At 70.3% G+C, this 54,950-nt stretch carries 51 protein-coding genes, 1 tRNA gene and 1 riboswitch (1 of these 53 running past the window's edge); of the genes, 26 read left to right on the top strand and 26 right to left on the bottom strand.

Going from position 1 to position 54,950, the window contains the following annotated elements; all coding sequences use genetic code 11:
* Positions 1-172 precede the first annotated feature (172 nt).
* Both dusB and Q0C12_RS01740 read left to right on the top strand, forming a co-directional pair.
* Positions 173-1,171, top strand: a complete 999-nt coding sequence (gene dusB, locus Q0C12_RS01735) for a tRNA dihydrouridine synthase DusB (RefSeq protein ID WP_290885336.1) — start codon at positions 173-175, stop codon at positions 1,169-1,171.
* 113 nt (positions 1,172-1,284) lie between these two features.
* The gene (locus tag Q0C12_RS01740) at positions 1,285-3,129 is read left to right on the top strand and encodes a serine hydrolase (RefSeq protein WP_290885339.1); all 1,845 of its coding nucleotides are present in this window, start codon (positions 1,285-1,287) and stop codon (positions 3,127-3,129) included.
* Positions 3,130-3,163: 34 nt separating this feature from the next.
* Here the strand turns inward: Q0C12_RS01740 and Q0C12_RS01745 are convergent, their stop codons facing one another.
* The 3 genes from Q0C12_RS01745 to Q0C12_RS01755 form a co-directional block, all read right to left on the bottom strand.
* On the bottom strand, positions 3,164-4,210 hold the full coding sequence (locus tag Q0C12_RS01745) for a metal-dependent hydrolase (protein WP_290885342.1): 1,047 nt from the start codon (positions 4,208-4,210) through the stop codon (positions 3,164-3,166).
* Positions 4,211-4,341: 131 nt separating this feature from the next.
* Positions 4,342-5,151 carry a UDP-2,3-diacylglucosamine diphosphatase gene (locus Q0C12_RS01750; protein ID WP_290885345.1) on the bottom strand — a complete coding sequence of 270 codons (810 nt, stop codon included), beginning with the start codon at positions 5,149-5,151 and terminating at the stop codon, positions 4,342-4,344.
* Complete coding sequence (locus tag Q0C12_RS01755) at positions 5,151-6,872, bottom strand: lysophospholipid acyltransferase family protein (protein WP_290885348.1); 1,722 nt, start codon at positions 6,870-6,872, stop codon at positions 5,151-5,153. The genes Q0C12_RS01750 and Q0C12_RS01755 overlap by 1 nt, the downstream gene beginning before the upstream one ends.
* 197 nt (positions 6,873-7,069) lie before the next feature.
* On the opposite strand from Q0C12_RS01755, the gene metK reads away from it, so the two are divergent.
* Positions 7,070-8,308, top strand: coding sequence for a methionine adenosyltransferase (gene metK, locus Q0C12_RS01760; protein ID WP_290885351.1), 1,239 nt, complete (start codon positions 7,070-7,072; stop codon positions 8,306-8,308).
* A gap of 78 nt (positions 8,309-8,386) precedes the next feature.
* Here the strand turns inward: metK and Q0C12_RS01765 are convergent, their stop codons facing one another.
* The gene (locus Q0C12_RS01765) at positions 8,387-8,782 is read right to left on the bottom strand and encodes a VOC family protein (protein ID WP_290885353.1); all 396 of its coding nucleotides are present in this window, start codon (positions 8,780-8,782) and stop codon (positions 8,387-8,389) included.
* 54 nt (positions 8,783-8,836) lie between these two features.
* Here Q0C12_RS01765 and Q0C12_RS01770 point away from each other — a divergent pair, with 54 nt between their 5' ends.
* From Q0C12_RS01770 to ahcY, 4 genes are all read left to right on the top strand, one after another.
* Entirely contained in the window at positions 8,837-9,493 is a 657-nt protein-coding gene (locus Q0C12_RS01770) for a CDP-alcohol phosphatidyltransferase family protein (RefSeq protein ID WP_290885356.1), read from the top strand.
* Complete coding sequence (locus Q0C12_RS01775) at positions 9,493-10,089, top strand: lysophospholipid acyltransferase family protein (RefSeq protein ID WP_290885359.1); 597 nt, start codon at positions 9,493-9,495, stop codon at positions 10,087-10,089. Before Q0C12_RS01770 ends, Q0C12_RS01775 begins: the two co-directional genes overlap by 1 nt.
* A gap of 25 nt (positions 10,090-10,114) precedes the next feature.
* A complete protein-coding gene (locus Q0C12_RS01780) occupies positions 10,115-11,086 on the top strand; it encodes a phosphatidate cytidylyltransferase (RefSeq protein ID WP_290885363.1) in 972 nt (323 codons plus the stop codon).
* A gap of 161 nt (positions 11,087-11,247) precedes the next feature.
* Positions 11,248-11,337, top strand: a riboswitch (S-adenosyl-L-homocysteine riboswitch).
* Between the two features lie 71 nt (positions 11,338-11,408).
* Positions 11,409-12,833 carry an adenosylhomocysteinase gene (gene ahcY / locus Q0C12_RS01785; protein WP_290885365.1) on the top strand — a complete coding sequence of 475 codons (1,425 nt, stop codon included), beginning with the start codon at positions 11,409-11,411 and terminating at the stop codon, positions 12,831-12,833.
* A 233-nt stretch (positions 12,834-13,066) separates the two neighbouring features.
* Here the strand turns inward: ahcY and Q0C12_RS01790 are convergent, their stop codons facing one another.
* Complete coding sequence (locus Q0C12_RS01790) at positions 13,067-13,621, bottom strand: DUF3228 family protein (protein ID WP_290885367.1); 555 nt, start codon at positions 13,619-13,621, stop codon at positions 13,067-13,069.
* A gap of 133 nt (positions 13,622-13,754) precedes the next feature.
* On the opposite strand from Q0C12_RS01790, the gene metF reads away from it, so the two are divergent.
* Genes metF through Q0C12_RS01805 form a run of 3 tightly spaced genes read left to right on the top strand, consistent with a single transcriptional unit; the run spans position 13,755 to position 16,162 of the window.
* Positions 13,755-14,579, top strand: coding sequence for a methylenetetrahydrofolate reductase [NAD(P)H] (gene metF / locus Q0C12_RS01795; RefSeq protein WP_290885371.1), 825 nt, complete (start codon positions 13,755-13,757; stop codon positions 14,577-14,579).
* A gap of 21 nt (positions 14,580-14,600) precedes the next feature.
* The gene (locus Q0C12_RS01800; protein WP_290885374.1) at positions 14,601-15,191 is read left to right on the top strand and encodes a DUF4124 domain-containing protein; all 591 of its coding nucleotides are present in this window, start codon (positions 14,601-14,603) and stop codon (positions 15,189-15,191) included.
* A 53-nt stretch (positions 15,192-15,244) separates the two neighbouring features.
* Entirely contained in the window at positions 15,245-16,162 is a 918-nt protein-coding gene (locus Q0C12_RS01805) for a branched-chain amino acid transaminase (RefSeq protein ID WP_290885377.1), read from the top strand.
* 134 nt (positions 16,163-16,296) lie between these two features.
* Here Q0C12_RS01805 and Q0C12_RS01810 read toward each other — a convergent pair whose 3' ends face one another.
* The 5 genes from Q0C12_RS01810 to Q0C12_RS01830 all read right to left on the bottom strand — a co-directional run bounded on the left by Q0C12_RS01810 (position 16,297) and on the right by Q0C12_RS01830 (position 20,019).
* Positions 16,297-17,574 carry a HAMP domain-containing sensor histidine kinase gene (locus tag Q0C12_RS01810; RefSeq protein WP_290885380.1) on the bottom strand — a complete coding sequence of 426 codons (1,278 nt, stop codon included), beginning with the start codon at positions 17,572-17,574 and terminating at the stop codon, positions 16,297-16,299.
* Between the two features lie 4 nt (positions 17,575-17,578).
* Entirely contained in the window at positions 17,579-18,259 is a 681-nt protein-coding gene (locus Q0C12_RS01815; protein WP_290885383.1) for a response regulator transcription factor, read from the bottom strand.
* Between the two features lie 261 nt (positions 18,260-18,520).
* A complete protein-coding gene (gene rimK, locus Q0C12_RS01820) occupies positions 18,521-19,453 on the bottom strand; it encodes a 30S ribosomal protein S6--L-glutamate ligase (RefSeq protein WP_290885386.1) in 933 nt (310 codons plus the stop codon).
* Complete coding sequence (locus Q0C12_RS01825; RefSeq protein WP_290885389.1) at positions 19,450-19,899, bottom strand: RimK/LysX family protein; 450 nt, start codon at positions 19,897-19,899, stop codon at positions 19,450-19,452. The genes rimK and Q0C12_RS01825 overlap by 4 nt, the downstream gene beginning before the upstream one ends.
* A gap of 46 nt (positions 19,900-19,945) precedes the next feature.
* Positions 19,946-20,019 (bottom strand) — tRNA-Gly (locus Q0C12_RS01830).
* A 58-nt stretch (positions 20,020-20,077) separates the two neighbouring features.
* Here Q0C12_RS01830 and thiS point away from each other — a divergent pair.
* The 4 genes from thiS to Q0C12_RS01850 all read left to right on the top strand — a co-directional run bounded on the left by thiS (position 20,078) and on the right by Q0C12_RS01850 (position 23,740).
* Positions 20,078-20,278, top strand: a complete 201-nt coding sequence (thiS, locus tag Q0C12_RS01835) for a sulfur carrier protein ThiS (RefSeq protein ID WP_290885392.1) — start codon at positions 20,078-20,080, stop codon at positions 20,276-20,278.
* Positions 20,279-20,360: 82 nt separating this feature from the next.
* Entirely contained in the window at positions 20,361-21,164 is an 804-nt protein-coding gene (locus Q0C12_RS01840; protein WP_290885396.1) for a thiazole synthase, read from the top strand.
* Between the two features lie 13 nt (positions 21,165-21,177).
* The gene (trmB, locus tag Q0C12_RS01845) at positions 21,178-21,885 is read left to right on the top strand and encodes a tRNA (guanosine(46)-N7)-methyltransferase TrmB (RefSeq protein WP_290885399.1); all 708 of its coding nucleotides are present in this window, start codon (positions 21,178-21,180) and stop codon (positions 21,883-21,885) included.
* A 16-nt stretch (positions 21,886-21,901) separates the two neighbouring features.
* Complete coding sequence (locus Q0C12_RS01850) at positions 21,902-23,740, top strand: SLC13 family permease (RefSeq protein ID WP_290885402.1); 1,839 nt, start codon at positions 21,902-21,904, stop codon at positions 23,738-23,740.
* Here the strand turns inward: Q0C12_RS01850 and Q0C12_RS01855 are convergent.
* The gene (locus Q0C12_RS01855) at positions 23,737-24,018 is read right to left on the bottom strand and encodes a Rieske (2Fe-2S) protein (protein ID WP_290885537.1); all 282 of its coding nucleotides are present in this window, start codon (positions 24,016-24,018) and stop codon (positions 23,737-23,739) included. The two genes, Q0C12_RS01850 and Q0C12_RS01855, sit on opposite strands and share 4 nt — an antisense overlap.
* 86 nt (positions 24,019-24,104) lie before the next feature.
* Between Q0C12_RS01855 and Q0C12_RS01860 the strand changes: the two genes are divergently transcribed.
* The 4 genes from Q0C12_RS01860 (at position 24,105) to Q0C12_RS01875 (ending at position 27,097) form a co-directional block, all read left to right on the top strand.
* Positions 24,105-24,371, top strand: a complete 267-nt coding sequence (locus tag Q0C12_RS01860; protein WP_290885405.1) for a hypothetical protein — start codon at positions 24,105-24,107, stop codon at positions 24,369-24,371.
* A gap of 80 nt (positions 24,372-24,451) precedes the next feature.
* Positions 24,452-25,144: a fumarylacetoacetate hydrolase family protein gene (locus tag Q0C12_RS01865; protein ID WP_290885408.1), complete on the top strand. Its 693-nt coding sequence runs from the start codon at positions 24,452-24,454 to the stop codon at positions 25,142-25,144.
* Positions 25,145-25,206: 62 nt separating this feature from the next.
* The gene (gene mscL / locus Q0C12_RS01870; RefSeq protein WP_290885411.1) at positions 25,207-25,620 is read left to right on the top strand and encodes a large-conductance mechanosensitive channel protein MscL; all 414 of its coding nucleotides are present in this window, start codon (positions 25,207-25,209) and stop codon (positions 25,618-25,620) included.
* Positions 25,621-25,681: 61 nt separating this feature from the next.
* A complete protein-coding gene (locus tag Q0C12_RS01875) occupies positions 25,682-27,097 on the top strand; it encodes a M28 family peptidase (RefSeq protein ID WP_290885414.1) in 1,416 nt (471 codons plus the stop codon).
* A 38-nt stretch (positions 27,098-27,135) separates the two neighbouring features.
* On the opposite strand, the gene Q0C12_RS01880 is transcribed toward Q0C12_RS01875, so the two are convergent.
* From Q0C12_RS01880 to Q0C12_RS01915, 8 genes are all read right to left on the bottom strand, one after another.
* Positions 27,136-28,365, bottom strand: a complete 1,230-nt coding sequence (locus Q0C12_RS01880) for a hypothetical protein (RefSeq protein WP_290885417.1) — start codon at positions 28,363-28,365, stop codon at positions 27,136-27,138.
* Between the two features lie 37 nt (positions 28,366-28,402).
* Positions 28,403-29,269: a TrmH family RNA methyltransferase gene (locus Q0C12_RS01885; RefSeq protein WP_290885419.1), complete on the bottom strand. Its 867-nt coding sequence runs from the start codon at positions 29,267-29,269 to the stop codon at positions 28,403-28,405.
* A gap of 431 nt (positions 29,270-29,700) precedes the next feature.
* Positions 29,701-32,823, bottom strand: a complete 3,123-nt coding sequence (locus Q0C12_RS01890; protein ID WP_290885421.1) for an efflux RND transporter permease subunit — start codon at positions 32,821-32,823, stop codon at positions 29,701-29,703.
* Between the two features lie 19 nt (positions 32,824-32,842).
* The gene (locus Q0C12_RS01895) at positions 32,843-33,916 is read right to left on the bottom strand and encodes an efflux RND transporter periplasmic adaptor subunit (protein WP_290885424.1); all 1,074 of its coding nucleotides are present in this window, start codon (positions 33,914-33,916) and stop codon (positions 32,843-32,845) included.
* A 331-nt stretch (positions 33,917-34,247) separates the two neighbouring features.
* On the bottom strand, positions 34,248-35,258 hold the full coding sequence (locus Q0C12_RS01900) for a class I fructose-bisphosphate aldolase (protein WP_290885427.1): 1,011 nt from the start codon (positions 35,256-35,258) through the stop codon (positions 34,248-34,250).
* 60 nt (positions 35,259-35,318) lie between these two features.
* Positions 35,319-36,785: a pyruvate kinase gene (gene pyk / locus Q0C12_RS01905; RefSeq protein ID WP_290885430.1), complete on the bottom strand. Its 1,467-nt coding sequence runs from the start codon at positions 36,783-36,785 to the stop codon at positions 35,319-35,321.
* A 78-nt stretch (positions 36,786-36,863) separates the two neighbouring features.
* Positions 36,864-37,502, bottom strand: a complete 639-nt coding sequence (locus Q0C12_RS01910) for an HAD hydrolase-like protein (protein WP_290885433.1) — start codon at positions 37,500-37,502, stop codon at positions 36,864-36,866.
* Positions 37,502-38,677 (bottom strand): phosphoglycerate kinase, encoded by a 1,176-nt coding sequence (locus tag Q0C12_RS01915; protein WP_290885437.1) that lies wholly within the window; start codon positions 38,675-38,677, stop codon positions 37,502-37,504. The genes Q0C12_RS01910 and Q0C12_RS01915 overlap by 1 nt, the downstream gene beginning before the upstream one ends.
* An 88-nt stretch (positions 38,678-38,765) precedes the next feature.
* On the opposite strand from Q0C12_RS01915, the gene Q0C12_RS01920 reads away from it, so the two are divergent.
* Both Q0C12_RS01920 and Q0C12_RS01925 read left to right on the top strand, forming a co-directional pair.
* A complete protein-coding gene (locus Q0C12_RS01920; RefSeq protein WP_290885440.1) occupies positions 38,766-39,326 on the top strand; it encodes a GNAT family N-acetyltransferase in 561 nt (186 codons plus the stop codon).
* Complete coding sequence (locus tag Q0C12_RS01925) at positions 39,323-40,288, top strand: L-threonylcarbamoyladenylate synthase (RefSeq protein ID WP_290885442.1); 966 nt, start codon at positions 39,323-39,325, stop codon at positions 40,286-40,288. Before Q0C12_RS01920 ends, Q0C12_RS01925 begins: the two co-directional genes overlap by 4 nt.
* Positions 40,289-40,432: 144 nt before the next feature.
* Here the strand turns inward: Q0C12_RS01925 and gap are convergent, their stop codons facing one another.
* Positions 40,433-41,446 (bottom strand): type I glyceraldehyde-3-phosphate dehydrogenase, encoded by a 1,014-nt coding sequence (gene gap, locus Q0C12_RS01930; protein ID WP_290885445.1) that lies wholly within the window; start codon positions 41,444-41,446, stop codon positions 40,433-40,435.
* A 161-nt stretch (positions 41,447-41,607) separates the two neighbouring features.
* Here gap and Q0C12_RS01935 point away from each other — a divergent pair, with 161 nt between their 5' ends.
* The 4 genes from Q0C12_RS01935 (at position 41,608) to Q0C12_RS01950 (ending at position 46,045) form a co-directional block, all read left to right on the top strand.
* On the top strand, positions 41,608-42,231 hold the full coding sequence (locus Q0C12_RS01935; protein ID WP_290885448.1) for an OmpW family outer membrane protein: 624 nt from the start codon (positions 41,608-41,610) through the stop codon (positions 42,229-42,231).
* A 49-nt stretch (positions 42,232-42,280) separates the two neighbouring features.
* Positions 42,281-43,108 (top strand): S1/P1 nuclease, encoded by an 828-nt coding sequence (locus Q0C12_RS01940; protein ID WP_290885452.1) that lies wholly within the window; start codon positions 42,281-42,283, stop codon positions 43,106-43,108.
* 22 nt (positions 43,109-43,130) lie between these two features.
* On the top strand, positions 43,131-45,065 hold the full coding sequence (locus tag Q0C12_RS01945; RefSeq protein ID WP_290885455.1) for an acetyl-CoA hydrolase/transferase C-terminal domain-containing protein: 1,935 nt from the start codon (positions 43,131-43,133) through the stop codon (positions 45,063-45,065).
* Positions 45,066-45,178: 113 nt separating this feature from the next.
* Entirely contained in the window at positions 45,179-46,045 is an 867-nt protein-coding gene (locus tag Q0C12_RS01950; protein ID WP_290885458.1) for an MBL fold metallo-hydrolase, read from the top strand.
* Between the two features lie 63 nt (positions 46,046-46,108).
* Here the strand turns inward: Q0C12_RS01950 and trxC are convergent, their stop codons facing one another.
* The 4 genes from trxC to Q0C12_RS01970 are packed head-to-tail and all read right to left on the bottom strand — an operon-like array spanning position 46,109 to position 51,061.
* Positions 46,109-46,549, bottom strand: coding sequence for a thioredoxin TrxC (gene trxC, locus Q0C12_RS01955; protein ID WP_290885461.1), 441 nt, complete (start codon positions 46,547-46,549; stop codon positions 46,109-46,111).
* Positions 46,546-49,785: an efflux RND transporter permease subunit gene (locus Q0C12_RS01960; protein WP_290885464.1), complete on the bottom strand. Its 3,240-nt coding sequence runs from the start codon at positions 49,783-49,785 to the stop codon at positions 46,546-46,548. The genes trxC and Q0C12_RS01960 overlap by 4 nt, the downstream gene beginning before the upstream one ends.
* Positions 49,778-50,848, bottom strand: coding sequence for an efflux RND transporter periplasmic adaptor subunit (locus Q0C12_RS01965; RefSeq protein WP_290885467.1), 1,071 nt, complete (start codon positions 50,846-50,848; stop codon positions 49,778-49,780). Before Q0C12_RS01965 ends, Q0C12_RS01960 begins: the two co-directional genes overlap by 8 nt.
* A 9-nt stretch (positions 50,849-50,857) precedes the next feature.
* Positions 50,858-51,061 carry a DUF2892 domain-containing protein gene (locus Q0C12_RS01970; protein WP_290885469.1) on the bottom strand — a complete coding sequence of 68 codons (204 nt, stop codon included), beginning with the start codon at positions 51,059-51,061 and terminating at the stop codon, positions 50,858-50,860.
* Positions 51,062-51,221: 160 nt separating this feature from the next.
* Between Q0C12_RS01970 and Q0C12_RS01975 the strand changes: the two genes are divergently transcribed.
* Both Q0C12_RS01975 and Q0C12_RS01980 read left to right on the top strand, forming a co-directional pair.
* The gene (locus Q0C12_RS01975; protein WP_290885470.1) at positions 51,222-51,611 is read left to right on the top strand and encodes a rhodanese-like domain-containing protein; all 390 of its coding nucleotides are present in this window, start codon (positions 51,222-51,224) and stop codon (positions 51,609-51,611) included.
* Positions 51,608-51,943 (top strand): metalloregulator ArsR/SmtB family transcription factor, encoded by a 336-nt coding sequence (locus Q0C12_RS01980; protein ID WP_290885473.1) that lies wholly within the window; start codon positions 51,608-51,610, stop codon positions 51,941-51,943. The genes Q0C12_RS01975 and Q0C12_RS01980 overlap by 4 nt, the downstream gene beginning before the upstream one ends.
* Before the next feature lie 21 nt (positions 51,944-51,964).
* On the opposite strand, the gene tkt is transcribed toward Q0C12_RS01980, so the two are convergent.
* Both tkt and Q0C12_RS01990 read right to left on the bottom strand, forming a co-directional pair.
* On the bottom strand, positions 51,965-53,965 hold the full coding sequence (gene tkt / locus Q0C12_RS01985; RefSeq protein ID WP_290885475.1) for a transketolase: 2,001 nt from the start codon (positions 53,963-53,965) through the stop codon (positions 51,965-51,967).
* Positions 53,966-54,063: 98 nt separating this feature from the next.
* Positions 54,064-54,950 carry the 3' portion of a dicarboxylate/amino acid:cation symporter gene (locus tag Q0C12_RS01990; protein WP_290885478.1) on the bottom strand. 403 nt of this gene lie beyond the right edge of the window, so the window shows 887 of its 1,290 coding nt (coding positions 404-1,290); its start codon lies beyond the right edge, outside the window — the gene reads right to left on this strand; the stop codon is at positions 54,064-54,066.

Raw genomic sequence — 54,950 nt, forward strand, 5'->3', positions numbered from 1 at the left:
GCCGCGCCCGGCCAGCCCTTCGCCGACGCGCTGCGCTTCGCCTGCGCCTTCGCCGCCCTGTCCACCGAACGCCCGGGCGCCGCGCTGGCGATGCCGGCGCGGGCCGACGTCGCGACACGCTTCGGCGCCTGAGACCGACGCCCGCAGCACGGGACGGCTAGAATGCCGCCCCATGCAGATCGGCCCCTACCGCATCGAACCGCGCGTGGTGCTGGCCCCGATGGCCGGCGTCACCGACAAGCCCTTCCGGATGCTGTGCAAGCGCCTGGGCGCGGGGCTGTGCGTGTCGGAGATGACCATCTCCGACCCGAAGTTCTGGCACACCAACAAGTCGCTGCACCGCATGGACCACGCCGGCGAGCCCGACCCGATCAGCGTTCAGATCGCCGGCACCGACCCGGCGATGCTGGCCGAGGCCGCGCGCTACAACGTCGACCACGGCGCCCAGCTGATCGACATCAACATGGGCTGCCCCGCCAAGAAGGTGTGCAACACCTGGGCCGGCTCGGCGCTGATGCGCGACGAACCGCTGGTGGCGCGCATCCTGTCAGCCGTGGTCGCCGCGGTGGACGTGCCGGTGACGCTGAAGATCCGCACCGGCTGGGCCGCCGACCAGAAGAACGCGCTCACCATCGCGCGCATCGCCGAGGACAGCGGCATCGCCTCGCTGGCGGTGCACGGCCGCACCCGCGACCAGCACTACACCGGGCACGCCGAGTACGACACCATCGCCGCGGTGAAGGCCGCACTGCGCATCCCGGTGCTGGCCAACGGCGACATCGATTCACCGGAGAAAGCCGCCTTCGTGCTGCGCCACACTGGCGCCGACGCGGTGATGATCGGCCGCGCCGCGCAGGGCCGGCCCTGGATATTCCGCGAAGTCGCGCACTACCTTGCCACCGGCGAGAAGCTGGCCGAGCCCTCGCTGCAGGAAGTGCGCGACGTGCTGCTGGGCCACCTCGCGCACCTGCACGCGTTCTATGGCGAGGTCGCGGGCGTGCGCATCGCGCGCAAGCACCTGGGCTGGTACGCGAAGGACCGCCCCGAGAACGCCGCCTTCCGCGCGGTGGTCAATCGCGCCGAAGATGCGGATGCGCAGCTGCGGCTGACGCGCGAATACTTCGACGCGCTGGTGGCGGGCGTGGCCTGGGACGCCGCGGCCGCGGCGTAAGGAATCTCCTGCGGTCCACCGGGCAAGGCCGGTCTTCGCGCCACGCTGCGTTCATAGGAAGGCGCACGATCGCGACGGGCGCATCCCCTGTTCGCCACCCCCGGAGCCTTCCCATGACCCCGCACTCCCCCGTTGTTTCGCCGACGGCCAAACGGTCGTCCCTGCGGCGCCTGCTGTTCGCCGCCACGCTGTTCCTCGTCGCCAGCGCCCCCGCGCTGGCCGCGGACTGGGTCGCGCGCCACGGCCTCACGCCCGCGCAGTACCAATCCGCGTTTGAAGAATTCACCGGCAAGGGCTTCCGCCTGGTATCGGTGAGCGGCTATGACGGCGGCCGCGGCCAGGCCCGCTACGCCGCGGTCTGGAAGAAGCAGGCCGGCCCGGCCTGGGCCGCGCGCCACGGCATGAGCGCCGAGCAGTACCAGGCCGCATTCAACAGCTTCAACCAGCAGGGCTACCGACTCACCTACGTCAACGGTTACGCGGTTGGCGACACCGCGCAGTACGCCGCCATCTGGACCAAGACCGGCGGCCCCGCCATGGCCGCGCGCCACGGCCTCACCGCGGCGCAGTACCAGGCCGCGGTGACCGAGCTTTCCGGCCAGGGCTACGCGCTCAAGCACGTCAGCGCCTACACCGTCGGCAACGCGCCGCGCTTCGCCGCGATCTTCGAGAAGGGCGGCCCGGCCTGGGTCGCGCGCCATGGCCTGACGTCGGCGCAGTACCAGGCGGCGTTCAACGAATTCACCCGCCAGGGCTACCGGCTGGGCGTGGCCAGCGGCTACCGCGACGGCGGCAGCGACCGCTACGCCGCGGTCTGGACCAAGACTGGCGGTCCGCAGTGGTCGGCCCGCCACGGCACGCCGGCGGCGCACTACCAGGCCGTCTTCGACAACCACCGCTACCAGTCGTGGGAACCGGACTACGTCGAGGCCTTCAATGGCGCCGACGGCGTGCGCTTCAACACGATCTGGCGCAACACCACCTTCTCCGCCAAGGACCTGAAGCTGATCGAGGACAAAGCCCGCGCCTACATGCGCGCCAACGACATGCCGGGGCTCTCGATCGCGGTGATGCGCAACGACAAGCTCGTGTATGCAGCCGGCTTCGGCGTGGCCGACAAGGACAGCGGCATGCCGGTCAGCCCGATGCATCGCTTCCGCGTCGCCAGCGTGTCCAAGCCGATCACCCACGTGGCCATCGTCAACCTCGACAACACCACCTCGCTGGGCCTGAACGACCGCGTTTTCGGCGCCAACAGCATCCTGGGCGGCACCTACGCCACGCCGGCCTCCAACCCGGACATCGAGGACATCACGGTCGACCACCTGATCCGCCACCGCGCCGGCTTCCGCCGCATCAACAGCAACGGCAACGGCAGCGACCCGATGTTCGCCTACACCGGCACCGACCACGACGGCCTGATCAACTGGGCGCTGGAGAACTACCCGCTCGGCTACACCCCCGGCACCACCCCCGCCGGCCTGACCGGCCAGGACATGTACTCGAACTTCGGCTACTGCCTGTTGGGCCGGGTGATCGAGGCGCGGTCGGGCAAGTCCTACGAGGCCTACGTGCGCGACGCCCTGCTCAAGCCCGCCGGCGCCGGCGATATCGTGATCGGCGGCGACAAGCTGGCCGACCGCAAGCCTGGCGAGGTGGTCTACTACGGCAGCGGCGCCTACTCCAGCGTCAAGCCGCAGCGCTTCGACTCGCACGGCGGCTGGATCGCGCGGCCGATGGACCTGCTGCGCTTCATGCGCCACACGCGCGGCATCCTGGCGCCGTACTACCACAACGGCGAAATGAGCGGCACGACCGCGACTTACGACCAGCGTGCCGGCGGCTTCGGCCTGGTGGCCGTCAGCAATTCCAATAACGGCAGCACCGCGCAGATGAAGGCGATGATGGATTCGATCGCCGACGACGTGGACAACTGGCCGGCGATCGATCTGTTCTGACGCCGCACCGGCACGAAGCGCGCGGCCCCGGGGGCTAGCGCGCTGCCTGGGTCGCCGCCCCGTCCGCTTCGGGCGCGGGCGGCGCCTCCCAGATACGGTTCCACATCTGCGACAGCCTGCGGCTGGCTTCCCATGGCCAGCTGATCTGCTGCGGCGGGATTTCGCGCCAGCCCAGGCCTTCGCGCTCGGCCACCACGAAGCGGAAGGTGTAGTCGGGCTCGGCGCCCATGCGAAGGTCGCTGAGTACCAGCTGGCGATCGCGCACCTCGGCCTTCATGTAGCCATGGTTGAACCACTGGAGTCGCCGCACGGCCGCGTAGTCGCCGACGCGTGCGAGCGTCTGGGTGTCGGACGGATGCGCCCGGAACACCATCGGCCCCGAATCCGCCACCAGCGAGCGCTCGCCTTCCAGGAAGCCCTCCGGCGTCATCACCACCACCCGCCACAGCAGCGTGTTGAACGGCATCGGCACCGAGAATCGCGGCGCATCCTGCAGGCCCAGCGTCGCCAGCGTGCGTTCGGCCTGCCGATCCACCAGCCACTTCGCCGTGAGCGACCAGCCGATGTAGGAAGTGCTGAGCGCCAGCCCGACCACCAGCGCCCTGCGCGCCGCGTCACGCTCGCGCCAGGACCAGGCCAGCACGCAGGCCACCAGCAGCGGCAGGGTGTACAGCGGGTCGATGATGAACAGGCTCGACCACATCGCCGGCGACACCGGCACCGGCCACCACAGCTGCGTGCCGTAAACGGTGAAGGCATCGAGCACCGGATGCGTGACCAGGGCCAGTGCGATCGCCGCGAACCAGCGCCCGGGCGATTCGGCCACCCGCCCGCCCAGCGCGCGGAACCCGGCCCAGATCAAGAAGGCCAGCGGCAGCAGGACGAACAGCGAGTGCGAGGGCCCGCGGTGCCAGGTCATCATCGCCACCGGGTCCAGGTCCATCGGCAGCATCACGAAGCTGTCGAGGTCGGGCAGCGTGCCCAGCGCCGCACCAGCCAGCAGCGCGGCGCGGCGATGGCCGGCGGGGGCGACGGCGGCCGCAAGCGCGCCGCCGAGGACGATCTGCGAAAGGGAGTCCATGGCCGGATGCTAATCGACCGGCGAGTCGCCGTGGCGTGATGCGGCGATGACGGCCAGGCCCCGGGCGCCGATCCTTCGCGTGTTGGTTCCAGCGCCGCCTTGCCTTGGCGCCGATCGCTGCCGCGGGCCCGTCAGGCCGCCTGGGCCAAAGCCAGCCGCCGCGTCGGCGCGCGCGCCGGCAACCGCGCCAGCTCGGTGCCATCGTGGCGCAGCAGCACCAGGCTGCCGTCCGCATCTTCCGCCAGCGCCGTCAGGCTCTCGACCCAATCGCCGTCGTTGCCGTAGACCAGCCCGTCCACCTCGCGCAGCGCCGCGCGGTGGATGTGCCCGCACAGCACGCCGTCGAGGCCGCGCCGGCGGGCATCGTCCAGCCCCGCCTGCACGAAGCGGGCGATGTAGCGCTCGGCCGCCCCGCTCTGCCGCTTAAGGAAATCGGCCAGCGACCAGTAGCGCAGCCCGAACCGGCGCCGCGCCCGGTTGGTCACGCGGTTGCCGGCCAGGATGCGGTCGTAGAGCCAGTCGCCGAAGCGCTCCTGGAAGCCGCCGAAGTGGGTGACCGCGTCGTAGTCGTCGCCGTGCGTCACCAGCAGCCGGCGGCCGTCGGCCAGCTGGTGGATGGCGCGACGGCGTACCTGCATCGCCGGCAGCATCAGCCCGCAAAAACGGCGGATCGGGCGGTCGTGGTTGCCCGGCACGTAGATCAGTTCGGTGCCGGCGCGCGCCAGTTCGTGCAGCGCCTCCACCACCCGGTTCTGGTCGGCGCCCCAGGCGGCGCGGCGCTGGGCCATCCACCACAGGTCCACGATGTCGCCCACCAGGTACAGGCGCCGCGTGCTCAGCCCGTCGAGGAAGGTCGCCAGCTCGGCCGCGTGGCAATTGCGCGAACCCAGGTGCACGTCGGAGAGGAAGACCGCGCGCTGCCGGCGCGTCGCGGCGGCCATCACGCCGCCTCGCCCGCCGCCAGCGCCGCGGGCACGGGGCCAAGGTAGCGCTCGCGCTTGCGCGGCCGGACCCGCGCCAGGTCCACCTCCACCAGCCCGTCCACCGCATTGTTGAAGGCCGGGTCCACGCCGAAGGCCAGGAAGCGCGCGCCGCCGGGCTCGCACAGTTCGGTGTATTGCTTGTAGAGCGTGGGCACCCGCGCGCCCAGCGCACCGAGGTTGGCCTTGAGCACGCGGAAGGCATCCTCGGCGCCCAGCTCGCCCCAGGCCGGCGGCGCGGCCAGGAAACGGAACGGCCGGTTCGCCACCACTTCGCCGCGGTGGCCGCCGAAGTAGCGGTCGTAGTAGGCCACCAGCTGCTCGCGCGCCGCGATCGGCAGCTCGGCGCTGATCGTCACCGGCCCGAACAGGTAGCGCACGCCGGGATGCGCGCGCAGGTAGGCGCCGATGCCCAGCCACAGGTAGTCGAGGCTGCGCGTGCCCTGGTAGGCCGGCGCCACGAAGCTGCGGCCCAGCTCCATGCCCTGCGCCAGCCGCGGCAGCAGTTCGCACGGGTAGCGGAACAGGGACGCGGTGTAGAACCCCTCGCGGCCGCGCTCGGCCAGCACCTGCTCGCCGTGGGCGATGCGGTAGGCGCCGGCGATCTCCAGTGCCTCCGGGTCCCACAGCACCAGGTGGTCGTACCAGCTGTCGTAAGCGTCGAGGTCGAGCTTGCGGCCGGTGCCTTCGCCCGCCGCGCGGAAGGTCAGTTCGCGCAGGCGGCCGATCTCGCGCAGCAGCGGCGAGTCGGTGGCGAGGCGGCCGGCGTGGATGCGCTTGCCGTCGGGCGTGCTGCCCAGCAGCGGCAGCTTCGCCAGCTCCGCCACCAGCGACCGGCGGTTGACCGCGTGCACCAGCGGCTCGGGCCCTCGGGCGGCGGCCTCGCGGCGCGAGCCGATGGCATACAGGGCCTGCCGCACCGAGGCCAGCGCGTTCGCCGGCGGCTGGTCGTCCCTGATCTGCAGCGGCCGGCCAATGCGCAGCGCGATGCGGCTGCCGCGGCGGGCGAACAGCTCGCGCGGCAACAGGGCCGTGCCCGCCGGCCTGAACAACGCCGATGCGCCGTAGAACAGCGCAGAATTGCGCGCCCCGATCCGCACCGGCAGCACCGGTGCCCCGCTCGCCTTCGCGAAATGCAGGAAGCCCTTGCGCCAGCGCCCGTCGCGCACGCCCTGCAGCCCCAGGCGCGAGACTTCGCCGGCCGGGAACACGATCACGCATTCCTCCCGCGCCAGCGCCGCGTCCACCGCGGCCAGGCTGTCGGCGTCGGGCTTGCCGCCCAGGATGCGCAGCGGCAGCAGCAGGTCGCGCAGCGGCTCGACCGCGCCCAGGAAATCATTGGCCAGGATGCGCACGTCGCGGCGAATGCCCGTGACCAGGTGCAGCAGCGCCAGCGCGTCCAGCGCGCCCGACGGGTGGTTGGCGACGATCAGCAGTCGCCCGGCTTGCGGGATGCGCTCGCGCTCGACCTGGTCGACGGTGTAGCGGACCTGCAGGTGGTCCAGCGCCGCCTCGACGAAAGCGCGGCCGCGCAGGTGGGCGTTGTCGGCCAGGAAGCGTTCCGCTTCGTCCAGCCCGGACCACTTGCCCAGTCCCCGCACCAGCGGACGTGCCAGCTTGCCCGGCGGGCCCTCGAACCACTTCGGATAGCGTTCGGCCAGGCGACGCTCGAGCTCGATCATGGGCAGCCCCCGTGCTTGCGACGGCGGCAGCTTGGCGCCCGCGCCTGACAGCCCGGTGAAACCTCGGCGTCAGCGGGGTGACAGCCGGCTTAACCGGGAGGCAACATGGCCGGGCGCAGGATGCACCCCGGGGCCCGGGCGTGTATCATGCCCGCCCCCACCCATCCTTTCATCTCAATCAAGGGATATAAGCGACGATGTCCAGCTACCTCTTCACCTCCGAGTCGGTCTCCGAAGGCCACCCGGACAAGATGGCCGACCAGATTTCCGATGCGGTGCTGGACGCGATCCTCGCCCAGGACCCGAAGGCCCGCGTCGCCTGCGAAACGCTGGTGAAGACCGGCGCCGCCATCGTCGCCGGCGAGATCACCACCAGCGCCTGGGTGGACATCGAAGCCCTGGCCCGCGGCGTCATCAACGACATCGGCTACGACAACTCGAACGTCGGCTTCGACGGCCACACCTGCGCCATCGTCAACATGATCGGCAAGCAGTCGCCCGACATCAACCAGGGCGTGGACCGCAAGAAGCCGGAAGAACAGGGCGCGGGCGACCAGGGCCTGATGTTCGGCTACGCCTGCAACGAGGCGCCGGAGTACATGCCGGCCGCCATCTATTACGCGCACCGCCTGGTCGAGCAGCAGGCCAAGGTCCGCAAGGCCGGCAAGCTCAAGTGGCTGCGCCCGGACGCCAAGAGCCAGGTCACCCTGCGCTACGAGAACGACAAGATCGTCGGCCTCGACGCCGTGGTGCTGTCCACGCAGCACGACCCGAACGTCAAGCACAAGGACATCGTCGCCGGCGTCATGAAGCACATCCTCGAGCCCGTGCTGCCGAAGGCGTGGCTGAAGGCGCTGCCGAAGTCGAAGATCCACATCAACCCGACCGGCAACTTCGTGATCGGCGGCCCGGTGGGCGACGCCGGCCTGACCGGCCGCAAGATCATCGTCGACACCTACGGCGGCATGGCCCGCCACGGCGGCGGCGCGTTCTCGGGCAAGGATCCGTCCAAGGTCGACCGTTCGGCCGCCTACGCCGCGCGCTACGTGGCCAAGAACATCGTGGCCGCCGGCCTGGCCGACAAGTGCGAAGTGCAGGTCTCGTACGCGATTGGCGTGGCCGAGCCGACCTCGATCTCGGTCACCACCTTCGGCACCGGCAAGATCGGCGACGACAAGATCGAGAAGCTGATCCGCAGCCACTTCGACCTGCGCCCGTACGGCATCACCAAGATGCTGGACCTGCTGCACCCGATCTACCGCCTCACCGCCAGCTACGGCCACTTCGGCCGCAAGCCGTTCCAGGTGACCTACACCGACGGCAAGGGCAAGAAGCACACCGCCACCGCCTTCTCGTGGGAGAAGACGGACAAGGCCGACGCCCTGCGCAAGGCCGCCGGCCTGGACAAGCCGGCCACCGCCAAGAAAAAGAAGTAACCGCTTCGCTCCCTCTCCCGCTCGCGGGAGAGGGCCGGGGAGAGGGAAACCGGGCCGCGAAAGCGGCCCGTCTTGCATTCACGCCATCGAATGCAGCCCGATCACATTGCCCTCGGTGTCCCGCACCAGCGCGCAAAACCCATGCTCGCCGATGGGCATCTTCGCCTGCACCAGCGCACCGCCCGCGGCCACGGCGCGCGCCGCCTGCACCCCGCAGTCCTCGCAGCCAAAGTAGACCAGCGTGCCGCCCGCGCCAGGGCTGAAGCCTTCCTGCTTCACCAGCATGCCGCCCGAGCCGTAGCCGGTCATGCCGTTCTCCCGATCCATCGGGAACATCCACATGTCCATCTCCATACCGGGAGTCGGCGAGGGCATGTGCCCGAGCCTGCAGTCGAACACCGCTTCGTAGAACGCCTTCGCACGCGCCATGTCGGCCACGTAGATTTCGAAATGCACCACCGGGTTGCTGCTCATGGGCACCTCCTGGGGTATGTCGCCAGTGCCGCGCCATTCTGGCATCTTGCCGGCATGGTCGAAGCCCCGCGCCCCGACGCCCGCCGCCCCCTGGCCACCCGCGACGCCGGCTGGGCCCGGGGGCTGGCCGCCGCGCTGGCGCGGGCCCGGGTCAGCCCCGACCTCATCTCGGCCATCAGCATCCCGGTCGCCGTGGCCGGCGCCGCCGCCCTGCTCTGGCTGCCGGCGCCCTGGGGTCCGGTGCTGTGCGCCGTGGCCGTGCAGCTGCGCCTGCTGTGCAACCTGCTCGACGGCATGGTGGCGGTGGAAGGCGGGCTGGGCGGCCCGACCGGCCCGCTGTGGAACGAAGTCCCGGACCGGGTCGCCGATTCGCTCTTCATCGTTGCCCTGGGCATGGCCGCCGGCGAGCCCGTCCTGGGCTGGGCTGGCGCGCTGTTGGCGGCACTGACGGCCTACGTCCGCACCACGGGCGGTGCGCTGGGCTTCGCCCAGGACTTCAGCGGCGTGCAGTCGAAGCCGCGCCGCATGTTCGTCATGACGATCGGCTGCCTGGTGGCCGCGGCCGCGCCGGGGTGGGACGACGCCGCGCGGGCGCTGGACGTGGCGGCCTGGACGATCGCCGTGGGCTCGGCACTGACCTGCCTGACGCGGTTGCAGGGGCTGGCCCGCCAGCTGCGCGAACGCGCCGCGGCGACCCGGGATGGCGCCTGATGCTGGGCACGCCGCTGATCCTGCTGCTGCGCGGCCTGGTGGGCGCGCGCTCGCATTGGGTCGGATGCCAGCCGCTCACCACCACCCGCATCTACTTCGCCAACCACACCAGCCACCTCGACACCCCGGTACTGTGGTCGGCGCTGCCGGGCTTCCTGCGCCGCCGGACCCGGCCCGTGGCCGCCAGGGATTACTGGGGCAAACCGGGGTTGCGAAAGTGGTTCGCCGACAGCACCTTCCGCGCCCTTCTGATCGACCGCGAGCGCGGCGATCCCGACAGCGACCCGCTGGCACCGCTCAGCGACGCGCTGAACCACGGCGATTCGCTGATCCTGTTTCCCGAAGGCACCCGCCGCGGCGATCGCCTGCCGGCGCCGTTCAAGAGTGGCCTTTACCACCTGGCGATGCGCCATCCCGAGGTGGAGCTGGTGCCGGTGTACCTGGAAAACCTCTACCGCAGCATGCCCAAGGGCGCCCATGTGCCCGTGCCGCTGACCTGCGCGGTGCGCTTCGGCGCGCCGCTCGCCCGGATGCCGGATGAAAACAAGGCCGCTTTCCTCGAGCGTGCGCGCAGCGCCGTGGTGGCCCTGGCATGAAGCCCCGCCCCTTCCGGACTAACGCATGGACACGCTGACCGCCTGGTTCGACACACCGCTGCGCCAACTGTTCGGCGGCGTGCTGGCCTTGCTGGTGCTGGCCTCGTTGATCGGCGGGGCGCTGGCCTTGCGCAGCCGGGGCAAGCCCAGCGCCACCATCACCAACCTCAACCAGCGCATCGCCGCCTGGTGGTGGATGGTGGGCGTGCTGGCGGCCTGCTTCTGGCTGGGCGCGGGCGCGACGGTGCTGCTGTTCGGCTTCGCCTCGCTGGTGGCGCTGCGCGAGTTCGTCACGCTCACGCCCACCCGCGCCGGCGACCACTGGTCGCTGGTGGCGGCGTTCTACCTGCTGCTGCCCATCCAGTACTGGCTGATCTGGACCGACTGGTACGGCCTGTTCGCGATCTTCCTGCCGGTGTACGGCATGTTGCTGCTGCCGGTGCTGGCCGCGTTCCAGGGCGATACCGAACACTTCCTGGAGCGCACGACCAAGGTGCAGTGGGGCGTGCTGATCTGCGTGTATTTCATCAGCTACGCCCCGGCCCTGCTGCTGATCGAACTCGGCGACGCCAGCGGCCATGCCAACCTGATGCTGCTGTTCTACCTGCTGCTGGTGGTGCAGATCAGCGACGTGCTGCAGTACGTCTGCGGCAAGCTGTTCGGCCGCACCCCGCTGGCGCCGAAGGTAAGCCCCAGCAAGACCGTGGAAGGCCTTGGCGGCGGCGGCCTGCTGGCCGTGGGCGTCGGCACCGCGCTGTACTGGGCCACGCCCTTCACCCCATGGCAGGCCGCGGGCATGTCGGCGGTGATCGTGCTGGCCGGCTTCCTCGGCGGCCTGGCCCTTTCGGCGGTCAAGCGCAGCCTGGGCGCCAAGGACTGGGGCCAGATGATCGAAGGCCATGGCGGCATGCTCGACCGCCTGGATTCGGTGTGTTTCGCGGCCCCGGTGTTCTTCCACCTGTGCCGGTATTTCTTCCAGGTACCGGTGGCGGACTGACGGCACAGGCCCTTCTGCCGCCCGGCGGGCGCATGATGCATCGCAATGGCGATGCAAGGCCCCGGCCCGCATTCATCCCTCCATCGCGAACTGGCGATACAATGGCGCCCGGTCTGTGAAGACCCGCACCCCCGGCAGCCGCCCCGCGGCCCGCCGGACCCTCCGCCGAGGGGCGCTGCAAGCCCGGTCCGCCAAGCGCGGGCAAGGGATCAGGCTCGGCGTAGGCTCCGTACCAACCGCGCCCGTTAACTTGAGACGGACATCGGGGCTGAAGCCCCTCCCACAGGGGTCCCGGACGTCTCGAATACAACGGAGCTTTTCAATGAACGCTGTCGTGAACCTCAAGAACGACTACAAGGTCGCCGACCTCTCCCTGGCCGACTGGGGCCGCAAGGAAATCGACATCGCCGAGCAGGAAATGCCGGGCCTGATGTCCATCCGCGAGAAGTACGCCGCCGCCAAGCCCCTCAAGGGCGTGCGCGTCACCGGCTCGCTGCACATGACCATCCAGACCGCCGTGCTGATCGAGACCCTGAAGGATCTCGGCGCCGACGTGCGCTGGGCGTCCTGCAACATCTTCTCGACCCAGGACCACGCCGCGGCGGCCATCGCCAAGTCGGGCACCCCGGTGTTCGCCTGGAAGGGCGAGACCCTGGAAGAGTACTGGGACTGCACCCTGGACGCGGTCACCTTCCCGGGCGGCAAGGGCCCGGAGCTGGTGGTCGACGACGGCGGCGACGTCACCCTGCTGATCCACAAGGGCTACGAGCTCGAGAAGGGCGACACCGCCTGGGTCAACTCGCCCTCGGGTTCGCATGAAGAGCAGGTGATCAAGGACCTGCTCAAGCGCGTCGCCAAGGAGCGCCCGGGCTTCTGGACCAACGTGGTGAAGGACTGGAAGGGCGTCTCGGAAGAGACCACCACCGGCGTGCACCGCCTCTACCAGATGCTGGAAGCCGGCAAGCTGCTGGTCCCGGCCATCAACGTCAATGACTCGGTCACCAAGTCCAAGTTCGACAACCTCTACGGCTGCCGCGAGTCGCTGGCCGACGGCCTCAAGCGCGCGATGGACGTGATGCTGGCCGGCAAGGTCGCGGTCGTCTGCGGCTACGGCGACGTCGGCAAGGGCTCGGCCCACTCGCTGCGCGCCTACGGCTGCCGCGTGGTGGTCACCGAGATCGACCCGATCAACGCCCTGCAGGCAGCGATGGAAGGCTTCGAGGTCAACACCGTCGAGAACACCCTGGGCCGCGGCGACATCTACGTCACCACCACCGGCAACAAGGACGTGCTGACGCTCGAGCACATGTCGCAGATGAAGGACCAGGCCATCGTTTGCAACATCGGCCACTTCGACAACGAGATCCAGGTCGATCGCCTGAACAACTCGGACGCGGTGCGCCTGAACATCAAGCCGCAGGTGGACAAGTACACCTTCAAGAACGGCAACGCGATCTTCCTGCTGGCCGAAGGCCGCCTGGTGAACCTGGGCTGCGCCACCGGCCACCCGTCGTTCGTGATGTCGAACTCCTTCGCCAACCAGACCCTGGCGCAGATCGACCTGTGGGCCAACAAGGACAGCTACGAGGCCAAGGTCTACATCCTGCCCAAGAAGCTGGACGAGGAAGTGGCCCGCCTGCACCTCGAGAAGATCGGCGTGAAGCTGACCACCCTGACCGACGACCAGGCCGCGTACCTGGGCGTCTCGAAGGACGGCCCGTACAAGCCGGACCACTACCGCTACTGATCCATCGCTACTGCTTCACAGGAACGGGCGCCCTCGGGCGCCCGTTTCTTTTGGGCTTTTGGGGAGACCGTTGTTCGAACGCGGATCAGATCGGATGGCCGCGGATAAGAGCGGATAAGAAGGGAAATCCATCTTTGTCAGTTCGCAGTGATCCACTGGCGCCGAGGGGTCCACTGAATTGGCTCGATCCGCTTTTGTCCGCGGCCATCCGCTCTGATCCGCGTTCGGACACGTCACCTCCAGTTCGCGTGGGACGACCAGAAGGCCACGCTGCGGCGGTAGCCGGCTCGGTCGAGGGGAACGCCCGAGCCGCCCTCTTCGACGCCGAGGGCATTGCGCATCATGGTGATGGGCACCATCGGGATCTCGTCGGGTTCCATCGTGTACAGGCAGCCAACGATGCCCCAGTCGGCGTCCACCGGCGCGCCCTCCTTCGCCATCTGCTCGCGGCTGTAGAGGATGGGCACGAGGTAGTTGGCGACCGGTGGCTCCAGGCCTTCGAACCAGCGCACCAGCACCGGCAGCTCCTCGCGGGTGCGGGCCTCGTAGGCGCTGCGCAGCTGGTGGCGGTTGGCGTCGGTGATGGGGATCACCGAGCACCGGGTCGAAGTCCAGTTGCGGTGCACGTGCAGCCGGCAGAAGGGCGCGTAGCCGGGGATCACCCGCGCCGGCGCCTCGGCGTTGAGCCGCTCGACGAACTGCGCGGGGGTGATGTCCTGGATGGCCGTGCGGCGGCCGTCGGCCGGGAACAGGCGGGTGCGGGCAAACTCGGTGAGGGCGATGGTCATCCCCGAATTCTCGCAGCAACCGGCGAACCAAATGAATCAAATGAACCAGGTTCATTTGATTCATTTGATTCACCGGTTGTTCCTTTCATCCGGATGGAGCGATATAGTTCGGGCATCCGACCGAGGTGCCCCGATGCCCCAGCTCAGCTTCGAGTTCTACCCGCCCAAGACCGAGGAGCAGCGCCTGCAGCTCGACCGCACGGTGGGCCGCCTCAAGAAGTACGCGCCGCGGTTCGGGTCGGTGACCTTCGGCGCCGGTGGCTCCACGCTGTCCTACACCGGCGAAACGGTGCGGCGGCTGCGCGAGCACCACGGCCTCAACGGCGTGCCGCACCTGAGCTGCGTCGGCGGCACCCGCGATGAGATCCGCCAGCTGCTCGGCGAGTACCAGGCCCTGGGCTGCGACCGCATCGTCGCGCTGCGCGGCGACCTGCCTTCGGGCATGGCCCGGCCCGGCGACCTGCACTACGCCTCCGACCTGGTGCGCTTCATCCGCAGCGAGTTCGGCAGCCATTTCCACATCGAAGTGGGCTGCTACCCCGAGACCCACCCGCAGGCCGAGGACGCCCTGGCCGACCTGCGCCGCTTCAAGGAAAAGGTGGACGCCGGCGCCGACTCCGCGATCACCCAGTACTTCTTCAACGCCGACGCCTATTTCCGCTTCGTCGACGACATCCGCAAGGCCGGCATCGACATCCCGGTGGTCCCCGGCATCATGCCGATCTCCAACTTCACCCAGCTGCGCAGGTTCTCGGAGGCCTGCGGCGCCGAGATCCCGCGCTGGATCGGCAAGCGCATGCAGGCCCACGGCGACGACGTCGAGGCGATCCGCGAGTTCGCGGCCGACGTGGTGGCCGCGATGTGCCGGCGCCTCATCGAGGGCGGCGCGCCCGAGCTGCACTTCTACACCCTGAACCTGGCCAAGCCGACCGAGGCCGTGATCACGCGCTTGGGCTGAGCTTCGCGCTAGGCTTCGGCCATGCGCCGCCTGTTGCCCGCCTTGCTGTTCGCCCTCGCCCTGCCCGCGCCTGCCGCGGCCCAGGGCGTGAAGCGCTGCACTGACGCGCAAGGCAACACCGTGTTCACCGACCGCAGCTGCGCCAGCGTGGACGCCGTGCCCAAGGGCCAGCCCGCGCCGACGCCCGGCGCCTATGCCCCCGGCTTTGCACCCCGCGGCTGCGCCCGCACCGCCGAGGCCCTGCTGCAGGGCGTACGCACGGCGCTCGAGGCCCGCGACGTGAACCGCCTCGCCAGCTTCTACCACTGGCCCGGCACGAGCAGCGCCCGCGGCGTGATGGACGCCCTCGAGGAAATCGCGAACCGGCCCCTGGTCGCGGTGGAGCTGGCCTACCCGGCCAGACCGGCGCCCTTTGAGCCGCAGCGGGAGTTCGGCCCCGACGCTGCTCCGGAGGAGGAACCGGCGCCCGCCGCAGACCCGGGCCCCGCGCCTGCCGCCCCCCGCCCGATCGCCCTGGACGTGCAGCAAATGGCCGGCGACCGCGATGCCGGCAGCCGCAGCACCCGGTTCCAGCTGCACCGAAACGTCGGCTGCTGGTGGCTGTCGCTCTGACGCGGACCCGGGCCTGAACGGATAAACTGCGCGCCTTCCCGCAGGAGTCCGCCATGGCGATGCAGTACCCCGAACACATCTGGCACAACGGCCGCATCAAGCCCTGGGCCGAGGCCACCGTGCACGTCATGGCGCACGGCCTGCACTACGGCTCGTCGGTGTTCGAGGGCATCCGCAGCTATGCCACGCCGAAAGGCCAGGCGATCTTCCGCCTCACCGATCACCTCAAGCGCCTGTACGCCTCGGCCAAGATCTACGACATGGCCATGCCCTACGACGTGCCCACGCTGGCCCAGGCTTGCCGCGACGTCATTACCGCGAACCAGCTCGAGCGCGCCTACCTGCGCCCGATCGCCTACCGCGGCCTCGGCGGTTTCGGCCTGTCGGCCGACACGCCCACCGACCTCGCCATCGCGGCCTGGCACATGGGCCCGTACCTGGGCCCCGACGTGCTGGAAGCCGGCATCGACGCCTGCGTCTCGAGCTGGCAGCGCTTCGCGCCCAACACCATCCCCGCGGGTGCGAAGGCCGGCGGCAACTACCTCAGCGGCCAGCTGGTCGCGCGCGAGGCGCGCCGCCTCGGCTTCGGCGAGGGCATTGCGCTCGCCTCCACCGGCCTGCTCAGCGAAGGCGCCGGCGAGAACCTGTTCCTGGTGATGGACGGCGCCCTGCACACCACGCCGGTCAGCGCCGCCCTGCTCAATGGCATCACCCGCAACACCATCATCACCCTGGCCAAGGCCCGCGGCATCGAGGTCATCGAGCGCGACATCCCGCGCGAATACCTCTACCTGTGCGACGAGCTATTCATGTGCGGCACTGCCGCCGAGATCACCCCGATCCGCTCGGTGGACGGCCGCCAGGTCGGCACCGGCAAGCCGGGGCCGGTGACGCGCCGCGTGCAGGACCTGTATTTCGGGCTGTTCGATGGCCGCACGGCGGATGATCACGGTTGGCTGGAGTACGTTTGATTGCAGATTGGAATACGACCAAGAGCTAGGAGAGAGGAACTAGTGAAGAGGAACTAGGAACCAGTGACAAGCCGCCCGTACTAGTTCCTAGTTCCTCTTCATTAGTTCCTTTCTACTGCTTCCCGGCTCCGAGCTCAGCCTGCCACAAACCTCAACACCGCCACCGCGCCCTGCTCCGGCCGCGGGGCAATCGACACCTGCCAGTCGTAGAGTTCGCACAGGCGGCGGACGATGGAGAGGCCGATGCCGCCGCCCACCGTGCCGCCGGCGCCGGAGCCGCGGTAGCCGCGTTCGAACAGGCGCGCGGCGTCCTCCTCGCTCAGGCCCGGGCCGGTGTCCTCGATGCGCACCTGGTCGGCCTCGACGATGATGCGCACCTCGCCTTCGTTGGTGTACTTGCAGGCGTTGCCGATCAGGTTGCCCAGCGCCACCGACAGCACCGCCTCGGGCGCCTCCACCGCCGCCCACGGGTCGCCCTCCACCACCACGTCCACCGGCTTGCCGCCCAGCTGCGTGCGGCTGGCCTCGGCCAGCTGTTCGCAGAGCCTGAGCAGCAGGGTGTGGCCGACGCCGCGCTCGTTGCGCGAGAGCAGCAGCAGCGCCGTGGTGAGGTCGGTGCTCTGCACCGCCGCGCGCTCGATCCGCTGCAGGCGCTGGCGGGTCTTCTCGGGCAGGTCGGGGTTGGCCAGCAGCAGCTCGGTGGCGCCGCGGATCACCGCCAGCGGCGTGCGCAGCTCGTGGCTGACGTCGGAGTTGAACTCGCGGTCGCGCTTGACCAGCGAGGTCATCTGCTCGGCGTAGTCGTCCAGCACCGCCGCCAGCTGCCCGACCTCGTCGTTGGCGAAGTGCGGCGCCAGCTTGTCGGGCCGCTCGCTGCCGGCCATGCCGCGCATGCGCCGCGCCAGTTCGGTCAGCGGACTGATCACGCGCGAGGAAGACCAGAAGCCAATCACCAGCGACAGCAGCGAGAACAGGAACACCACGCCCACCAGCGCGTAGGACAGCTGCTGCTGGCTGGCCCGCTCCTGGGCGATGTCGTAGCGCAGGAAGAACCAGTACTCGGCCTCCTTCTTCACCGCCAGCTTGTAGGTTCGCGCGCGGCCGTTCGCGTCGCGGTCGGTGATCTCGTGCACGCCATCGGGCAGGTCGCGCCAGTTGAAGGGCACGTTGCCGAAACGTCGGGCGCTGAACACGCTGCCGCTGATCTTCTCGAACGGGATGCCGCCGCTGCCCTCGGGGTCGTACTGCTCGGCGAAATCCTGCACGTTCTGGAACAGCGCCTCGCCGATCAGCTGGTCCTCGAGCCGTTCGCGCAGCAGCACCGTGGCCGCGGCAAACAGCGCCGTCAGCCCGAAGCCGAACAGGAAGAAGGACAGGATGATCCGGCTGCGAAGCCTACGCCGGTAGCGCATGCGGTCAGCCTGCTTCGGGGTCGGCGATCCGGTAGCCGATGCCGTGGCGCGTCTGCACCAGCGCCTTGTCGAAGGGTTTGTCCACCGCGGCGCGCAGGCCGTGGATGTGGACGCGCAGCGAGTCGCTGTCCGGCAGCTCCTCGCCCCAGACCCGGGTCTCGAGCTCCTGGCGCGTCACCACCGAAGGCGAGGCCTCCATCAGCGACTGCAGGATCTTGAGCGCCGTGGGGTTGAGCTGCAGCAGCTTGCCGCCGCGGCGCACCTCGAGCGTATCGAGGTTGTACTCGAGGTCGGCCACCTGCAGGACGCGCGGCTGCGCGGCCTTGCCGCGGCGGGCCAGCACGGCCAGGCGCGCCTCCACTTCCTGCAGCGCGAAGGGCTTGACCAGGTAGTCGTCGGCGCCGGAATCGAAGCCCTCGAGCTTGTTGTCGAGCGAATCGCGCGCGGTGAGCATCAGCACCGGCGTCTGCTTGCGGCCTTCCTGGCGCAGCTTGCGGCAGACCTCCAGGCCGTCCATGCCCGGCAGGTTCAGGTCGAGGACGATCGCGTCGAAGTCGTTGACCACGGCCAGGTGCAGGCCGGTCACGCCATCGGCGGCGTAGTCGACGGTGTGGCCGCGGTCCTCGAGGTAATCCCCCAGGTTCGCGGCGATGTCACGGTTGTCCTCGACCACCAGGATTCGCATGCATTCACTTCTTCAAGGGCAGGCGGCCCTTATGCGCTCGACGGGAGGGGCCGGGGTCGATTCTGCCAGACGCGCCGGGCATTCCAAATCGCGGAAAGAAAAAGGCCCGGGGACGCTCAGATGGCGCCAGCCCGGGCCGAAAGGTTGCTACTGCCCCGATTGCCGTAATCCTTGGATGGTGCGTCTGACGAGGAGTTCCCAGCAGGCTTACCGGCCTCGCAAGGCTAGGCCGGTAGGCATTAAAGAGTCGTTAAATCCGGCTCAGGCTTTGGTTAATTTTCGGCCCTTGGCCGGGGACTTCCGCGGGGCCTTGGGCCGGGGCCGGACCCCGGCGGCCACGAAATCGACGATCGCCCCCGCCACATCCACGCCCGTGGCGCCCTCGATGCCCTCCAAACCGGGGCTGGAGTTCACTTCCAGCACCAATGGACCCCTTTTCGAGCGCAGAAGATCCACGCCTGCAACGCCGAGCCCCATGACACGGGCCGCGCGCAGGGCGGTGGCGATCTCATCCTCGCTGAGCCTGACCGGGCTGGCCTTGCCGCCCCGGTGCAGGTTGGAGCGGAACTCGCCATCCCCCGCCTGGCGCCGCATGGCCGCCACCACCTGGTCGCCAACCACGAAGCAGCGCAGGTCGGCGCCCTTGGCCTCGGCGATGAACTCCTGCACCAGGAAATTCGCGTACAGCCCGCGGAAGGCCTCGACCACGCTGCGCGAAGCGGCGGCGTTTTCGGCCAGGATCACGCCGGCGCCCTGGGTGCCTTCGTTGAGCTTGATCACGTGCGGCGGCTTGCCGAGCATGCCCAGCAGGTCGGTGGTGTCGTCGGGATTGTCGCCGAACACGGTGAGAGGCAGGCCCAGGCCTTCGCCGGCCAGCATCTGGTGGCAGCGCAGCTTGTCGCGCGCGCGCAGGATGGCGTCGGAGCCGTTGGGCGTGTAGGTGCCCATCAGCTCGAACTGGCGCAGCACCGCGCTGCCGTAGCGCGTCACCGAGGCGCCGATGCGCGGGATCACCGCGTCGATGCCGGTCAGCGGCTTGCCCTTGTAGCGCATCAGGAACTGGCCCGGCGCGATCTGCATGTAGCAGCGCAGCGGGTCGAGTACGCGCACGACGTGGCCACGCTGGCGGCCGGCGTCGACCAGGCGCTGGGTCGAGTAGAGCTTGGCGTTGCGGGAAAGGATGGCGAGTTTCACGGCGGGATCAAGCCTTCGGGCGGGTTGCCCTGCAGGAAGGAGCTGGCCGGGTCGACCAGGAAGCGGCCGGCCAGCGCGGTGCGCCCCAGCAGCATGGGGAAGAGCATGTTCCGGCGATGTGTCAGGTTCACTTCCGCCTCCCACTCCAGCCCCGCCATGCGCAGCCGGGTGAGGATGAACGGCCGCTCGGTGACGTGGCCGCCCGAGTCGGTGACGCGGCGGCGGTCGATCACCCGGGCCTGCGCCGGCTGCGGCGCCTGGCCCGGCACGCCGGCGTCTAGCAGGAAGCGCACGTGCTCGGCGCCGTCGCGGTGGAAGGTTTCCTGGTCGAGCACGTGCAGGGCCGAGGAGCGCGCACCGGTGTCGACCTTGGCGCGCACCGCAACGATGCCGAGATCGGGCAGCGACAGCCACTCACGCCAGCCCAGGGGGACGGGGTGCGGCATGTGTCCTCCAGGGGGCTCGGGAAGCCGGGGTGGCGCGGGGCCGGGATGGAGCGGGTGAAGGGAATCGAACCCTCGTCAGTTGCTTGGGAAGCAACAGCTCTACCATTGAGCTACACCCGCGTCTGGCGGCGATTATGGCGACCGCCGCGGGCGCCCGCAACGCGATAAAATCCGGGCCATGCAAATCCAGCTCAATGGCCAGCCCCGCGGCATCGAAGCGGGCACCACCCTCGCCGCCCTGCTCGACGCCGCCGGTTATGCCGGCCGCAAGGTCGCGGTCGAGGTCAACCTCGACGTCGTGCCGCGCAGCCAGCACGCCAGCCACGTGCTGGCCGACGGCGACCGGGTGGAGATCATCCACGCCATCGGCGGCGGCTAGTCCCTCCTACAGGCGTCTCCCACGGTGAATGCGGGATTAAGAAAGGGTTAACGCGGACCCGCAATCGGGCCATAATCCGGGCATGAATCGCCCCGAATCCCCGTCCCCCGCCGATCCGCTGGTGATCGCCGGCAAGACCTACCGCTCGCGCCTGCTCACCGGCACCGGCAAGTTCGCCGACTTCGAGCAGACCCGCCTGGCCACCGAGGCCGCCGGCGCCGAGATCGTCACCGTCGCCATCCGCCGCAGCAACATCGGCCAGGACCCGGGCGCGCCGAACCTGCTCGACGTGCTGCCGCCCGACCGCTACACCCTGCTGCCCAACACCGCCGGCTGCTACACCGCCGACGATGCCGTGCGCACCTGCCGCTTGGCGCGCGAGCTGCTCGACGGCCACCGCCTGGTGAAGCTCGAGGTACTCGGCGACCCGCGCACGCTCTACCCGGACGTGGTGCAGACGATCAAGGCGGCCGAGGTCCTGGTCGCCGAGGGTTTCGAGGTGATGGTCTACACCTCCGACGACCCGATCATCGCCAAGCGCCTCGAGGAAATCGGCTGCGTGGCGGTGATGCCGCTGGCCGCACCGATCGGCTCGGGCCTGGGCGTGCAGAACCGCTGGTCCATCCTCGAGATCGTCGAGAACGCGAAGGTGCCCGTGCTGGTGGACGCCGGCGTCGGCACCGCGTCGGACGCGGCGATCGCGATGGAGCTGGGCTGCGACGGCGTGCTGATGAACACCGCGATCGCCGGCGCGCGCGACCCGGTCCTGATGGCCAGCGCCATGCGCAAGGCGGTCGAGGCCGGCCGCGAGGCCTTCCTGGCCGGCCGCATCCCGAAGAAGCGCAACGCCAACGCCTCCTCGCCGCTCGACGGCCACTTCCTCTGAGGGCGGCGGCGGGATGAGCGACAGCCCCGACCAAGCCGACGCCGCGTCCCGGCACCGCCCGATCCGCAGCTTCGTGCTGCGCCAGGGCCGCCAGACCGAAGCGCAGAAGCGGGCCTTCGACCTGCACTGGCCGGCACTGGGCCTGCCCTACCGCGGCGAGCCGCGCGACTACGACCCGGCGTTTGGCCGCCGCGCCCCGCGCGTGGTCGAAATCGGGTTTGGCAATGGCGAACAGCTGCTGTTCGCCGCCGCCCGCGAAGCCGACCGCGACTTCATCGGCATCGAGGTACACGGCCCGGGCGTCGGCCGCCTGCTCAACGCCGCCGCGGCCGAAAACCTGCGCAACCTGCGCGTGTACCAGCACGACGCGGTCGAAGTGCTGCGCGACGAGGTTGCCCCGGCCTCGCTGGACGAGGTGCGCATTTACTTCCCGGACCCCTGGCACAAGAAGCGGCACCACAAACGGCGGCTGGTGCAGCCGGAGTTCGTGGGCCTGATCTGCGATCGCCTGCGCCCCGGTGGCCTGCTGCACCTGGCCACCGACTGGGAGAACTACGCCGAGCACATGTGGGACGTGCTCGACGCCGAGCCGCGCCTGCGCAACCGCGCCGGCCCGCGCGGCACCGCGCCGCGGCCCGAATGGCGGCGGCAAACGCACTTCGAGACCCGCGGCCTGAAACTCGGCCACGGCGTCTGGGACCTGCTGTACGACCGGACCTAGGGGCGAACGCACGCGCATGGAGACCGGCCTCACCCTCACCCGCGACATGATGCTCGTGCTGGGGCTGGTCGGCTTCACGATCACCATGTTCATGATCGAGCGCATCCGCGCCGACGCAACCGCGCTGGTGGTGCTGGTGACCCTGGGCCTGACCGGGCTGGTGCCGGCCAACCAGCTGTTCAACGGCTTCTCGGGCAACGCGGTGATCAGCGTGATCGCCACCATGATCCTGGGCGCGGGCCTGGACCGCACCGGCGCGCTGAACCGGCTGGCGGTGTGGCTGCTGCGCGTGTCCAAGGGCATGGAGGAGCGGCTGATCTTCCTGACCTCGGCCATGGCCGGCGTGATCTCGGGCTTCATGCAGAACCCGTCGGTGATGGCGCTGTTCCTGCCGGTCGCCTCGCGCGTGTCCAGCCGCTCGGGCATCAGCCTCTCGCGCCTGCTGCTGCCGGTTGGCGCCGCCATCGTGATGGGCGGCGGCCTCACCATGATCGGCAGCTCGCCGCTGATGCTGCTCAACGACCTGCTGGTGGCCGCCAACCGCAACCTGCCCTCGGGCGCCGCCACGCTCGAGCCGCTGCCGATGTTCGGGCCGCTGCCGGTAGGCGTGGCGCTGCTGCTGGTGGGCCTGGCGTACTTCCGCTGGCGCGGGCCGCGCACGCTGGGCAAGGGCGAGGACAAGGGCGTCGCGCCCAGCCGCACGCAGAGCTATTTCGCCAGCGCCTACGGCATCGAGGGCGACGTGTTCGAACTCAGCGTCACCGCCGAAAGCCCGCTGGTCGGCATGTCGGTCGGCGAAGCCGAGGCACAGCGCGACGCGCCCCTGCTGCTGGCGCTGCTCAGCGGCAACGAATCGCGGCTGGCGCCGCCGGCCGACCAGATGATCTGGGTCGGCAGCGTGCTGGGCGTGATGGGCCCGCGCGAGGCGATCCAGGACTATGCGCAGAAGAACCTGCTGCGCATGTCGGCGCGCCTGCGCAACTTCGCCGACCTGTTCAACCCCAGCCGTTCGGGCATTTCCGAGGCGGTGATCCCGCCCACCTCGTCCTTCCTCGGCAAGACCCAGGCCCAGCTGCAGCTGCGCAAGCGCTTCGGCATCAGCCTGCTGGCGATCAACCGCGAGAACCAGGTCTGGCGCGAGGACATCCGGCGCATGCCGCTCAAGGCCGGCGACATGCTGGTATTCCATAGCATCTGGACCGACCTGGCGCAGGCCAGCGAGAGCCGCGACTTCGTGGTCGTCACCGACTACCCCAAGGGCGAGCAGCGGCCGCAGAAATTCTGGTGGGCGCTGGGCGTGTTCGTCGGCGCCATGACGCTGGCGCTGACCACGCTGGTGCCCGTGCCGATCGCGCTGATGACCGGCGCCGCCGCGATGATGCTGGCCGGCGTGCTGAACATGGACGAAGCCTATTCGGCGGTGAGCTGGAAGACCGTGTTCCTGATGGCCTGCCTGATCCCGCTGGGCTGGGCAATGGACTCCACCGGCGCCGCGAGCTGGGTGGCCCAGGTGATCCTCGACCGCATCGGGCCGGACGTGCCGGTGTGGGTGCTGGAGGCCGCGGTCGGGCTGCTGGCCACCGCCTTCACCCTGGTGATCGGCAACGTCGGCGCCACCGTGGTGATGGTGCCGATGGCGATCAACATCGCCCTGGCGGTGGGCGGCAACCCGGTCGCGTTCGCGCTGGTGGTGGCGCTGTCGGCGTCGAACAATTTCCTGAGCGTGTCCAACCCGGTGCTGGCGATGGTGACCGGCCCGGCCGGCTATCGCCCGCGCGACTTGTGGCGCATCGGCGCGCCGCTGACCCTGGTCTACCTGGCTGTCGTGCTGCTGGTGATCAACCTGATGTTCTAGGCCGCGTCCACGGTTACCGCGACGGCGACCAGGGACGCGCCCTTGCACGGGCCGGCGACGCACTCGCCGCGCTCCATCTCGAAGCTGGCGCCGTGCGCGGCGCAAACCAGGCGGCCCTGGTCCACCAGGAAGCGACCCGGCGCCCAGTCCAGGCGACGGCCGGCGTGCGGGCAAACGTTGAGCCAGGCCTTCAGGACGTCGCCGTGGCGGCGCAGCACCAGCGACTGCGGCTCGCCGTCGATCTCGACCTCGGTTTCCGACAGCCCCTCGGGCGGCAGCGCGGGCAGCCGGATTAACGAACCGCTTACACTTTTCACATCCGCCCTCGCCATACTTCGCCTCCCAGCATTCTGCCACGCCCCCTATGCTCTTCCGCGCCCAGCGATTCTTCAGCTACTGCCCCAGCAAGCCCCGCAGCCCGCTGCTCAAGCTGCTGGTGGGCGTGCTCGGCCTGGCCCTGCTGCTGGTGCTGGTCGCCGTCGGGCTGGTGGTGGGCCTGGGCATGCTGCTGTTCGCGGCCGTGCGCCGCCTGATGCGCCCCACGGCCGCCAAGGCCCGCGCCGAGTCCGGCGTGATCGAGGGCGAGTTCGTCGAAGTCCGCAAGACCGGCACGCCGCTCGGCCTGCGCTGAATCCCCGGAATCCGGACCGCCTTCCCGGTCCGCACACGCGTCGCGAAGTTAGACTTGGCCGGTCCTTCCGGAGCCGCGCCATGACCGCCACCGTGATCCCCGTTCCCGCCCCGACCACGCTGCCCGTGCGCGGCAGCGACGCCGTGTTCCCGGTGCGCCGCATCTACTGCGTGGGCCGCAACTTCGCCGACCACGCCAAGGAAATGGGCGCGACGGTGGACCGGGGCAACCCGGTGTTCTTCATGAAGCCCGGCGATGCCGTCGTTGCCGGCGGCGGCCGCGTGCCCTACCCGCCCGGCACCCGCGAGCTGCACCACGAGGTCGAGCTGGTGGTGGCGCTGGGCCGCGACGCCGACGGCGAAACCAGCGTGGCCGACGCGCCGGCGCTGGTGTTCGGCTACGGCGTCGGCCTCGACCTGACGCGCCGCGACCTGCAGGCGAACGCCAAGGCCAAGGGCCTGCCCTGGGACACCGCCAAGGGCTTCGACCACTCCGCGCCCGCCAGCGAACTGGTGCCGGTGGCGGCGGCTGGCGACGTGTTCGCGCGCACGCTGTCGCTGCGGGTCAACGGCGCGCTGCGGCAGCAGGCGCCGCTCGACACCATGGTCTTCACGGTGGCCGAAGTGCTGCACGAACTCTCCAGGCTTTACGCGCTCAAGGCCGGCGACCTGGTCTTCATGGGCACGCCGGCGGGGGTGGCCGCGCTGGTGCCGGGTGACCATTTCCGCGCCGAGGTCGAAGGCCTGCTGGTGCTCGAGGGCGATATCGCCTGAGCGGCGCGTCCGGTGTAGATTCCGGGGGCGGCAACGCCATCCATCGAACGGGGAGAGAACGCATGGGCATGGTTTCGGAGTTCAAGGAATTCGCGATGCGCGGCAACGTGGTCGACCTCGCCGTGGGCGTGGTGATCGGCGCCGCCTTCGGCAAGATCGTCGCCTCGCTGGTCAACGACATCATCATGCCGGCCATCGGTTACGTGGTCGGCGGCGTCAACTTCAGCGACCTGGCCTACGAGCTCAAGCCGGCCAGCGTGGACGCCGCCGGCGCCGAAGTGGCGGCGGTGCTGATCAAGTACGGCGCCTTCATCCAGACCATCGTCGATTTCCTGATCATCGCCGTCGCGATCTTCGTGGCGGTGAAGGTCATCAACTCGCTCAAGCGCAAGGAGGAAGCGGCGCCCGCGGCGCCGGCCGAGCCCAGCGCCGAGGTCAAGCTGCTCACCGAGATCCGCGACGCGCTCAAGCGCTGAGCCTCGTTCCAACCCCCGACGCCGGCCCCCGTGGCCGGCGTCTTGCTGACGGAGACACCGAATGCGCCTTGCCAAGACCCTGCTAGCCTGCGCCCTGCTCGCCGGCCCCGCCCTCGCCAGCGACGCCACCGGGCTCGATGCGGGTGACCTCGCCGTGGCCGAGTCGCTTCGTGAGAAAGCGCTGGCCGGCAGCACCGCCTGGTCGGTGGTCGAATCCTTGACCACCGAAGTCGGCCCGCGCCTGGCCGGCACCGAGGCCGACGCCCGCGGCGTGCGCTGGGCCGAGGCGAAGTTCAAGGCCATGGGTTTTGACAAGGTTTACCTCGAGCCCGTGACCTTCCCCGTCTGGCTGCGCCACCGCGAGCGCGCCGAGGTGCTGGCGCCGTTCCCGCAGCCGCTGGTGATCACCGCGCTCGGCGGCAGCGTCGGCACCGGCGACGCGCCGGTGGATGCGGAGGTGGTGGAGTTCGCCACGCTCGACGCGCTCAAGGCCGCGCCCGAGGGCAGCCTGGCCGGCAAGATCGCCTTCATCTCCAACCGCATGGTCCGCTTCAAGGACGGTCGCGGCTACGGGCCGGCGGTGGGCGCGCGCAGCAATGGCGCAGTCGAAGCGGCGCGAAAGGGCGCCGTGGCCATCGTGATCCGCTCGATCGGCACCAGCAACGACCGCTTCGCCCACACCGGCACCATGCGCTACGTGGCCGACGTTCCTCGCATCCCCGCGGCCGCGCTGTCGAACCCCGACGCCGACCTGCTGGTGAACATGCTGCGCCGCGGCCAGCCGGTGAGCCTGCGCCTGGACATCTCGGCCGAAACCCGCGAGGCCTACACCTCGCACAACGTCATCGGCGAGATCACCGGGCGCGAGCTGCCGGGCGAAGTGGTGACGATCGGCGGCCACCTCGACTCGTGGGACCAGGGCACGGGCGCCATCGACGACGGCGCCGGCGTCGGCATCACGATGGCCGCCGGCGCGCTGATCGGCGAACTGCCGCAGGCCCCGCGCCGCACCATCCGCGTCATCGCCTACGCCAACGAGGAGCAGGGCCTGTACGGCGGCAAGGCTTACGCCGACGCGCGCGAGGCCGCGGGCGAGATCGATGCGCACCAGCTCAGCGCAGAAAGCGACTTCGGCGCAGGCCGGGTCTATGCGCTGCGCGCGGGCGTGGACCCGGCCGCATGGCCGGTGATCGAGAAGATCGGCGAAGTGCTGGCGCCGCTGGGCGTGGCCACCGAGGCCGGCATTGGCGGCCCGGGCCCGGACGTCGGCCCGATCGTGGCCAAGGGCGCCACCTGGGCGCAGCTGGCCCAGGACGGCACCGACTACTTCGACTACCACCACACCCCGAACGACACCCTCGACAAGATCGACCCGAAAGCCCTGGACCAGCAGGTTGCGGCGTACGCCGTCCTGGCTTACCTGGCGGCGGAAACCACCGTCGACTTCGGCCGCGTCCCGGTGAAAACCGCGCCGTGAGTTCTTGCCACGGATGAAGACAAAGGCCGGCCCGCTGCCTAGTCGAGCAGCGGGGTGGCGAGGACGCGGGAGGGACGGCCGAGGAGTTTCTCGGTTTGTTCGCGGAGGTCTTCGCGGGAGACTTCGCGCAGGGGCAGCAGGACCTGCACGAGGTCGTCGAGGTCGCGCTTGCCGCGGGTGGCCTGGCGGATCTCGGCGTCAAGTTCCCGGAACAGCTGCACCGCGCGCGCGGTGCGCGGGCCGTGCGAGCGGTTGGACGAGAGCGACTTGATGCCGCGGCCGTGGTTGGCCATCCAGTCGTGGGCCTTGTCGGCACGCGCCTCGCTGAGCAGGCCGGCGCGGCGCAGCAGCTCGATCGAGTAGAACTCGGCCAGGCCCTCAGCGATCCAGTCATCGTCCTCGGCGCCGCGGATGCGGGTGATGACGTGCGTGAGCTCGTGGGTCAGCGTGCTGGTGCCGTTCTCGCTGATCAGCGGCCGATCGGCGTGCAGGAACAGCGAGCGCGGGCCCGACAGGCCGCCACGCCACATCGGGTCGCCGGCGCTGACGATCAGCAGCTTGCGCGGCACCTCGCCGAAAGCGCGCTTGAATTCCGGCACCAGTGAGTTGAAGAAGGCCAGCATGTCGTTGCGGCGGATCACGTCGCCCTTCGGGCCGGCCACGCTGATTTCGGTGCCCTCGATCACTTCGCGGCGGGTGCCGACCGCGCCGGCGATGATCCAGCCCGTGGGGCGGTCGAAATTGCGCTCCGGGTTCACGATCACGAAGGATTTGCCGTTGTTCGCCCGCAGGAAGGGCGTGTCCACGTTGCTCCAGCCCTTGGGCAGGATGAAGCGCAGCCGGGCGCGCGAATCGGCACCCTTGGTGGCGCTGACCGCCGCGCGCGGGATCAGGTCGTCGCCGCGAACGATCACCCAGTCCTCGGTGATGCGGGCGTCATAGCCGCCGCCACGGCGCTGGTTGTCGATGCGGTAGCGGAAGCGCAGGCGAGAGGCCTTGTCGCGCTCGGGCACCCAGGTCACGGTGTCGCCCTTGCGGGTGATCCCGCCGTCACCGCGCACGTTGGTGTAGCGCGACTCGGGCATGTGCAGGCGCAGGCGACGCGCCGAGCCCTTGCCCGGGGTAATGCGGATGGTCACCGCCGCTTCGCCCGCCGCGGGCAGGAACTGCACGGTGTAGTCGACGTTGTACTCCAGCGCGGCCGCCGCGACGGGCGCGGCGGCGACGGACAGGAGCAGGGACAGCAGCAGTATCAGACGAATTTTCATGCGCGGCAGTATGCCAAGAGCTTGATGAACCAAGGATTCATCCGGCCCGGTGCTGGCGCCACCATTCGCCCAGGAAGACCGCGGTGGCCGCGGCGACGTTGAGGCTTTCGACGGCACCGCTGCCGGGGATGCCCAGGCGCAGCGCCGCGGCCTGGGCCAGCGCGGGATCGAGGCCGGTCTGTTCGGCGCCCATCACCAGCAGCAGGCGGCCGGGCAGCGCGGTGGCGTAGAGCGACTGGCCGCCACGCACCACGGTCGCCACCGCCTGGAATCCGGCCGAGGCCAGCTGGGCCAGGCTGTTGTCGCTGCGTCCCAGGCGCACCAGCGGCACCTGCTCGGCGCCGCCTTCGGCCACGCGCGCGGCGGCGCCGGACAGCGCCAGTGCACCGTCCTTGGGCAGCAGCAGGCCCGCGGCGCCAAAGTGCGCGGCCGAGCGCAGGATGGCGCCGAGGTTGTGCGGGTTGCCGACGCCATCAAGCCAGATCGCCAGCTGCGGGCCGGGCGGCAGCATGCGCAACCACTCCGACAGGTTCTGCTCGGGCGCCGGCACCGCGCCGAACACGACGCCCTCGTGGTGCTCGCTGCCGGAGAGCTTGCGCAGGTCCTCGTCGCCGACGACGGTGTAGCCGAGGCGATGCTGTACACAGTGCGCCAGCACCGCCTTCAACGCCGGGATGCGGGACTCGAGCAGCCACACCTTGCGCAGGTCGCCCGGCCGCCGCGCGAACATCGCCAGGCAGGCATTGAAGCCATGGATCCGCTGCTCCCGCGGCGGCCGCGGCCCCGCGACGCTCCCGCGCAGCAACTCGGCATCGGCCTCGTCCCGCGCCAATTCCTGCGCCGACGGCGGACGCCGCGAACCGCCTGCATGCACCGCCGCTCGCCGACCGGAACCCGCATCCACGGCTGGCCGGCGCGCTCCCGCGTCTGGTGCAGCCGGACCCGGCGCCTGCCGATCACGCTCCCGCTCGCGTTTGTCCCGCGGCTTCCCCGCCGGCGGCCCACGATAAGGAGATTCACCCTGCGGCGGCTTACGGTCAGTCATAGGCTTCGCCCCACCGAGCTGGCAGCAGAAATAAGAAGCCGCCAGTCTACCGGAAGCCCGTAGAAGGAAGCCCCCTTGGTAAGGGGGCGCGCCGAAGGCGCAGGGATCGGAAGCAACGCGACTCGGGGCCCAAGATTCGGAACCGAATCTTGGGGATTTCAGGGCGTCAGCCCGAAATCAGTCCCCCTTGGTAAGGGGGCGCGCCGAAGGCGCAGGGATCGGAAGCAACGCGACTCGGGGCCCAAGATTCGGAACCGAATCTTGGGGATGTCCAGGCGTAAGCCGGGACATCAGGCATGGCCACCCACGGCGGGCGTCTCGGACTCGAGCTCCTCGAGCTTCCGCGCCACCGCCTCCGGCGACCGCGTGTACGGCGCCAGCAGCGCATAGAACGCCGGCACCACGAACAGCGACAGCGCGGTCGAGAACGCCACGCCCGAGATGATCACGATGCCGATGGTGGCGCGGCTGGCCGAGCCCGGACCGGCGGCCACGACCAGCGGCACCGCGCCCATGATGGTTGCGATCGAGGTCATCAGGATCGGCCGCATGCGCACGGCCGCCGACTCCACGATGGCGTTGCGGATGGCCATGCCCTCGTCGCGCAGCTGGTTGGCGAACTCGACGATCAGGATGCCGTTCTTCGCCGCCAGCCCGACCAGCATCACGATGCCGATCTGGCTGAAGAGATTGAGCGAACTGCCGAACAGCCACAGGCCGATCAGCGCGCCCAGCACCGCCAGCGGCACCGTCAGCATGATCACCAGCGGATGCAGGAAGCTTTCGAACTGCGCGGCCAGCACCAGGTACACCACCAGCAGCGCCATAGCCAGCGTGAACAGCACCGCGCTGCCGGCGGTCTGGTACTCGCGCGATTCTCCCTTGTAGTCGATCTGGGCGCGCTCGGGCAGCTCCTCGTCGATCACCTGCTGCACCCAGGCCAGCGCTTCGCCCAGCGTGTAGTCCGGCGCCAGGCCGGCCGAGAGGGTGATCGCGCGCAGGCGGTTGAACCGGTTGAACTGGCCCGGCTCCGCCAGTTCGGTCAGCGTGACCAGGTTGGCGAGCGGGATCAGTTCGCCCGAAGTGGACGAACGCACGTACAGGTTGGCCAGGTCGCTCGGGGAGCCGCGGTCCTCCTGCTGGGCCTGCAGGATCACGTCGTACTCCTCGCCATCCTCGACGTAGGTGGTGACGCGGCGCGAGCCCATCATCGTCTCGAGCGTGCGGCCAACCTCCTGCACCGACACGCCGAGGTCGGCCGCGCGGGCGCGGTCGATCTCCACGCGCAGCTGCGGCCGGGTTTCCTTGTAGTCGGAGTCGGCGCTGAACAGGCGCGGGTTCTCCTCCATGCGCGCCAGCACGCGGTCGCGCCACTCCGCCAACTCGGCGTAGTCCGGGCCGCCCAGCACGATCTGCAGCGGCTGGCCGCCGGAACGGACCAGGCCCGAGCGCACCTGCGGACGCGCGATAACGCCCGGCAGCGAGGCCATGTCGGCGCGGATTTTCTCGACCAGCTCGGCGGTACCGGTGTCGCGCTCGTTCCATGGCTTGAGCAGGGCGATCACCTGGCCGGTGTGCATGTCGCCGCCCGGGCCGAAGCCGCCCGGCACGCGGGTGTTGGCGCGGTCGATCGGCTGGCCCTCGCCGACGTACTTGAACAGCCGCTCCTCGACCTGCTGCATCTGCTTGACGGTGTAGTCGTAACCCGCGCCCTCGGGGCCGACCACCGAGATGAAGAAGGCGCCGCGGTCCTCGGGCGGCGTCAGCTCGACCGGGATCAGCTGCACCATGAACCAGGACAGGCCGAGCGACCCCAGCAGCGCACCGCCCATCAGCAGCGGCCGGCCCACGGTGCGCTCGACCGCGCGGCGGTAGCCGCGACCCAGCGACTCGAGGTGGCCCTGCACCCACTTGTTCAGGCCGCGCGGCGCCTCGTGCGCGCGGATCAGCTTCGAGCACATCATCGGCGTCAGCGTCAGCGCCACGAAGGCCGAGATCAGCACGGCCGCCGCCATCGCCACCGACAGTTCGCGGAACAGCCGGCCGGCGTTGCCCTCGATGAAGCCCACCGGCAGGAAAACCGCCGCCAGCACCGCCGTGGTCGCGATCACCGCGAACGCCACCTGCGCCGTGCCGCGGCGCGCGGCCACCAGCGGCGGCTCGCCCAGGTCGGCGCGGCGCTGCACGTTCTCCAGCACCACGATGGCATCGTCGACCACCAGGCCGATGGAAAGCACCAGGGCCAGCAGCGTCAGCAGGTTGATGGTGAAGCCGAAGGCCCAGAGCGCGATGAACACGGTCATCAGGCAGATTGGCACCGTTACCGCCGGGATCAGCGCGGCGCGCACGCTGCCGAGGAACAGGTAGATCACGATCAGCACCAGGATCACCGCCTCGAACAGGGTCCAATAGACCCGGTCCACGGCGGCGTCGATGAAGATGGTGCTGTCGAAGGCGACGAAGATGTCGGTACCCTGCGGCAAGGTGTCCTGGATCGCCGGCAGCGCTTCCTTCACCGCGCGCGCCACGTCGAGGCTGTTGGCGGTGGAGGTCTTGACCACGCCCAGGCCGATGTTGGGCTGGCCGTTGCCGCGGAAATAGGCGCGGCGCTCCGAGGAAGCCCGCTCGACCTTGGCCACGTCGGCCAGCCGCACCAGGTAGCCGTCGTCGCCCTTGGCCAGGGTCAGCTGGGCGAAGTCCTCGGCCTCGGCGTAGTTGCGCATCACGCGCAGGGTGAAGTCGCGGTCCTGCGACTCGATGCTGCCCGCAGGAAGCTCGACGTTCTCGCGCCGCAGCGCGTTCTCGACGTCGTTGACGGTGAGCCCGCGGGCGGCCAGCGCCTCGCGGTCGAGCCAGACGCGCATCGAGTAGCGCTGCTGGCCACCGACCCGGACCTGGGCCACGCCGTCGATGCTCGACAGGCGGTCGACCACGTAGCGCTCGGCGTAGTCGCTCAGCGCCAGCGTGTCCATGTTCGACGAGTTCATGTTCAGCCAGAGGATGACCTCGGCGTCGGACTCGACCTTCTCGATCTCCGGCGGGTCGGCCTCGGGCGGCATGCGGTCGCCGATGCGGCTGATGGCGTCGCGCACGTCGTTGGCGGCGGCCTCGATGTCGCGCGACAGCGAGAACTCCAGCGTCACCTGCGCCTGGCCGTTGCGGCTGCGCGACTCCACCGTCTCGATGCCCTCGATGCCGGCCACCGCGTCCTCGAGGATCTGCGTGATGCGGGTTTCCACCACCGCCGCCGAAGCGCCGGGGTAGGACACCTCCACCGACACGATCGGCGGGTCGATATTGGGCAGTTCGCGCAGGGTCAGGCGGGTGAAGGCGATCACGCCCAACACCACCAGCAGCAGGCTCATGACGGTCGCGAAGACCGGGCGCTTGATCGAAACGTCGGAGAGGACCATGGGATACCTCGGAGCGCCGTCAGGCGGCCTTGTCGTCGGTGTCGGTGGTGGCCGGGGCCGGGGCGGTCACCTCGCTGACGCGGGCGCCGTCGCGCAGCTTGACCACGCCGTCCACCACGATCCGGTCGCCGGCCGAGAGGCCCTCGACGACCTCCACTTCGCCGCGTCGGCGCTGGCCCAGGGTCACGTAGACCTGCTCGACGCTGCCGTCGTCCTTCATGCGGAACACGTGCGCGCGCTGCGCCACCTGGATCACGGCGATCTCCGGGATCACCAGCGCCTCGCGCTCGGGGCGGAACAGGCGCACGCTGAGCAGCATGCCCGGGCGCAGCTGGCGGTCCGGGTTGGGCAGCTCGGCGCGCACGGTGACGGCACGGGTGACCGGGTCGACGCGCGAGTCGACCGTGGTGACCACGCCGGTGAACTCACGGTCGGGCCACGCGGCGCTGGCGGCGGTGATGACCTGGCCATTGGCCACAGCCGACAGGAAGGCCTCGGGCACGGCGAAGTCGAGCTTGACCACCGAGACGTCGTCGAGGCTGGCGATGGCCGTACCCGGCGTGACCAGGGTGCCGGGGCTGACCTGGCGGAAGCCCAGCACGCCGGCGAAGGGTGCGGTGATCACGCGGTCGGAAAGCCGGGCACGGGTGGCGTCGAGCCGGGCCCGCGAGGCCTCCATCGCGGCACGCTGGGTGTCGAGCTGGCCGGCGGGGATGAGCTTCTGCGCGGCCAGCTGCTGCTGGCGCTGGTACTGCTGCTGCGCCTCGCGGTAGGCCGCGGCGGCCTCGGCCAGGCCGGCCACCTCGACGCGGCCGGACAGATCCACCAGCACGTCGCCGGCTTCGACCAGGGCGCCATCCTCGAAGTTCACCTTGACCACGGTCTCGGTGACCTTGGCGGTGAGCATCACCGACTCGTTGGCGCGCGCGGTACCCAGCGCCTCGAGGGTGTCGGACCAGGGCTGCCTGGCCACGGTGGTGGCGGTGACGGTCGCCGCCGGCGGGCCCGAGGGCGCGGCCTGCTCGGCATCGCAGCCGGCCAGGGCGAGCGCGGCGGCGAGCAGGGCGAACGGGAGTCGCGGGAACGGCTTCATCGGGCGGGATTCCTTGGTCTGGCGGGCGCCGCGCGGTGGGCGGGGCGCCGGGAACGGGGTGCAGTCTGGACCCGGCCGCAACGCGAAAGTTCAGCGCACGGGCGGGGGCACGAACCGGCTGCGAGTTTACGGTCGGGGCGTCACGGGGGCGCGAACGGGGGGCATCCGTCGACAAACGCACGACGGCACGATGCGTTGACGCCCCCGGAACAACCGGCCCCCAAAACACCCGTGGGAGGGACGTCAGTCCCGATGCCTTCCGGTGGAATGCATCGGGACCGACGTCCCTCCCACGGGATGTGGACGGCGGGCCCGGGGCCCGCCAACGGGCTCAGGCGCCCTTGGTCCACTTGCCCAGCGCGGCCAGGCCGTTGGCCTTGGCGCGGGCATAGACGGTCTGCTGCGCGGCGGCAAGGTTGCCGACCAGGTCCTTCGACCACAGCTGCAGCGCGGCCGACTGCATGGCGCGGCCGTAGCTGAAGCTCAGCGGCCAGGGCTTGGCACCCAGCCGGTTCATGGCGTCGAGGTGGGCGGTGGCGTCGTCGTCGCTCTGGCCGCCCGACAGGAACACGATGCCCGGCAGGGTCGCCGGCACGGCCGACTTCAGGCAGCGCAGGGTCATCTCGGCGACGTCCTCGACGCTGGCCTGCTCCGGGCAGTCCTTGCCGGAGACGACCATCGAGGCCTTCAGGATGGTGCCCTCGAGCATGATGTTGTGCTCGTACAGCGCGCCGAACAGCGAGCGCAGGGTCACTTCGGTGATCTCGTAGCAGGTGTCGATGTCGTGCTCGCCGTCCATCAGCACTTCCGGCTCCACCATCGGCACGATGCCGGCTTCCTGGCAGAGCGCGGCGTAGCGGGCCAGGGCGTGGCAGTTGGCCTCGATGCAGGTGCCCGACGGCGCGTCCTCGCCGATGGTGATCACGGCGCGCCACTTGGCGAACTTGGCGCCCAGCTTGGCGTATTCCTTCAGGCGGTCGCGCAGGCCGTCCAGGCCTTCGGTGACCAGCTCGCCCGGGAAGCCCGCCAGCGGCTTGGCGCCCAGGTCGACCTTGATGCCCGGCAGGATGCCGTTGTCCATCATGACCTTGGTGAAGGGCACGCCGGCCTTGGTGCTCTGGCGCAGGGTCTCGTCGTACAGGATGGCGCCCGAGATGTAGTCACCCAGCTTCGGGGTGGTCAGCAGCATCTCGCGGTAGGCGCGACGGTTCTCTTCCGTGCACTCGATGCCGACGCCGTCGAACCGCTTCTTGATGGTGGCGGTGGACTCATCGATGGCGATGATGCCCTTGCCCGGGGCCACCATGGCCTGGGCGATTTCGGCGAGTTGGTCGATGCTCATGGACGGGTTCCCGGGGGTTGGCTGAGAGGGGCCGCATTATAGCCCAACCGGGAACCTGCCTCAGAGCTCGCCGAGGCCTTCGGCGGTGCCGTTGGGGCCGACCTTGAGCAGGCGCAGGGTGTTGGTGGCGCCGTGGAGTTCCATGTGGTCGCCGCTGGTGATGATCACCCGGTCGTCCTCGGCCAGCAGGCCGGCCTGGAACAGCTGGCGGATGGCGCCGCGCGCGGCCTCGCGGGTGGCCAGGCCGGTGCTGTCGAAGTTCACCGGGAAGACATCGCGAATCATCGCCATGCGCCGGCGCGCGCCGTCGTGGCGGGACAGGCCGTAGATCGGCACCGACGAGCGGAAGCGCGACAGGTAGCGGGCGGTGCCGCCGGACTCGGTCAGGGCGATGATCGCGCGCACCTGGATGTGTTCGGCCAGGAACATGCTGGCCATGGCGATGGCCTGGTCGGCGGCCTGCAGGTTGCGCGGCGCCTTCTCGAAATCGGTGTCGTGGTCGAACTGGCGCTCGGCGCCCAGGCAGATGCGCACCATCGCCTCGACCGCCTTGACCGGGTAGTTGCCCGAGGCGGTCTCGGCCGAGAGCATCACCGCGTCGGTGCCGTCGATGACCGAATTGGCCACGTCCAGCACCTCGGCCCGGGTCGGGATGGGGTTGTCCACCATCGACTGCAGCATCTGCGTCGCCGTGATCACCACCCGGTTGTGCTCGAGCGCGGTCTTGATGATTTTCTTTTGCAGGCCCGGCAGTTCGGCGTCGCCGATCTCGACGCCCAGGTCGCCGCGGGCCACCATCACCACGTCCGAGGCGATGGTGATCTCGACCAGGTTCTCGATGGCTTCGGCGCGCTCGATCTTCGCCACCAGGAAGGCGTCGCTGCCGGCGGCGCGGGCCAGGGCGCGCGCCTCGTCCATGTCGGCGGCCGAACGGCAGAAGGACACGGCCAGGAAATCGACGCCGAGCTTGGCCGCGATCTCGATGTGCTCCTTGTCCTGGTCGGTGAGCGCCCCCAGCGACAGGCCGCCGCCGAGGCGGTTGAGGCCCTTGCGGTTCGACAGCACGCCGTCGGTGAGCACGCGGGTATGGATGTTCGCGCCCTCGACCGCGGTGACCTCGACCGCCATCAGGCCGTCGTCGAGCAGCAGCGTGTCACCCGGGTGGACGTCGTGGACCAGGCCCAGGTAGCTGACGCCGACCTGGCGGGCATCGCCCGGCGGCGCGTCGGCGCGGCAGACCAGGGTGAAGTCCTGGCCGGCCTTGAGCAGCACCTTGTCCTCTTCGAACTTCTCGATGCGGATCTTCGGGCCCTGCAGGTCGGCCAGGATGCCGACCTCGCGGCCAGCGCGCGCCGCGGCCTCGCGCACCGCGGCGACGCGGGCGGCGTGGTGGGCCGGCGTGCCGTGCGAGAAATTGAGTCGCACCACGTTGACGCCGGCGCGCACCAGCTCGTCGAGCACGCCGGGGGCGTCGGTGGCGGGGCCGAGGGTGGCGAGGATCTTGGTGCGGCGCAGGGCGTGGCTCATGGGTTTCGCGGAAATCGTTGGGCTATCGGTGCCACGCTAGCACACCGGCGTGACCACGCTGCACGACCCGGGCGCGGCTCAGGCGCGGAACAGCCCCGGCAGTTCCGCGGGCGTCGCCACCAACCGCGTGGCGCCGGCGCGGCGCAGCTCGGCTTCGCCGCCGAAGCCCCAGAGCACGCCCACCGAGTCCATGCCGTGGTGCCTGGCGCCGTCGATGTCCATGTGCCGGTCGCCGATCATCCACGCGCCCTCGGGCGACAGGGCCAGCCGCTGCAGCGCTTCCGCGATCAGCTCGGGCTTGTGGCTAAGGCGACCGCAGTGCGTCGCGCCGATCACGTCCTCGAAGGCGTGGCCGAACGGCAGGTGGTTGATGATCTTGCGCGCATGCGGCTCGTTCTTGGCGGTGACCACGGCCAGCCGGTGGCCGGCCGCGGACAGCGCCAGCACGGCCTCGCCAATGCCTTCGTAGAGGTCGTGCTCGGCCCAGCCGTGGGTCTCGAAACGGTCGCGGTAGTGCTGCACGGCCGCCTCGGTGCGGGCCGCGTCGTTCAGCAGTGGCCCGAAGCTGTCGCGCAGCGGCGGGCCGATCCAGCGGCGCAGCGCCGCGTCGTCGGGCACCGGTTCGCCCAGCTGCTGCAGCGCGTGCGCGACGCAGCGGGTGATGCCGACCGCGGAGTCGATCAGGGTGCCGTCGAGATCGAAGAAGATCGTCGCCATCAGCCCGCGCGCGCCTTCAGCGCCGCGACCGCCGGCAGCTCCTTGCCTTCGCAGAACTCGAGGAAGGCGCCGCCGCCGGTGGAGATGTAGCTGATGCCGGCCTCGACGCCGTACTTGTCGACCGCGGCCAGGGTGTCGCCGCCGCCGGCGATCGAGAACGCGGCGGAGTCGGCGATGGCGCGGGCCAGGGTCTCGGTGCCCTTGCCGAAGGCGTCGAACTCGAACACGCCGACCGGGCCGTTCCAGATCACGCTGCCGGCCTTCCGGATCATGCCGGCATAGCGCGCGGCGGTTTCGGGGCCGATGTCGAGGATCATGTCGTCCGGGCCGACCTCGGAGACCGGCTTCACCGTGGCGGGCGCGTCGGCGGCGAAGGCCGGTGCGACCACCACGTCGGTCGGCACCGGGATGTCGGCGCCGCGGGCCTTGGCGTCGGCCATGATCTGGCGCGCAGTGTCGAGCAGGTCGGCCTCGCACAGCGACTTGCCCACCGGGTGGCCCATCGCGGCGATGAAGGTGTTGGCGATGCCGCCGCCGACGATCAGCTGGTCCACCTTCGACACCAGGTTCGAGAGCAGCTCGAGCTTGGTGCTGACCTTCGAGCCGGCGACGATCGCGATCAGCGGGCGCGCCGGCGCCAACAGGGCCTTGGCCAGCGCGTCGAGTTCGGCCATCAGCAGCGGGCCGCCGCAGGCGACCTTGGCGAAGCGGATGGCACCGTGGGTGGAGGCCTGGGCGCGGTGGGCGGTGCCGAAGGCGTCCATGACGTAGACGTCGCAGAGCGCGGCGTACTTCTTCGACAGCGCTTCGTCGTCGGACTTCTCGCCGACGTTCATGCGGCAGTTCTCGAGCAGCACCAGCTGGCCGGGCTGCACCTGCACGCCGTCCACCCAGTCCTTCACCAGCGGCACGTCGCGGCCCAGCAGCTCGCCCAGGCGGGCGGCGACCGGCGCCAGCGAATCCTCCTGCGTCCACACGCCCTCCTTGGGACGGCCCAGGTGCGAGGTGACCATCACCGCGGCGCCCTTCTCCAGCGCCAGCCGGATCGTCGGCAGGGCGGCGGTGATGCGCTGTTCGGAGGTGATCACGCCGTCCTTGACCGGCACGTTGAGGTCTTCGCGGATCAGCACGCGCTTGCCGGCCAGGTCGAGGTCGGCCATGCGAAGGAGGGTCATGGGTGGCTCCGGGAACGGGGAAGACCGGCATTTTCCCCCGCCCGGCGCACCCGGGGCAAACCCGGCGGCGGCCGTGGGAGAATGCGGCATGCCCGACCTGTCCCCGCCCCTGCCCGTCCTGGAAAGCGAGCGCCTGCGCCTGCGGCCGATGCGCGCCGGCGACGTGGACGACGTGTTCGCGCTCTACAGCTCGCCCGAAGTCACCCGCTTCTGGAGCTTCGCGGCCTGGACCGAGCGCGCCCAGGCCGAGGCCTGGCTGGCCGAGCGCATTCCCTGGGGACCCCCCTCGGTGTACGGCTGGGCCGTGGCCGACCGCCGCGACGACCGGTTCATCGGCACGGCCTCGCTGTTCGCGCTGGCCGGGCCGATGCACCGGGCGGAACTGGGCTACTCGCTGCTGCCCTCCCGGCAGGGCCAGGGCCTGGCCAGCGAAGCGGTGCGGCTGGCGCTGGCGCACGCCTTCGACGTACTCGGGCTGGAGCGCATCGAGGCCGACGTGGATCCGCGCAACCTGGCCTCCTGCCGGCTGCTCGAGAAGCTGGGTTTCCAGCGCGAGGGCGTGCTGCGAAATCGCTGGCGCGTGGGCGGCGAGTTCTCCGACTCGGTGATCTTCGGCCTGCTGCGGCACGAATACGTGGGCGCCGCATGAGCACGCTGGAACAGGCTCTGGCTGCCCTGCGCGCCGGCGAAGCGATCGGGCTGCCGACGGAGACCGTCTACGGCCTCGCCGCCGACGCCTCGCGACCCGAGGCGGTGCGCAGGATCTTCGCGCTCAAGGGCCGGCCCGCCGACCATCCGCTGATCGTGCACGTGGCCGGCGCGGAGCAGCTCGATGACTGGGCGCTCGACATTCCCGCGGCGGCGCGTGCACTGGCCGCGCGCTTCTGGCCCGGGCCGCTGACCCTGATCCTGCGCAAGCAGCCGCAGGTGCCCGACGAAGTCACCGGCGGCCAGGCCACGGTCGGCCTGCGCTGCCCCGCGCATCCGCTGGCGCTGGCGCTGCTGCGCGCCTTCGGTGGCGGCCTCGCGGCGCCGTCGGCCAACCGCTTCGGCCGCATCAGCCCGACCACCGCCGCGCACGTGCGCGAGGAGTTCGGCGGTGCCGTGCCGGTCGTGCTCGACGGCGGCGAATGCGAGGTCGGCATCGAAAGCACCATCCTTGATTTGTCCGGCGCGACGCCGCGCATCCTGCGCCCCGGCCGGATTTCGCAGGCGGAGCTGGAGTCCGTGGCCGGCCCGGTCGAAGCCGGTGCCGACGCGCACAGCCCGCGCGCCTCGGGCACGCTTGAAGCCCACTACGCGCCGCGCACGCCGCTGCTGATGCTGGCGCGCGCCGCGCTGACGTCCGAAGCGACGGAACAGCAGGCGCTGGGAAAGCGCGTGGCGGTGCTGGCGCGCGGCACGCTGCCGGCCGGCGTCGAAGGACTCGCCCTGCCCGCCGACGCACTGGGCTACGCCCACGGCCTCTACGCCGGCCTGCGCGAGCTGGACGCCCGCGGCGTCAACCTGCTGCTGGCCGAGCGCCCGCCCGAGGGCGAAGCCTGGCTGGCCGTGCACGACCGCCTGCGCCGCTCGGCCGCCGGCGCCGGGCTCGCCGATGACGCACCTTGAAGCAACCGCTTCTTTGACGCGGATTCACGCGGATAACCGCGGATAGTCCAAGCAATTGGAGTGGATTTCCGCCCGACCGCGATGCCCGCCATGAAAAAGCCCCGGCGCGGGGCCGGGGCTTCGGGGTGACGCGATGTCGCGGGATTACTTGGCGGCCATCAGCGCCAGGGTGGTGTCGAGCATGCGGTTCGAGAAGCCCCACTCGTTGTCGTACCACGAGCAGACCTTCACCAGCGTGCCGCCCATGACCTGGGTCAGGGTGCTGTCGTAGACCGAGCTGTGCGGGTCGTGGTTGAAGTCGATCGACACCAGCGGCTTGGTGTTGAAGCCGAGGATGCCCTTGAGGCGTCCGTCGCTGGCTTCCTTGATCACGGCGTCGATTTCTTCCTTCGTGGTGCTGCGCGCGGCCACGTACGACAGGTCGACCACCGAGACGTTGATGGTCGGCACGCGCATCGAGAAGCCGGTGAGCTTGCCGTTGAGTTCCGGCAGCACCAGGCCGACCGCGGCGGCGGCGCCGGTCTTGGTCGGGATCTGCGACTGGGTGGCCGAGCGGGCGCGGCGCAGGTCGCTGTGGAAGACGTCGGTGAGCACCTGGTCGTTGGTGTAGGCGTGGATGGTGGTCATCAGGCCGTGCACCATGCCGATCTTCTCGTGCAGCACCATGGCCAGCGGCGCCAGGCAGTTGGTGGTGCAGGAGGCGTTCGAGATGACGGTGTCGGCGGCCTTCAGGCTGCCGTGGTTGACGCCGAAGACGATGGTGTTGTCCACGTCGCTGCCGCCCGGGGCGGAGATGATCACTTTCTTGGCGCCGGCCGCGAGGTGCGCCGAGGCCTTGGCCTTCGAGGTGAACAGGCCGGTGCACTCGAGCACCACGTCCACGCCCAGCGCGCCCCAGGGCAGCTTGGACGGGTCGCGCTCGGCGCACACCTTGATGCGGTCGCCGTTGACGATCAGGTCGCCGCCATCCACCGATACCGTGCCCGGGAACTTGCCGTGGGCGGTGTCGTACTGGGTCAGGTGCGCATTGGTCTCGGCATCGCCCAGGTCGTTGATGGCCACGATGGTGATTTCGTGGTTGCGCTTGGCTTCGTACAGCGCGCGCAGGATGTTGCGGCCGATGCGGCCGTAGCCATTGATGGCGACCTTGATGGACATGGGGGCTCCTGGTGCCGGCGACGGGCCGGGGGTGGGTGGAAAGCCCGGCATTTTAGCAACCCCGGGCGCCCGGCACGACCCGGCGGGCGATTTGACCCACCTCAAATGCCACCGCCGCCCCCGGTAGGACACTGGCGCCAGTTCCCCACTGGAGTAGTCCCATGCGCCTTTCCACCCGTTTCGCCCCGCTGGCCGCCCTGGCGGCCCTGGCCCTCGCCCCCGCCGCCATGGCCCAGGAGGCCGGCGACTGGACCTTCTCGGTCGGCGTCCATGGGGTCGACCCGGCCTCCGACAACGGCACGCTGGCCGGCGGCGCCCTGGCCACCGACGTCGGCAGCGACTGGCGCCCGACGATCACCGCCGAGTACTTCTTCAGCCCGCGCCTGGGCCTGGAAGTCCTGGCCTCCCTGCCCTTCGAGCACGACATCCGGCTCAACGGCGCCTCCTCCGGCTCCACCAAGCACCTGCCGCCGACCGTGACCTTGCAGTACCACTTCGAAGGCAGCCAGCGGATCAAGCCCTTCATTGGCGCCGGCCTGAACTACACGCTCTTCTTCGAGGAAGAAACCCGTGGCCCGCTGGCGGGCACGGAGCTGGAACTCGACGACTCGCTGGGCCTTGCCGCCCACGCCGGCGTCGACTTCGCCATCGGCAAGGCCAAGTGGCTGCGCGTGGATGCCCGCTGGATCGACATCGACGCCGACGTGAAGGTCAACGGCGCCGACGTCGGCACCGTGGACATCGACCCGGTGGTGTACGGCGCCGCCTTCGTCTGGGCTTTCTGAGCCCGTCGTGATAGCCGGACTCATCGCCGCTGGCGTAAAGTCGGCGGCCATGAAGAGAACCTTTTCCGCCCTCATCCTCCTGGCGCTTTGCGGCCAGGCCCTGGCCTGGAGCAAGCAGGGCCACCAGCTGGTCGGCGAGCTGGCGGAGCGTGAGCTCTCGCCGGCCGCGCTGGCCGAGGTCCGCCGCCTGCTGGAAGGCGAACCCAACCCCACCCTGGCCGGCGTTTCGGTCTGGGCCGACGAGATCCGCGCCGAAAGCCGCACCACCGGCAACCCGCTGGGCGAACTCAGCAGCCGCTGGCACTACGTCAACTTCCCCGGCGAAGGCTGCGATTACCAGCCGGCGCGCGACTGCCCCGGAGGCAATTGCGTCATCGGTGCCATCAACGCCCAGGCCGCGATCCTGGCCGACCGCAGCCGCAGCGACGAGGACCGGCGCAACGCGCTCAAGTTCGTCGTGCACTTCGTGGGCGATGCGCACCAGCCGATGCACGCCGGGTTCGCGCACGACCGCGGCGGCAACAACTTCCAGGTCAACTACCGCGGCAAGGCGCGGCCCGAAGGCCAGGGCACCAACCTGCACGGCGTCTGGGATTACTGGATCCTGCAGAGCGCCGGGCTGGACAACGCCGGCTACGTCGAGAAGCTGCTGAGGTCGCCGGTGCCGGCCGACCCGGCCATCGACGCGCTGAATCCCGCACTGGCCTGGACGCTGGAATCCTGCCGCCTGATCGCCAGCGAACAGGCTTACCCGCCCAAGCGCCGCCGCAACCTCGGCGACGCCTACCTCGACAAGCACCGCCCCACCGCCGAGCGCCGCATCCGCCAGGCCGGCGACCGCCTGGCCCGGTTGATCAACGACGCGCTCGCCCCCTGAAGTGCACGAGGAGCCGCCAGGCATGCACCGCCCGCTCCCACTCGATTCACTGGACGCAAGCGTCGACGCGCTGTTCGCGGCGACCGGCCCGTCGCTGGTGCTCGCGGCGCCGCTGGGCCTGGGCAAGCCGCATCGGCTCCTCAACGCGATCACGCGGCGCGTGGCCGCCGACCCGTCGCTGTCGCTGCAGCTGCTGACCGCGCTTTCACTGACGCCACCGTCCGCCGGCCAGGGGCTGCAGAAGCGCTTCCTCGCGCCGTTCCTGTCGCGGCACTTCGGCGAAGGCTTCCCGGCGCTCGACTATGCGCTGGCCATGCGCCGCGATGCGCTGCCGCCGAACGTGGTGGTCGAGGAGTTCTACATGCAGTCCGGCGCCCTGCTCGGCTCGCGCCAGGCGCAGCGGCACTACACCAGCCTCAACTACACCCACGTGGCGCGCGCCGTGGCCGAGCGCGGCGCCAACGCCGTCGTGCAGAAGGTCGCCCGCGAGCCCGGCGGCACGCGGCTGAGCCTGAGCTGCAACCCCGACCTCACCTTCGACCTGCTCGACGAGACCGCGCGGCTGGGCAAGCCACGGCCCTTCATGGTGGCCGAGGTGGACCCGAACCTGCCCTGGATGGACGGCCCCTGCGCGGTGCAAGCGCACTTCTTCGACGCCGTGGTCGACCTGCCCGGCCCGGCGCCCAGGCTGTTCGCGCTGGTGCGCGAACCGGTCGGCGACGCCGACTACGCCATCGGCCTTTACGCCAGCGCGCTGGTGCGCGACGGCGGCACGCTGCAAATCGGCATCGGCTCGCTGTCGGATGCGCTCTGCCACGCGCTGGTGCTGCGCCACACGCGCAACGCCGACTACCTGGCCGCGCTCGAGGCGCTGTCGCCCGGGCTGGCCGCTTCGGCGCTGGTGCGCAGCACCGGCGGCACCGAACCCTTCAAGCTCGGCCTGTACGGCGCCAGCGAAATGGTGAATGACGGCTTCCGCCGCCTGGCCGAGGCCGGCGTGCTGTCGCGCCGGGTGCTGGACGAGACCGCGGCCATGGCGCGCATCAACCGCGGCCAGGCCACGCCCCACGACCTCGAGCGCCTGGACACCGAAGGCCGCTACCTCGACGGCGCCTTCTACCTCGGCTCGCACGCGCTCTATGACTGGCTGCGCGGGCTGTCGCCGGAACAGGCGCGCGGCATAGGCATGACCCGCGTCTCGCACATCAACGAGCTCTACGGCAACAACGAGGCGCTCGAGCGCGAGCAGCGCCGCGACGCACGCTTCTTCAACACCTGCATGATGATGACTGCGCTCGGCGCGGCGGTGTCCGACGGCCTGGCCGATGGCCGCGTGGTCTCCGGCGTCGGCGGCCAGTACAACTTCGTCGCGATGGCGCACGCCCTGCACGATGCGCGCTCGGTGCTGATGCTGCGCGCCACCCGCGGCACCGCCGGCAACGTCGTCTGGAACTACGGTCACACCACCATCCCCCGCCACCTGCGCGACCTCGCCATCACCGAGTACGGCATCGCCGACCTGCGCGGCCGCAACGACGAGGACTGCATCCGCGCGATGCTGGCGATCACCGATGCCGCCCACCAGGCGGCGCTGGCCGGCGCGGCGCTGAAGGCAGGCAAGCTGGGCGAAGGCCGCGCACTGGTCGTCCCCGGGAACAACGCCGCCGCGCTGTCGCGCCGGCTGGCGCCGCTGCGCCGCGCGGGCGTGCTGCCGGATTACCCCATGGGCAGCGACTTCACCGAGGTCGAACAGCGGCTGGTGCGGGCGCTGGCCTGGCTCAAGCCGCGCGCCACCGGCCTGGCGAAACTGCGCCTGCTGGGCCAGGCGCTGGCGGGCGGCGCCGCGACCGACGCCGAAGCCATGGCGCGCATGGGCCTGGACCGACCACGCGGCCTGTCGGAACGAATCGAGGCGCGCGTGCTCGCGCTGGCGCTTCGCCGCACCGCCGGCGACTGAAGGCCACGCTCCGGCGCCGGGACGGGTCCCGGCGCGGCGGCCGCAGACGCCGCCGGACCCTTCGCGGCATGACCGCATTAGACTGACCGCCAGCCGATCCAGGAGCCGCCGCCATGCCCGCGCCCGACGTCCAGCCCTTTTTCCACGAGGAAAGCAGCACCTGGTCCTACCTGGTCATCGACCCGTCCACGAACGAAGCGGCGGTGGTCGACCCGGTGCTCGACTTCGACCCCAAGTCCGGCCGCACCTCGACCACCTCGGCGGAAGCCCTGCTGGCCGCGATCGCCGAGCGCGGCGCCACGGTCCGCTGGATCCTCGAGACCCATGCCCACGCCGACCACCTCAGCGCCGGCCACTGGCTCAAGCAAGAGCTGCCCGAGGCGCGCCTCGGCATCGGCCAGGGCATCCGCAAGGTGCAGAAGGCCTTCCGTCCGGTCTTCAACCTGGGCGAGCACTTCCCGGTGGACGGCTCGCAGTTCGACCATCTGTTCGCCGACGACGAGCGCTTCGCCATCGGCGTACTCGAGGCCCGGGTGATCCCGGTGCCGGGCCACACCAGCGATTCGGTGGCCTACCTGGTGTGCGATGCGCTGTTCACCGGCGACTCGCTGTTCATGCCCGACGGCGGCACCGCCCGCTGCGACTTCCCCGGCGGCGACGCCGCCACGCTGTACCAGTCCATCCAGCGCCTGTTCGAACTGCCTGGCGACACCCGCGTCTTCGTCTGCCATGACTACGGCCCCGGCGGCCGCGAGGTGCGCTGCGAAACCACCATCGCCGAGCAGAAGCGCGCCAACATCCACGTGCGGGAAGGCACCAGCGAAGCCCAGTACGTGAAGATGCGCACCGAGCGCGACGCTACCCTGGCGATGCCGACCCTGATCCTGCCCGCGGTGCAGGTGAACATCCGCGCCGGCGCCCTGCCCGAGCCGGAAGGCAACGGCGTGCGCTACCTCAAGCTGCCGATCGACGCGCTGTAGGCGCGGGCTGGCGCCGACGCGCGTCGCCGCCAAGCGGGCCCCGACCGGGGCCTGCAGGGATGTTCAGCCGCCCAGCTGTTGCCGGGTCCAGCGCACGATGCCGTTGGCGTCCAGGGCGCCGGACTGGCGCGCGATCTCGCGGCCACTCCGGAACAGCACCAGGGTGGGGATGCTTCGGATGTTGTAGCGCTGGCCCAGCGTGGGCTGGGCCTGGGTGTCGACCTTGGCCAGCCGCACCTGCGGCTCGAGCACGCCGGCAGCGCGCTCGAAGTGCGGCGCCATCATCTGGCAGGGTCCGCACCACGGCGCCCAGAAGTCCACCAGCAGCGGCAGTTCGCTGCGGTCGGCGTGCGCGTCGAACCCGTCCACGCCCAGCGTGACCGGGTGCCCGGTGAACAGCGGCTGGTGGCAGTGGCCGCACTGCGGCGCGGCCGCGAGGCGGTCGCCGGGCACGCGGCTCCGGCCGTGGCAGTGCGGGCAGGCAATCACCAGGGGTTCGTTCATGCGGTGCCTCCCTGCCGGCGCGCGCGGGCGCTGAGCAGCACGAAGTAAAGCAAGGGGATCACGACCAGCGTGAGCAGGGTCGAGACCAGGATGCCGAAGATCAGCGCGATCGCCAGGCCGTTGAAGATCGGATCGTCGAGGATGAAGAAAGCGCCCGCCATCGCCGCCAGGCCGGTCAGCGCGATCGGCTGCGCACGCACGGCGCAGGCCTCGATCACGGCGTCGGCCGGCGGCTGGCCCTCGGCGATCGACTGGTTGATGAAATCCACCAGCAGGATCGAGTTGCGCACGATGATGCCGGCCAGCGCGATCATGCCGATCATGCTGGTGGCGGTGAACTGCGCGCCCAGCAGCGCGTGGCCCGGCATCACGCCGATGACGGTCAGCGGGATCGGCGCCATGATCACCAGCGGGACCAGGTAGTCACGGAACTGCGCCACCACCAGCAGGTAGATCAGCAGCAGGCCGACCGAATAGGCCAGGCCCATGTCGCGGAAGGTCTCGTAGGTGATTTGCCACTCGCCGTCCCACTTGATGGCGAAGCCCAAACCCGAGTCCGGCGCCGACAGGAAGCGCTGCTCGACCGGCGTGCCGGCCAGCGGCGCGTCGTCGACCTGGCCGACCAGGTCGAACATGCCGTACAGCGGGCTGTCGAGCTCGCCGGCCTCGTCGCCGGTGACGTAGACCACCGGCAGCAGGTCCTTGTGGTGGATCATCGGCTCCCAGGGCAGGCGGACGACTTGCACCAGCTCGGACAGCGGCACCAACCGGCCGTCGCCGGCACGCACGCGGACGGTGAGCAGCTGGTCCAGGCTGGCCTGGTCCCCTGCGGGCAGGCGCAGGCGCACCGGCACGGCGTACTTCGATGCGCCGTCGCGCAGGTACGTGGCATCGCGGCCGGAAACACCCAGCTGCAGTGCCTGGGCGATCGCGGCCTGGCTCACGCCCAGCTTCGCGGCCAGCCCGCGGTCGATGATCGCCAGCTCGCGCGGCGCCTCGGCCTCCAGCGAGCTGTCCACGTCGACGATGCCTTCGGTCGCGGCGAAGCGCGCCTGCAGGTCGCGGGCAATGGCACGGGCGCGGGCGGCATCGGGGCCGTAGACCTCGGCGACCAGCGGCGACATCACCGGCGGGCCCGGCGGCACTTCCACCACTTTCACTGAAGCGCCGTAGCCTGCGCCGATGGCCGCCAGCGCCGGGCGCACCGCGCGGGCGATCTCGTGGCTCTGGCGGTCACGCGCGTGCTTGTCGACCAGGTTCACCTGCAGGTCGCCGACGTTGGCGCCGGCGCGCAGGTAGTACTGGCGCACCAGGCCGTTGAAGTTCACCGGGCCGGAAGTACCGGCGTAGCCCTGCATGTCCAGCACTTCGGGCACGGTCGAGAGTTCCTGCGCCAGCTCAAGCAGCAGCGCATTGGTGCGCTCGAGCAGTGTGCCCTCGGGCAGGTCGACCACGACCTGGAACTCGGACTTGTTGTCGAAGGGCAGCATCTTGAGCACCACCAGCTGCACCACCGCCAGGCCGGCGGCGGCGACCACGGCGGCGCCGATGCCGAGGAAGAGCAGCTGGCGCCGGCGCGGGCCCTGCCGGGCCTGCAGGAAGGGACGCAGCACCCGCTCGAACAGGCGGCGCAGGCGGTCGGACAGCCCTTGCTTCGGCCTGTCCTCGCCCACCGCATGGTCGTCGTGGCCGTGGCGCGTGAGCAGCTTGAGCGACAGCCACGGCGTCACCGTCAACGCGATCGCCAGCGACAACAGCATGCCGACCGAGGCGTTGATGGGAATCGGCCGCATGTACGGGCCCATCAGGCCCGACACGAAGGCCATCGGCAGCAGCGCTGCGATGACGGTGAACGTGGCCAGGATGGTCGGGCTGCCGACTTCGTCGACCGCCGGCGGGATCGCCTCGCGCAGGGTCTTGCCGCCCAGGCGCATGTGGCGGTGGATGTTCTCGACGATCACGATGGCGTCGTCGACCAGGATGCCGATGGAGAAGATCAGCGCGAACAGCGACACCCGGTTGATGGTGAAACCCATCGCCCAGGACGCGAACAGGGTCAACGCCAGGGTCAGGACGACGGCGCTGCCGACCACGATGGCCTCGCGCCAGCCGAGTGCGAACAGCACCAGCAGCACCACCGACAGCGTCGCGAACACCAGCTTCTGGATCAGCTTCATCGCCTTGTCGTTGGCGGTGTAGCCGTAGTCGCGGGTGAGGCTGACGTTGACGCCCTCGGGGATGTGGGTGGTCTTGAGGCCCTGCAGCCGGTCGCTGATGGCGCGGGTGATGTCGACCGCGTTCGCGCCGGGCTTCTTGGCCACCGCGATGGTGACCGCGGGCGCGACGCCGCCGGCCGGGCGCGCCTTGCCTTCGGGCGCGGTGTACCAGGCGTATTGCGTCGGCAGGTCGGCGCCACGGCGGATGTCGGCGACGTCCGCGAGATACAGCGGGCGGCCGCCCGCCAGGCCGATCACCAGCTCCGAGACCTGCTGGGCATCAGCGAGGTATTGCCCCGCGGTGAGCGGCAGCACCTGGCCGGCCGCCACGCGGTCACCGGCCTGGGTGACGGTGTTGGCGGCCGCCAGCGCGCCGGCCAGGTCGTCCACGGTCATGCCGTGCGAGGCCAGCCGGGTCGCATCGAGTTCGACCACCACGGCGCGCTCGGGTGCGCCGATCGTGTAGACATCGCGGGTGCCGGGCACGCGCTTGATCTCGGCTTCCAGCGAATGCGCGACCTCGGCCAACTCGGTGGCGCCGCGGGCGGGGTCGTCGGTCCAGAGCGTCAGCGCCATCACCGGCACGTCGTCGATGCCCATCGGCCGCACCAGCGCCTGGCCGACGCCGAGGCCCGGCGGCGCCCAGTCGGCGTTGGAATAGACCTGGTTGTACAGCCGCACCAGCGCCTCCTGGCGCGGCACGCCCACCGCGAACTCGACCGTGATCAGGGCCGAGCCCGCGCGGCTGGTGGAATAGACGTGCTTGACGCCCTCGATCTCGGACAGCGCCTGTTCCAGCGGATAGCTGACCAGGTTCTCGACGTCCTCGGCCGGCGCGCCCGGGAAGGGCACGATCACGTTGGCCATGGTCACGTCGATCTGCGGCTCTTCCTCGCGCGGCGTGATCATCGTCGCGAACAAGCCCAGCAGCAGGCCCGCGATCGCCAGCACCGGCGTCAGCGGGTTGGCCTGGAAGGCGCGGGCGAGGCGCCCCGAGAGGCCGAAGCGCGGCTCAGCCATCGTCGCGCACTCCCGCCGCGGCCAGGTGGGCCAGCGCCGCCACCGGGTCGGCGGCGATGCGGTCGCCGTCGGCCAGGCCGGCCAGCACCTCGACCGCGTCGCCCTCGGCGCGGCCCAGGCGCACCTGGCGCAGCGCCACGCGGTTGCGTGCGTCCACCACGTACACCGCGGTCACTTCGCTGCGCGTGACCAGAGCCGAGCGCGGCACCCAGAGATGTCGCGCCTCGCCGGTCTTGAACGCAGTCTTGACGGTCATGCCCGGCTGCAGGCCGGTGTCGGCCTCGGGCAGTTCGACCCGGACCTTGAAGCTGTGGGTCGCCGGATCGGCGTAGGGGAAAACGACGACGCGATCGGCTTCGATGCGGCGACCATCGGGCAGCAGCACCGCGGCGGCGCCGTGCTTGCGGATGGCGGCGATGTCGCTCTGCGGCACTTCCACGTTGATCCGCAGGCGATCCAGCGACAGGCCCGATACCAGCGGCTGGCCCGGCCGCACCGCTTCGCCGACCTCGACGTGGCGCTGGGTCAGGATGCCGGCATACGGCGCCCGGATGACGGTGTAGTCGACCTGCTCGCCCGCCTCGCTGACGCCGGCACGGGCGGCTTCGAGCGCGGCACGCGCGGCATCACGGCGCGCGCGGGCCTGGTCGAGCGAGGCGCGGGCCAGCAGCTGCCTGGCCACCAGCGCTTCGGTGCGCCTGAAGTCGGCCTCGGCCTCGGCCGCCGCCGCCTGCGCCGCGTTCACCGCCGCGGAGGCGCGCCGCTGCGCCGACACCTGTTCGACGTCGGTGAAGCGAACCACGACCTGCCCCGCTTCGACGTAGTCGTTCACGTCGAACGGCAGCTCCAGCACGCGGCCGGCGGTCTGCGCCGACAGCGTGGCCTGGTTCACGGCCTCCACCACGCCGTCCCAGCGCCGTTCGCGCGCGCTGTCGCGGGCCTCGACCACCACGGTGTCGAAGGACACCGGCCTGGCATCGCCAGGGGCGACGGGCTCCGCGCCGCAGCCCGCGAGGGCTACGGCGACGAGCATGGCGAGGGACAGTGGGCGCAGGCGGGTCATCGCGTCAGCTCACTTGAAGGCACAGCCGGACTTCACGCCCAGCTTGCCGAACAGCATCGCCGCCGGGCAGAAGCCGGTGAAGGCCGCCTGCACCAGGTTCACGCCGACGAAAGCGGTGAGCAGCAGCCACAGCGGGCTGAAGAAATAGGCAAGCGTGACGCTGGCGAGGATCATCACGCCGGCGAAGGCCATCACGGCACGGTCGATGTTCATGGGGTTCTCCTGGGGGTTGGGTTGGACGGGGAACGGCGGCCCTGGTCGACCACGGTGCTACCGTGGCCTGCAGCCGGGGATCGACCGGCTGTGCGTATATTAGGTTCGTCTTAATTAGTTTTCAAGCATAATGCGCCCATCCCCACCGAGGCTCCCTGACATGCGTCAAACCCTCCAGCAGCTCCTGGCCGAAGCCAGGTCCCGTATCCGGGAGATCAACGCCGATGAACTGCGCGCCCTGCAGGCCCGCGGCGTGCCGGTCGTGGACGTGCGCGAGCCGGCCGAATACGCGGCCGGCCGCATTCCCGGCGCCAGCAACATCCCGCGCGGCGTGCTCGAATTCGAGGTCGACGGCCACCCGGCCGTGAACTGCGCGCGCGACCCGGCCCTGGGCCATCGTGACCAGCCCATCGTCGTCTACTGCCGCAGCGGCGGCCGCTCGGCCCTCGCGGCCGAGGCGCTGCAGCGCCTGGGCTTCGCCGAACCGCTGTCGCTGGCCGGTGGCTACCTGGCCTGGACCGAGGGCGGCGGCGCGGTGGAGGGCGCATGAGCCCGGCCCGCACCCTCGCGGCCAACGCCGGCCGGCAGATGCAGGCCCAGGCCGAGGCAGCGTCGGAACTGCTCAAGGCCATGGCCAACCCGCAGCGCCTGCGGGTGCTGTGCCTGTTGATCGAGCGGGAGATGTCGGTGGGCGAGATCAACGCCCTGGTCGACCTGAGCCAGTCGGCGCTGTCGCAGCACCTGGCGGTGCTGCGCGAGAAGAACCTGGTCAGCACGCGGCGCGAGGCCCAGACCGTGTACTACGCGGTCAGCGACGGCCTGGTGCACGACATCATCGAGACCCTGCACGCCGCCTTCTGCTCGCCCGGCCGGACCGGCTGAACCGGCCCGCCGGGCGCGCGGTCAGAGCGCCTTGGCGGCATCGACCACGGCCTCGACGGTGATGCCGAAGTGCGCGTAAAGGTGGTCGGCCGGCGCCGAGGCGCCGAAGCTGTCGATGCCGACCACCTTGCCGTCCAGGCCCACGTACTTGTGCCAGAATCCGGTGACGCCGGCTTCGACCGCGACGCGCTTGCGGCACCACGACGGCAGCACCGCCTCGCGCCACTCCAGCGGCTGGCGGTCGAAGACCTCGGTGCTGGGCATGGACACCACGCGCGCCTTGATGCCGTCGCTGGCCAGGCGGCGCATGGCCTCCATCGCCAGCTCGACCTCGGAACCGGTCGCGACCAGCAGCACGTCGAAGCGCGCCTCGCCCGGATCGGACAGCACGTAGCCACCCCGGGCGATGTCGGCGACCTGCTGCGCCGTGCGCGGCTGGTGCGCCAGGTTCTGGCGGCTGAAGACCAGGCAGCTGGGGCCGTCGGTGCGCGCGATGGCCGCCCGCCAGGACACCGCCGACTCGACCGCGTCGCAGGGGCGCCAGACGTCGTTGTTCGGGATGTAGCGCAGTGAGGCCAGGTGCTCGACCGGCTGGTGGGTGGGGCCGTCCTCGCCCAGGCCGATCGAGTCGTGGGTGAACACGTGGATCGTGCGGGTCGGGATCAGCGCCGACATGCGCAGCGCATTGCGCGAGTAGTCGGAGAAGACCAGGAAGGTGGCGTCGTAGGGCAGGAAGCCGCCGTGCAGGGCCAGGCCATTGCTGATCGCGCTCATGCCGAACTCGCGAACGCCGTAGTGCACGTAGTTGGCGTTGGCGTCGTCGGACGTCACCGACTTGCTGCCCTTCCACAGCGTGAGGTTGGAATGGGCGAGGTCGGCGGAACCGCCGATCAGCTCCGGCAGCAGCGGCGCGAAGGCTTCGATCGCCATCTGCGAGGCCTTGCGCGAGGCCACGACCGGGCCGTCGAGCTGCAGCTTGTCGATATAGGCCCGGGCGGCGGCGTCGAAGCCTTCCGGCAGCTCGCCGCGCGAACGCCGCACCAACTCGGCGGCCAGGTCGGGGTAGGCCTTGGCGTACGCGTCGAACAGACGGTTCCACTGCTCCTCGCGCACCAGGCCGGTGTTGCCGGCGCGCCAGCCGTCGGCGATGGCCTGCGGGATCTCGAAGGGCGCGTGCGGCCAGCCGAGCGCGGCGCGGGTCGCGGCCACCTCGTCCTTGCCCAGCGGGGCGCCGTGGCTCGATTCCTTGCCGGCCTTGCCGGGCGAGCCGAAGCCGATCGTGGTGCGGCAGCAGATCAGGGTCGGCTTGCCGGTCTCGGCCTGCGCGGTCTTGATGGCCTGGGTGATCTCGACCGGGTCGTGGCCATCCACCTTGCGGATCACCTGCCAGCCGTAGGCCTCGAAGCGCGCCGCGGTGTCGTCGGTGAACCAGCCCGAGGTGTCGCCGTCGATCGAGATGCGGTTGTCGTCCCAGAACGCGATCAGCTTGCCCAGGCCCCAGGTGCCGGCCAGGGACGCGGCCTCGTGCGACACGCCCTCCATCAGGCAGCCGTCGCCCAGGAAGACCCAGGTGTGGTGGTCGACGATGTCGAACTCGGGGCGGTTGTAGCGCTGCGCCAGCAGCTTCTCGGCCAGCGCCATGCCCACGGCATTGGCCAGGCCCTGCCCCAGCGGCCCAGTGGTGGTCTCGACGCCGGGCGTATGGCCGTACTCGGGGTGGCCGGCGGTCTTGCTGTGCAGTTGGCGGAAGCGCTTGAGCTGCTCGATCGGCAGGTCGTAGCCGCTCAGGTGCAGCAGCGCGTAGATCAGCATCGAGCCGTGGCCGTTGGACAGCACGAAGCGGTCTCGGTTGAACCACTTCGGGTTGCCGGGGCTATGGCTCAGGAAGTCGTTCCAGAGCACCTCGGCGATATCGGCCATGCCCATCGGCATCCCGGGATGGCCCGACTTGGCGGCCTCCACGGCGTCGATGGCCAGGAAGCGGATGGCGTTGGCGAGCTCGCGGCGGGAGGGCGTGGTCATCGGGGCGTCCAGATCGGGGCCCGGGGCCGGGCCGACGGGGCGCTATTGTCGCCGACCCGGCGGCCCGTGTCTCCGTTGCGCCGGGCCGGCCGTGGATGCTACGCCGGGCCGGCAGCGCCCTCGCCGGCTGTCTCCACCGGCTCGCTGCGGCCGATGACCACCGAACCGACCATGTCGCCGCCGATGTTCACCACGGTGCGGCACATGTCCAGCAGGCGGTCCACGCCCAGGATCAGGCCGATGCCCTCGGGCGGGATGCCGAACATCGCCAGGATCATCGCGATCACGGGCAGCGAGCCACCGGGCACGCCGGCGGCGCCGACGCCGCCCAGGATGCACATCACCAGCACCAGCGCCTGCTGGAAGATGTTCAGTTCAACCCCGAAGAACTGGGCCAGGAAAAGCACCGTGATGCCCTCGAACAGGGCCGTGCCGTTCATGTTGGCGGTCGCGCCCAGCGTGCACACGAAACGGGCCACGCGCCGGGGCACGCCCAGCGCCTCCTCGGTCACCTTCAGCGTGGTCGGCAGGGTGGCGCTGGAGGACGAGGTGGAAAAGGCCGTCAGCAGGGCCGGCTGGGCGTTGCGGAAGAACACCAGCGGCGACATGCCGCCAAACACCCGAAGCAGGATCGGGAACACCACGAAGAAGTGGATGCCCAACGCCAGCAGCACGGTGCCGACGAAGCGCGCCAGCTGCACCAGCACGTCGAAGCCCAGCTTGGACGTAATCGAGAACAGCAGCGCCGCCACCGCATAGGGTGCCAGCTGGATCACCCAATCGATCAGCTTCAGGCAGATGTCGTAGACGCCCTGGGTGGCGGCCACGAAGGCGCGGGTGCCGTCGCTGCGGATGACGGTGGCGGCGATGCCGAACATCAGGGCGAAGAACATCACCGCGATCAGGTCGCCGTTGGCGGCCGCCTGCACCGGGTTGCGCGGGACGATGTTGAGCAGCACGTCGATGCCGGAAACGGCTTCGCGGC

The organism is Arenimonas sp., assembly GCF_022842045.1.
Taxonomy (GTDB): Bacteria; Pseudomonadota; Gammaproteobacteria; order Xanthomonadales; family Xanthomonadaceae; genus Arenimonas.

What these genes read in the sequence shown, in the direction of transcription:
- dusB (WP_290885336.1), top strand. Translation starts at nt 173, where the DNA reads ATGCAGATCGGCCCCTACCGCATCGAACCGCGCGTGGTGCTGGCCCCG.
- Q0C12_RS01740 (WP_290885339.1), top strand. Translation starts at nt 1,285, where the DNA reads ATGACCCCGCACTCCCCCGTTGTTTCGCCGACGGCCAAACGGTCGTCC.
- Q0C12_RS01745 (WP_290885342.1), bottom strand. Translation starts at nt 4,210, where the DNA reads ATGGACTCCCTTTCGCAGATCGTCCTCGGCGGCGCGCTTGCGGCCGCC.
- Q0C12_RS01750 (WP_290885345.1), bottom strand. Translation starts at nt 5,151, where the DNA reads ATGGCCGCCGCGACGCGCCGGCAGCGCGCGGTCTTCCTCTCCGACGTG.
- Q0C12_RS01755 (WP_290885348.1), bottom strand. Translation starts at nt 6,872, where the DNA reads ATGATCGAGCTCGAGCGTCGCCTGGCCGAACGCTATCCGAAGTGGTTC.
- metK (WP_290885351.1), top strand. Translation starts at nt 7,070, where the DNA reads ATGTCCAGCTACCTCTTCACCTCCGAGTCGGTCTCCGAAGGCCACCCG.
- Q0C12_RS01765 (WP_290885353.1), bottom strand. Translation starts at nt 8,782, where the DNA reads ATGAGCAGCAACCCGGTGGTGCATTTCGAAATCTACGTGGCCGACATG.
- Q0C12_RS01770 (WP_290885356.1), top strand. Translation starts at nt 8,837, where the DNA reads ATGGTCGAAGCCCCGCGCCCCGACGCCCGCCGCCCCCTGGCCACCCGC.
- Q0C12_RS01775 (WP_290885359.1), top strand. Translation starts at nt 9,493, where the DNA reads ATGCTGGGCACGCCGCTGATCCTGCTGCTGCGCGGCCTGGTGGGCGCG.
- Q0C12_RS01780 (WP_290885363.1), top strand. Translation starts at nt 10,115, where the DNA reads ATGGACACGCTGACCGCCTGGTTCGACACACCGCTGCGCCAACTGTTC.
- ahcY (WP_290885365.1), top strand. Translation starts at nt 11,409, where the DNA reads ATGAACGCTGTCGTGAACCTCAAGAACGACTACAAGGTCGCCGACCTC.
- Q0C12_RS01790 (WP_290885367.1), bottom strand. Translation starts at nt 13,621, where the DNA reads ATGACCATCGCCCTCACCGAGTTTGCCCGCACCCGCCTGTTCCCGGCC.
- metF (WP_290885371.1), top strand. Translation starts at nt 13,755, where the DNA reads ATGCCCCAGCTCAGCTTCGAGTTCTACCCGCCCAAGACCGAGGAGCAG.
- Q0C12_RS01800 (WP_290885374.1), top strand. Translation starts at nt 14,601, where the DNA reads ATGCGCCGCCTGTTGCCCGCCTTGCTGTTCGCCCTCGCCCTGCCCGCG.
- Q0C12_RS01805 (WP_290885377.1), top strand. Translation starts at nt 15,245, where the DNA reads ATGGCGATGCAGTACCCCGAACACATCTGGCACAACGGCCGCATCAAG.
- Q0C12_RS01810 (WP_290885380.1), bottom strand. Translation starts at nt 17,574, where the DNA reads ATGCGCTACCGGCGTAGGCTTCGCAGCCGGATCATCCTGTCCTTCTTC.
- Q0C12_RS01815 (WP_290885383.1), bottom strand. Translation starts at nt 18,259, where the DNA reads ATGCGAATCCTGGTGGTCGAGGACAACCGTGACATCGCCGCGAACCTG.
- Q0C12_RS01825 (WP_290885389.1), bottom strand. Translation starts at nt 19,899, where the DNA reads ATGCCGCACCCCGTCCCCCTGGGCTGGCGTGAGTGGCTGTCGCTGCCC.
- thiS (WP_290885392.1), top strand. Translation starts at nt 20,078, where the DNA reads ATGCAAATCCAGCTCAATGGCCAGCCCCGCGGCATCGAAGCGGGCACC.
- Q0C12_RS01840 (WP_290885396.1), top strand. Translation starts at nt 20,361, where the DNA reads ATGAATCGCCCCGAATCCCCGTCCCCCGCCGATCCGCTGGTGATCGCC.
- trmB (WP_290885399.1), top strand. Translation starts at nt 21,178, where the DNA reads ATGAGCGACAGCCCCGACCAAGCCGACGCCGCGTCCCGGCACCGCCCG.
- Q0C12_RS01850 (WP_290885402.1), top strand. Translation starts at nt 21,902, where the DNA reads ATGGAGACCGGCCTCACCCTCACCCGCGACATGATGCTCGTGCTGGGG.
- Q0C12_RS01860 (WP_290885405.1), top strand. Translation starts at nt 24,105, where the DNA reads ATGCTCTTCCGCGCCCAGCGATTCTTCAGCTACTGCCCCAGCAAGCCC.
- Q0C12_RS01865 (WP_290885408.1), top strand. Translation starts at nt 24,452, where the DNA reads ATGACCGCCACCGTGATCCCCGTTCCCGCCCCGACCACGCTGCCCGTG.
- mscL (WP_290885411.1), top strand. Translation starts at nt 25,207, where the DNA reads ATGGGCATGGTTTCGGAGTTCAAGGAATTCGCGATGCGCGGCAACGTG.
- Q0C12_RS01875 (WP_290885414.1), top strand. Translation starts at nt 25,682, where the DNA reads ATGCGCCTTGCCAAGACCCTGCTAGCCTGCGCCCTGCTCGCCGGCCCC.
- Q0C12_RS01880 (WP_290885417.1), bottom strand. Translation starts at nt 28,365, where the DNA reads ATGAAAATTCGTCTGATACTGCTGCTGTCCCTGCTCCTGTCCGTCGCC.
- Q0C12_RS01890 (WP_290885421.1), bottom strand. Translation starts at nt 32,823, where the DNA reads ATGGTCCTCTCCGACGTTTCGATCAAGCGCCCGGTCTTCGCGACCGTC.
- Q0C12_RS01895 (WP_290885424.1), bottom strand. Translation starts at nt 33,916, where the DNA reads ATGAAGCCGTTCCCGCGACTCCCGTTCGCCCTGCTCGCCGCCGCGCTC.
- Q0C12_RS01900 (WP_290885427.1), bottom strand. Translation starts at nt 35,258, where the DNA reads ATGAGCATCGACCAACTCGCCGAAATCGCCCAGGCCATGGTGGCCCCG.
- pyk (WP_290885430.1), bottom strand. Translation starts at nt 36,785, where the DNA reads ATGAGCCACGCCCTGCGCCGCACCAAGATCCTCGCCACCCTCGGCCCC.
- Q0C12_RS01910 (WP_290885433.1), bottom strand. Translation starts at nt 37,502, where the DNA reads ATGGCGACGATCTTCTTCGATCTCGACGGCACCCTGATCGACTCCGCG.
- Q0C12_RS01915 (WP_290885437.1), bottom strand. Translation starts at nt 38,677, where the DNA reads ATGACCCTCCTTCGCATGGCCGACCTCGACCTGGCCGGCAAGCGCGTG.
- Q0C12_RS01920 (WP_290885440.1), top strand. Translation starts at nt 38,766, where the DNA reads ATGCCCGACCTGTCCCCGCCCCTGCCCGTCCTGGAAAGCGAGCGCCTG.
- Q0C12_RS01925 (WP_290885442.1), top strand. Translation starts at nt 39,323, where the DNA reads ATGAGCACGCTGGAACAGGCTCTGGCTGCCCTGCGCGCCGGCGAAGCG.
- gap (WP_290885445.1), bottom strand. Translation starts at nt 41,446, where the DNA reads ATGTCCATCAAGGTCGCCATCAATGGCTACGGCCGCATCGGCCGCAAC.
- Q0C12_RS01935 (WP_290885448.1), top strand. Translation starts at nt 41,608, where the DNA reads ATGCGCCTTTCCACCCGTTTCGCCCCGCTGGCCGCCCTGGCGGCCCTG.
- Q0C12_RS01940 (WP_290885452.1), top strand. Translation starts at nt 42,281, where the DNA reads ATGAAGAGAACCTTTTCCGCCCTCATCCTCCTGGCGCTTTGCGGCCAG.
- Q0C12_RS01945 (WP_290885455.1), top strand. Translation starts at nt 43,131, where the DNA reads ATGCACCGCCCGCTCCCACTCGATTCACTGGACGCAAGCGTCGACGCG.
- Q0C12_RS01950 (WP_290885458.1), top strand. Translation starts at nt 45,179, where the DNA reads ATGCCCGCGCCCGACGTCCAGCCCTTTTTCCACGAGGAAAGCAGCACC.
- trxC (WP_290885461.1), bottom strand. Translation starts at nt 46,549, where the DNA reads ATGAACGAACCCCTGGTGATTGCCTGCCCGCACTGCCACGGCCGGAGC.
- Q0C12_RS01960 (WP_290885464.1), bottom strand. Translation starts at nt 49,785, where the DNA reads ATGGCTGAGCCGCGCTTCGGCCTCTCGGGGCGCCTCGCCCGCGCCTTC.
- Q0C12_RS01965 (WP_290885467.1), bottom strand. Translation starts at nt 50,848, where the DNA reads ATGACCCGCCTGCGCCCACTGTCCCTCGCCATGCTCGTCGCCGTAGCC.
- Q0C12_RS01970 (WP_290885469.1), bottom strand. Translation starts at nt 51,061, where the DNA reads ATGAACATCGACCGTGCCGTGATGGCCTTCGCCGGCGTGATGATCCTC.
- Q0C12_RS01975 (WP_290885470.1), top strand. Translation starts at nt 51,222, where the DNA reads ATGCGTCAAACCCTCCAGCAGCTCCTGGCCGAAGCCAGGTCCCGTATC.
- Q0C12_RS01980 (WP_290885473.1), top strand. Translation starts at nt 51,608, where the DNA reads ATGAGCCCGGCCCGCACCCTCGCGGCCAACGCCGGCCGGCAGATGCAG.
- tkt (WP_290885475.1), bottom strand. Translation starts at nt 53,965, where the DNA reads ATGACCACGCCCTCCCGCCGCGAGCTCGCCAACGCCATCCGCTTCCTG.